We start from the raw sequence: 57,671 nt of genomic DNA, 5'->3' as shown, positions 1-57,671 counted from the left end.
CGAGAAAGTATTCGCTGATAAGCAAACTGATATTGCCGCTCTGATGGAAGGTGAGCTTGAGACTCAGCGCCAGGCATTAGTGCAAAAAATTGGTGAGAACATAGGTGTTCGTAGAGCAGAGATTATTGAATCAGGAATCGTTGGTGGTTACGTCCATTCAAATAATCGAATTGCCGTTTTGGTTCAGCTCGAAGGTGGAAATGCAGAGTTGGCGAAAGATGTAGCCATGCATATAGCTGCGGTTAATCCGCAGGTGTTAAACCCTTCAGATATGCCGGAAGAGGTGGTCAACGCGGAAAAAGATATTATTAAGGCGCAGCCTGATATGGCAGGTAAGCCTGAAGAAATCGTTGAGAAGATGATGCTGGGGCGAATCAACAAATTCTTAAAAGAAAATAGTTTGACTGAGCAGGCTTTCATTAAAGATCCCGATGTTACTGTTGGAAAGCTCGTGAAGAACGCGGGCGCAACAATTTTGGGTTTCAAGCGTTTTGAAGTTGGCGAAGGTATTGAGAAGGCTGAAGTTGACTTTGCAGCGGAAGTTGCTGCGCAAGTTAACGCAACTAAATAAGCCTTTAAGGTATTAGCAATATTTAGTGTCGATGTTTCTGCTGGTGTTTGGCGAAACCTCTGAACAAGCTGCGGAAATTTTTTCAATAAAATTGATGCAGCTTTTTGTGTATTCGGAATAGCAGTTTTATGTTTTTGTGGTGGCAAATGTTGGTCGTCATTGAGCTTAATTTTGCTGAACACCATTGTGAATTGTAGTTTTAAATTGGAGCCTTAAGTATGCCGAACACGCGCGATAAGAAATATAAACGAATTCTTTTGAAGCTCAGTGGTGAAGAATTAATGGGCTCTGAGGGATTTGGAATAGATCCAAAAGTCTTGGACAAAATGGCATTAGAAATTGGTCAGCTAGTTGGAATCGGTGTTCAAGTTGGCTTAGTTATTGGTGGCGGTAATCTTTTCCGGGGCGCGGCTTTAAATGCGGCAGGCCTCGATCGAGTGACTGGCGATCATATGGGAATGTTGGCAACGGTAATGAATGCTTTGGCAATGAGAGATGCCTTAGAACGTTCGAATATTTCTTCTCGGGTTATGTCGGCGATTCCGATGAGCGGTATCGTTGAGCACTATGATCGCCGTCGCGCGACTCGATTTCTAAGTGGCGGTGAGGTTGTAATTTTCGCTGCGGGAACTGGCAATCCTTTTTTTACTACAGACTCTGCGGCTTGTTTGCGTGGCATTGAAGTTGAGGCCGATATCGTATTGAAGGCGACTAAAGTTGATGGCGTTTACGATTCTGACCCAATGAAAAACCCTGACGCGAAGAAGTACGATCATCTTACCTATGACTATATTCTTGAAAATAAATTAGGCGTTATGGATTTAACCGCGATTTGTTTGTGCAGTGAGCATTCGATGCCGCTTCGCGTTTTTAAAATGGACAAGGCTGGTGCACTTTTAAATATTGTTGTTGGATCCGATGAAGGCACATTAGTTAACGAGGGGAATGAATCATGATTAATGAAATTAAGGCTGAAGCTGAAGCTCGAATGAAAAAATCATTGGAGTCGCTCGCTGTTCACTTTAATAAAATCCGCACTGGTCGAGCGCACCCGAGTATTTTGGATGGCTTGACGGTTTCGTTTTATGGAACGGAAACGCCTTTAAATCAGGTGGGTAATGTCACAGTCGAAGATGCAAGAACCTTGGCGATTTCCCCCTGGGAGAAAGCAATGGTGCCAGAAATTGAAAAAGCCATTATGAAATCAGATCTCGGTTTAAATCCTTCTACCAATGGCGGTTTGATTCGAGTGCCGATGCCTGCATTGACCGAGGAAACTCGCAAAGGTTTTATCAAGCAGGCGCGTTCAGAGGCTGAGACGGGTCGCGTATCAATTCGAAACGTAAGACGGGATGCTATCGCACAAGTTAAAGATTTATTGAAAGAAAAAGAAATTAGTGAAGATGAAGATCGTAAGGCGCAAGACGAGATTCAAAAAATCACCGATAAATATGTTGAGATGGTTGATAAAAGCTTGGCTCAAAAAGAAACTGATTTGATGGAAGTGTAGGATGCAGTTCTTTTTTCTGATTGGTGAAACACCTCTTATAGCTGGTGCCCAAAGTGAGTGAAGCGAATAAGTTGCGACATATTGCGATTATTATGGACGGTAATAATCGCTGGGCAAAAAAACGCGGGATGATTAACTTTAACGGTCATAAAGCTGGCGTTGAGCGTATCCGTGACATGATGACAATCTGTAGAGATGAGGGCATTGAGGCGCTCACTTTATTTGCTTTTAGTAGTGAAAATTGGAGTCGACCAAAGCGAGAGGTCGACGCTTTGATGAGTTTGTTTCACACCTATCTCAGTAAAGAGTCTCCTCGCTTAAAAGAAGAAGGTATTCGTTTGCGTGTAATTGGCGGTCGTGAACGTTTTAGCGCAAAAATCCTATCCGCGATTGAAAAAGCGGAAAACTTAACGGCCGAAGGTACGACAGATTTGGTGATCGCGGCTGATTACGGTGGTAAGTGGGATATTACAAATGCTTGCCGAGAGATAGCTATTAAAGTTGCGCAGGGAAAGTTGACGTCTGAAGATGTTGATGAAGACCTAGTGGAAAGTTTTATGTCCCTCGCCGATCTCTCTCCTCCCGATTTGCTGATTAGAACTGGTGGCGAATATCGCATCAGTAATTTCTTGTTGTGGCAAACCGCTTATGCTGAATTGTATTTTAGCGAAAAACTTTGGCCAGATTTTTCTGAGCAGGATTTGCATGCGGCAATCGCCGAATATAATCGCCGTCAACGGCGCTTTGGGTTAACCGGCGATCAAGTGAAAGGTGTGCAAGGTGCTTAAGCAGAGAGTCGTCACCGGTGTGATTATGGCGGCGATAGTTCTCGCGGCAATTTTTTATTTACCGAGCCCGATTTTTATTTTGATTGCAGCACTAATTGTTTCCATTGGCGCTTGGGAGTGGTCTCGTCTTGCAAGCTACGAGGGAGTTGCGCGCTATCTTTTTGTTTTTGTATTCGCAGTAATATTAGTCGTTATCTTTTGGTTCTCTGGATTGGCGAGTTCAGTGCTTAGTTCAAGTGATGCAGAACTTTTAAAAGACAATACTCTTGCGATTGTGTTTATCGCTAGCCTGTGGTGGTTGGTTGCGTTATTTCTTGTTAAACAATATCCCGCTGCTAGCGGACTTTGGTCGAAACAATGGCAGCAAACAATCATCGGCGTGCTTGTATTGCTGCCGACTTGGGCCTCTTTGGTTTTCTTGCGACTTCAAGAACAAGGCCAGTGGCTGATCGTGGTTTTGATTATGTGTGTGGTGTGTGCCGATACTGGCGCATATTTTTTTGGTCGTAAATGGGGGCGAAATAAATTGGCCGCTTCGGTAAGTCCGGGAAAATCTAAAGAGGGTTTTTATGGTGGCTTATTCACGAGTATTGTTTTTGCCATTATTCTAATTTTTTCTTTAGGAGTTGAAGCGAATAATTGGTGGTTATTGCTGTTAATTGTCGTTGCGAGTTTGGCATCTGTTCTTGGCGATTTGGTTGAGAGTATGTTTAAGCGGCAGCGCGGTATTAAAGATAGCGGCGCGATACTGCCTGGACATGGAGGAGTGCTTGATCGCCTCGATAGCTTAACCGCAGCCGCGCCAGTATTTGTCTTGCTTTATATTCTCAGCGGCTGGCGTTTGTAGGTCCGTATGCCGCAATTCGATCCCACTTTACGTCATCCCATCCCCGGCAAGGTCACGCGTTCGATTACCATTCTTGGTTCGACCGGTTCAATAGGTGTGAGCACCTTGGATGTGGTGGCCTTGCACCCTGAAAAATTTTCCGTTTTTGCCCTCAGTGCGAATACGCAATGCGAACTCATGTTACAGCAGTGCATGGCATTTAGGCCCCAATATGCGGTTATGCGCTGTGCGGATGCTGCGAGCAAGCTAAGCTCTTTGTTAAAACAACAGGGCAGCGAGACGGCAGTGTTAAGTGGCGAAGAGGGTTTAGTTCAGGTTGCTAGCGCCCAGGAAGTAGACACTGTAATGGCTGCTATTGTTGGAGCGGCCGGGCTAACGCCAGCTCTCGCAGCGGTTTCTGCGGGTAAAAAAATATTGTTGGCGAATAAAGAATCATTGGTGATGGCGGGTGCATTATTCATGGAAGCTGTCATCGAGCATGACGCTACGCTTTTGCCTATCGATAGCGAGCACAATGCGATTTTTCAGTGCCTTCCCACCAATTATTCCTCCTTTCAAGCTAGCGGCTTAACGCGCATTATTTTGACCGGGTCCGGTGGCCCATTTCGGACTTTGCCACTATCGGAATTTGCCAATATAAGGCCCGAGGACGCATGCAAACACCCCAATTGGTCCATGGGCCAAAAGATATCGGTTGATTCCGCGACAATGATGAATAAAGGTTTGGAATTCATTGAGGCCTCGTGGCTGTTTGGTGCCTCCAAACAGGATATTGAAGTTGTTATCCATCCCCAGAGTATTGTCCATTCCATGGTAGAGTACGCCGATGGCTCCATCTTGGCGCAGCTGGGTAATCCGGATATGCGCACTCCTATCGCCCAGGCATTGGCGTGGCCAGAGCGCATTGAATCGGGTGTGGGTCCTTTGGATTTAGTCGGCATGGGCCCCTTAGAGTTTTATGCCCCTGATTTGGATCGCTTCCCATGTCTTAATTTGGCCATTGAGACAGCTGGGCGTACAGATACTTCGCAGGTCGTGCTGAATGCAGCGAATGAGGTTGCGGTTGCTGCTTTTCTAGCGGGTCAAATTGACTATTCGGCCATCTCCGTAGTCATTGAGAAAACGCTAGGCAAGGCACAGTTGGTTGAACCGACATCAATTGAAGTGGTCAAAGCCGCAGATTTTGATGCCAGGATATTGGCTCAAGAACTGATAGAATGCGCCAGCTGATAGGCGGGCATCTAGAAATGAGAGTGAAGTAGAGAATGGTAGTTGGTTTGCAAACAGTGTTTTGGTTTTTGGTGGCATTGACCATTCTTGTGACCATTCACGAATTTGGACATTTTTATGTTGCGCGTCGCTGTGGCGTAAAGGTTTTGCGCTTTTCCATTGGCTTTGGAAAGCCTCTGTATTCTTGGTGGAGTCCCTCGGGTACTGAATTTTGTATTGCGCCAATTCCCATTGGTGGCTACGTAAAAATGTTGGACGCGCGCGAAGGCGATGTTCCTGCCGCAGACATGCCCTATGAATTCACTAATAAAAAGCTATGGCAGCGCATGGCCATCTTGTTTGCTGGCCCGATTGCGAATTTGATATTGGCGGTTTTGCTTTATTGGATTATTTTAATTCCCAGTTCTTTGCAGCCAATTCCTTTTGTTGGGAAAGTAGAGCCTGGGTCAATTGCGGCGGCAGCGGGACTGCGAGAAGGTCAAGAAATTATCGCGATTGATGGCGTTGCAACACCAACGCAAAGAGATGTTGTTCGTCGGTTGGTCGAAAGAATAGGGGAGACTGGCGAAATAACTTTCACGGTAAAGTATACCGATTCAGACCTGCAGTACACCTCCGCCGCCAACATCGACAATTGGTTGAGAGGAGAAAAGCAGCCAGACTTGCTCGGTGGTTTGGGTTTGCGCTTCTATGATCCACCCGAAGTGATTGTGGGGAGGGTGGTAGAGGGTAGCCCGGCAGAACAAAGCGGCTTTCAGCTAAATGATCGTATTCTTTTTGCTGATGATGTCGCGGTTGAAGATTGGCAGTATTGGGTAAATTATATTTCCGAACGTCCCGATCAAACTATTCGTGTCGAATTAATTAGAGAGGGTGAGGAGTTACAGATTGATGTGACCCCGAAAAAAATAATAGACGACTCTGGATTGGAGCGCGCCCAAATTGGAATGGGGTTAAAGGTTGACGATAAATACTTGCGCAACTATCAATATTCCCTACCTGGCGCGTTTGTCGAAGCGGTTGGAGAAACTTGGGATAATTGTGCGTTGGTTGTAATGTCGGTTAAAAAATTGTTAACCGGTGAGCTATCGGTAAAAAGCTTAAACGGCCATATAAAAATTGCTCAGGTAGCACGATCTCATGCGGAAGCCGGACCAATTACTTTTGTCGCGTTTTTAGCCTTTTTCAGTGTTAGTTTGGGAGTGTTTAATTTGTTTCCCATTCCGCCTCTAGATGGCGGTCATATTTTATATTTTTCTATTGAGGCGCTTAAAGGCAGTCCATTGTCAGAGCGGGTTCAATTGTTTGGTTTTCAGGTGGGCTTGGTTTTAGTGGTCGGCGTTATGTTGTTGGCCCTGTATAACGACGTTACCTGATAAAGCTTTATTTTTTCAAGAGATTAAAAGAGTAAAATATTAAAAATAATGAAAGAGTGTCAAATAACATCGCCCAATTCAGTCGTTTTAAATTAGGCAAAATTCCGTATTAATTAATTAGCGTAGAAAGAAATTATTATGAAGCAAAAGTATTGCTTGTTTGTCCTTTTATTTTGTTGTTCTTTTTTTGCTTATGGGCAAAATGATTCTGCGGAATTTCTTGTCAATGATATCCGAGTAGAGGGGCTGCAGCGTGTTTCTTCGGGCACTGTTTTTGCGGCTTTACCCATCGCGCCGGGCGATGTTGTTTCTATGCGTAGCATAGGTATGGCAACGCGAGAACTTTTTAAAACGGGTCTGTTCGATAATATTGAGATCGGCCGTGAAGGTGGTGTGCTGGTTGTTAGTTTAGTTGAGCTTCCTGCTGTAAGTGCCATTACCATCGAAGGTAACAAGGCGATTAAGACAGATGATTTGCTGAGTAGTATGAGAGACAACGGTTTATCTGAAGGGCAAATTTTCAAGCGTGCTACCCTCGAGGGATTGGCGCAAGGCCTCGAGCGCGAATACGTTTCAAGAGGTCGTTACGGTGCATCGGTTAAAACAGAGGTCATTAAGCGCCCGCAGAATCAAGTGAGCTTAAATGTAACTGTTGACGAAGGTAAAGAAGCGCGTGTTCGGCACGTTAATATTGTCGGCAATTCTGCATTTAGCGACGAAGAATTACTCGACCTTTTTGAAATGCAATCCACGGGTTGGTTGTCGTGGATGAATGGCAATGATAAATATTCTAGCGAGAAACTTACCGGGGATATCGATCGACTTGAATCCTATTATTTGGATCGCGGTTATCTTGAGTTCGGAATTAATTCGGCACCGGTTTCAATCAGCCCAGATAAACGCTCTGTTTATATCACCATCAATATTGTTGAAGGTGAATCGTTTAAAGTAAAAGAAATTAATTTAGCAGGTGATCCAATACTGCCGGAAGAAGAAGTACGAAAACTAATCTTGTTGCAGAAAGATAAAACATTTTCGCAATTGTTAATGACAACTAGTTCCGAGTTTATAACTCAACGCCTGGGCAATGAAGGTTATACCTTTGCTGAAACGAATGGTAGTACGACACTCAATCGCGAAGATAAAACCGTTGATGTCACTTTTTTTATTGATCCTGCAAAACGGGCTTATGTTAGAAGGATCGAGTTTAAAGGTAATTCATATACCAGTGATGAAGTGTTGCGACGTGAAATGACGCAAATGGAAGCGGGCTCTGCATCGACCGCGCATATTGAAAATTCGAAAAATCGTCTATTGCAAACCGGTTATTTTAAAGGTGTTGAAGTTGAAACGACTGAGGTGCCCGGAACCGATGACCAGATTGATGTGGAATACTCAGTTGAGGAACAATCGACTGCAGGTATTCAGTTTCAGTTGGGATACTCAGATGCTTATAAAACTGTGATTGGCGTCGACTTAACGCATAACAATTGGCGTGGTAGCGGCAAACAAGTTTCAATTGGCGTTAACAGCAATTCCTTTCAAAAGACCGCAAATTTCAGTTATGTTGATCCCTATTTTACAGCAGACGGTGTTAGCCGTGGTTTTAGTGTTTTTTATCAAGAGCGAGATTTTGATGAAGTCGGCGTCTCCAATTTCGCAACTAATCGATTAGGCGGTAGCATATCGTTCGGTTATCCGATCGCGGAGCGAGAACGACTTAACTTTAGTCTCGGTTATAGTCGAATCAATATTGAAGTGGGGCGATTTGCAGTCCAGGAAATTTTAGGAAGCCCGCGACTAGAAGAATTTGTTCCTCGGCAATACTTAACGGAGACGGATTTTTTAGATACTTCGGGATATGCTCCAGTGGTATTTGGCGACAATGATCCTGCGTTGGTAGCAAGCCCCGAGGGCTTTATTGATTTGCATGGTGATAGTTTTGATAATTTTACTTTTAGTTTAGGTTGGCTTCAGCGCAAACTTAATCGAGGCGTTTTGGCGACCCGCGGATCTGAGCAGCGATTAACTTTTGAATTATCTATTCCTGGCGGTGATTTGGAATATTATAAATTTGTTTACGAGGGCCAATATTTCAAACCGCTGACGGAAAACCTAACATTACGATTGCGGACTAAGTTGGGGTATGCCGGAGCCTATGGCGACACGGTGGATGTTCCTTTCTTTGAACATTTCTTCGCGGGTGGTTTTGGCTCCATTCGCGGTTTTGAAAAGTATTCACTTGGCCCAAGAAGTACCCCTGCTGAAATTTACAATGTTAGTTTGGTGGACCTCAATAATGATGGCAATATCACCATCGATGAGCAGCTCTATGTACTTTGTGAGAATGGATCAGCGGCAACCTGTGCAACTAGTCCGAATGGGAAATTGGCAACAAATATTCCTGGTAGGACAGATGACCCCTTTGGCGGGAACGTTCTCATTGAGGCTAGCGCCGAAGTGATTTTTCCATTACCCTTCATCAAAGATCAAAGAGACGTACAGTCGGCTTTCTTTATTGACGCGGGGGGTGTTTTTGACACCGAATGTGGGGAGCTTCAGCTAAACTGCTTGGATGTTGGTTTTGATGGTTTGAGTGCATCGTTCGGGATTGGCTTAACTTGGATCAATGGTTTTGCTCCGATGACCTTTAGTATCGCAAAGCCCATTCAAGAAACGATTTTTGACGATACTAAGTTTTTCCAATTCACCTTGGGAACAGCGTTTTAAAGCACTTGTTTTTTTTAATTTAGTTTTGAAAAAATTACGCTTAGATAAATTTAAAAGCGAATAACACAATATTATTTACATTAAAAAGTGGAGTACAGAAAAGTGAAAAAATTAACCTTGGTATTAATGACCTTCGTTTTTGTAAGCATGCCAGCTTTGGCGTTTGCTGAAGGTAGAGTCGCAGTTTTTAATCTTCAAGCGGCGATCATCAATACAGATGCAGCGCAAGTGAAAATTAAAGCGTTTCAGGAAAATGCAGAATTTGCTGAAATGAAAGCAAAGTACGAAAGTATCATCGCTGAATTGCAAAAAATGGATCAAGATGAGAAAACAAATGGTGTGACTTGGGCGCAAGATAAAAAAATCGAGCACCGTAAGCAAATGGATTACAAGCGCGCCGATTTAGAAAATGAAGCGAAAAAATTAAAAAATGAAAATGATCGTTTCCTTCAAGGTATCTTGCAAGAAAGTGCTCAGTCAGCACAGGCTGTTGTGCAAGAGCTTATCAAATCTGAAGGTATCGGCCTTATCTTGAATGCCGAGGCTGTTGTGTTTGCCGATAGTTCTTACGATATTACGGCGAAAATTACTGATCGTTTGAATAAAGCCAAATAAATTAGCTTGGTGCAGTCTGTGTCTACAGACAAAATGAAGTCATGGTCGCTAGTTGAGTTAGCCGAGTTTGTTGGCGCTCAGCTAAGCGGTGATGGTGAAATTGAAATTACTGGTATCGCAACTTTGCAGGATGCCGACTCTTCTCAGTTAGCCTTTCTTTCAAATCCCCTCTATCGATCTCAGCTAAAAACTACTCAAGCTGGCGCAGTTATTATGACAAAAGAATGCGCTGAAGGGTTTTCGGGCAACGCTCTGCTAATTGAGAATCCTTATTATGCTTATGCGCGATTGACATCGGTGTTTTTGCAATCACAAGATTCTGCAGCACAGCAAAAAGCAACGTGTATTGCGGCAACAGCTGTCGTGGCAGAAGATGTAAAAGTTGGCGTAGGTTCTGCTATCGGCCCAAATTCAGTCATCGAAGCAAATGTTCAGATAGGTGATGGTGTTACGATTGGCGCTGGATGTTTTATTGGTGCGGACACAATAATTGGGGCGGAGACTCGCATTTATGCCAATGTTTCGATTTATGAAAAAATCAGCATTGGTGAGCGTTGTGTTTTTCACAGTGGAGTCGTAATAGGAGCAGATGGATTTGGGTTTGCACCTCACGACAATGGTTGGGAAAAAATCCATCATTTATCGTCGGTGAGAATTGGTGATGATGTTGAGCTGGGCGCAAATACCTGTGTTGATCGCGGCGCTTTAACCGATACAGTTATCGGCAATGGTGTCAAAGTCGATAACCTGGTTCAAATTGCACATAACGTTAAAATTGGTCAGCACACAGTGATTGCAGGATCTTCGGCCATCGCAGGTAGTACAGAGATTGGCGAGCGCTGTATGATTGGTGGTGGTGTGGGTATTGTTGGGCATTTATCGATTGCTGACGGTGTGACTATCACGGCAAGAACCTTGGTGACGAAATCCATCAAGTCGGCGGGCTCCTATTCTTCTGGTTCTCCTTTAATGCCCTCGTCCGATTGGCGGAAGAGCGCTGTTCGCTTTTCACAGCTTGATGAAATCAGTCATCGTTTGAAAAAATTAGAAAATAACGCTGAAAAAAAATAAAAATAACCGTGCTTATCTGGGCACATTTGGTTGAGTGTGGGACAATGCCCTCCCTTGGGCCTTAGCCAATTGGGCTAATATTGAATTAATTCTAACGTTTCGAGATTCATATGACTGAAGTGCTAATGGATGTAACAGAAATAAAAAAATATTTGCCACATCGTTATCCCTTTTTATTGGTAGATCGTGTTGTCGATTTAGTTAAAGGGGAATCGATAGTCGCATATAAAAATATTACGACTAATGAGGAGGTGTTTAATGGACACTTTCCGCAGGCACCAATTTTCCCTGGGGTGATGATTATCGAAGCGTTGGCGCAGGTGTCGGGTATCCTTGGTTTCAAAACGATGGATAAAACACCTGAGGATGGTTCGGTGTATTTGTTTGCCGGCGCAGATAATGTCCGATTCCGCCGTCAGGTAATTCCTGGTGATAGACTTCAGTTGGAGTCGCGCGTTATGTCAAAAAAAAGTGGTATTTGGAAGTTTGAATGTGAGGCCTCAGTCGATGGGCAGCGCGTTGCGAGCGCTACAATTCTGTGTGCTGATCGAAAAGTCTAGTCAGTGGTTAACCAAGAAAAAAATTTAATTAATAATTTTTTTTACAACTATGTTTTTAACCTATTCAGAAGTAAACAATGTCGGAATTGATAGATCCAAGAGCGATAATTGATCCATCTGCGAAGCTGGCCGATGATGTTTCGGTGGGCCCGTGGTCTATTATTGGGGCTAACGTTGAAATTGGCGCTGGCACTAAAATAGAATCCCACGTTGTTATCAAAGGTCCAACGGTACTGGGTTGCAATAATCATGTTTTTCAATTTTCAACCATTGGTGAAGCAACTCCCGATTTAAAATATAAGGATGAACCGACCACCTTGGTTGTTGGCGACAACAATGTATTTCGCGAAGGTGTGACAATACACCGTGGTACCGTCCAAGATAGAGGCGAAACAACAATCGGCAATCACAACTTGTTGATGGCCTATGTTCATGTTGGCCATGACTCTGTCATTGGAAATCATTGTATTCTCGTTAATAATGTCGCGATCGCAGGACACGTTTGGGTTGGTGATTACGCTCAGTTGAGTGGTTACACTTTGGTTCATCAATTCTGCCAAATCGGTGCCCATAGTTTTACCGCGATGGGAACGGCGGTTGGCAAAGATATTCCAGCCTATGTCATGGTTACGGGTAATCCCGCAGCGGCCAAAGGCATTAATAATGAAGGCTTGAAACGTCGTGGTTTTAGCAAAGACGACCAAGCGGCAGTGAGTAAAGCGTTTAAAGTTATTTATCGACGAGGATTCACCCTCGATCAAGCAAAAGCAGAGTTAGAGGTTCTCGCTCAAACCTGCCCCGCCATTACCCCGCTTCTCGAATCCCTACAATCTTCCAAACGCGGTATTGTTCGATAACAATGTCGGCACTTTTATCCGAACGTAATCTACGGATAGGAATGGTGGCCGGAGAAATGTCTGGCGATTTGTTGGGGGCCGGTTTAATTAAGGCAATTAAAAAAATTCACCCCGGTGCCATTTTCGAAGGCATCGGCGGCGAGAAAATGATTGCAGAAGGATTTAACTCTCTCGCAGATCAAGAACGTTTAGCGGTAATGGGCTTTGTCGCACCTCTAAAACGTTTGCCGGAATTATTAAAGATTCGCAAACGTATCGTGAATCATTTTCTCTCCGATCCTCCAGACGTCTTTATTGGTATTGACTCCACAGGATTTAATATTCCGATTGAAAGAAAGTTTAAGCAAGCAGGGATTAAATCGGTTCACTATGTCAGCCCGCAAATTTGGGCATGGCGGCAAGGGCGAGTCCATAAAATAGCGAAGTCTGTCAATTTGATGCTGACGCTATTTCCATTCGAAGCGAAGTTTTATCAAGAGCACGATGTGCCGGTGACTTTTGTCGGTCATACCTTGGCAGACACGATTCCTTTGGAGTCAGATAAAGTGGAGGCGCGTCGACTGTTAAATCTTGACCCCGATAAAAAATTAATTGCTCTCTTGCCGGGTAGTCGAAAAAGTGAAGTTGAATTACTTGGTGGCGAGTTTCTCGCCGCTGCACAATTCTGCTTGTCAAAAATCCCTGAGCTGAGTTTTATAATTCCCGCCGCCAATCAACAGCGCTATAGTCAAATCGAAAAACAACTTCAAAAACATTCTGATCTTCCGGTTAAATTAATTTTGGCTCAATCACATCAAGCGATGTCAGCAGCTGATGTTGTGTTGATGGCTTCCGGAACGACGACACTAGAAGCGTTGCTGCTGAAAAAGCCGATGGTGGTTGCGTATAAGTTTCCTGCCTTGAGTTATGCCATTTATTCGAGGCTGTTGAAAATTCCTCATATCGCGTTACCGAATATTCTCGCTGGGCGCGAATTGGTACCGGAATTAATCCAAGACAAGGTTTCTGCTGAATCCTTAGGTCGTGCTTTATTGAAATATTTTGAAGATCCGGAGCTGACAAATCATTTGCGGCAGGAGTATTTAAACATCCACCAACAATTAAAGCGCAATGCCAGTGAGCGTGCGGCTGAAGCGATACTCGATTTGATAGCGTCTTAGCGTCTAGTTGGCTTCAGGTATTCAATGGCAAATTGCTCGATTTAACCGAAAAATGAAAAATAAGATGGAAAAACAGCCCGCGAGATCATTGCAAGGTAAACCTTTCTTAAGTCAGTACCAAGGTGAATTATTCGCTGGTGTCGACGAGGTCGGACGAGGACCTTTGGCTGGTGATGTTGTTGCCGCTGCAGTCATTCTTGATCCGAATAATTCGATCGATGGTTTGGCGGATTCCAAAGCGCTTTCTGAAAGAAAACGCGAAACATTATTTCCACTTATTCAAGAGCGAGCCCTGAGTTGGTGTGTTGCGAGAGCCAGTGTTGCAGAAATCGATGAGCTGAATATTTTGCAGGCGAGTTTACTGGCGATGAAAAGAGCAGTGGAGGGTTTGGCTATACAGCCTGAACATGTACTGGTTGACGGCAATAAAATTCCTCGCTGGAACTATTCAGCGGAAGCGGTAATAAAAGGGGATAGTCGCGTAGCTGCGATTGCGGCGGCGTCGATTTTAGCAAAAGTCGTTCGCGATCGTGAGATGGTAGCGTTTGAACAACAATACCCTGGCTATGGCTTGTCGCAACACAAAGGTTATCCCACCAAGTTTCATCTTGAGGCTTTAGCTCAGTTGGGTGTGTCGGATATTCATCGACGATCGTTTGCGCCAGTACGCAATGCCCTGGCGCTTGCAAAAGAGGTCGCTGATGAATAAAGCTACTTTAGTCTTCTAAATTTTTAATTTTTTCTAGTTGCGCTTCTAAGCGAGAAATAGCCGAGCTGAGATCGGCCATTTTAGCTTTTTCTTTCGCCACTACTGCTGCTGGTGCATTGTCGACAAACTTCCCATTGCTGAGCTTGCCTTCGACTCGCGATAAATCTTGCTTTTGTTTGTCGATATCTTTCTGTAAGCGTTTTGCTTCGGCCTTGGTATCGATCAATCCAGCCATGGGCACTAAAATTTCTAATTCACCTACTAGGGTGGTTGCGGACAAGGGCTCGTCGTCGCCGGCACTCAGCCAGGTGATGGATTCAAGATTCGCTAGCTTAGATAAGTACTGCGAATTTTCGTCAACTCGACGTTTATCTTCCGCGTCTCCGAGTTTGCAAATAATCGGCAGTTGTTTTTTCTCCGCCAGTTGCATTTCACCGCGAATATTTCGAATGCCGACAACAAATTTTTTCACCCATTCAATATCGCTATTTGCTTGCTGATCGACTTTCGCTTCTTCAAATGACGGGTAGGGCGCATGCATGATCGTTGAACCCTGGGCGCCCGCTTTATCTTTAATAAGCTGCCAAATTTCTTCGGTGATATAGGGCATCAGTGGATGAGCAAGCCGAAGAATGTTTTCGAGGATTAATAATAAAGTTTGGCGCGTTCCTTGTTTTAATGCCTCGTCAGCATTTTCGTCCCATAGAACAGGCTTAGATAATTCTAAGTACCAGTCACAATATTCGTTCCAAACGAATTCATAGAGAGATTGGCTCGCAATATCGAAGCGGTAGTTGTCAATGGCGTCGTTGACATCTTTCGCTGCTTGTTGAAAGCGGGAAATTATCCAGCGATCAACCAGTGATAGTTCAACTTTTTCTGATTTATCGTAGTTGTAGTTTTCGCAATTCATTAAGACATAGCGCGCGGCATTCCAAATTTTATTGCAGAAGTTTCGAAACCCTTCGATTCGACCCACATCAAAATTAATGTCGCGGCTACGGGAGGCTAATGAATAAAAAGTGTAGCGTAAGGCATCGGTTCCGTAAGCTTCTATGCCATTTGGAAATTCCTTGCGCGTTTGTTTTTCAATTTTTTCGCGTAAGCGCGGCACCATCATGCCGGAACTTCTTTTCGCGACCAGTGCTTCCAAATCAATACCATCAATCATGTCGATCGGGTCAAGTACGTTGCCTTGTGCTTTCGACATTTTTTTGCCGTGGCTATCTCTTACCATGCCAGTGCAGTAAACGGTTTTGAAAGGAATTTCTTTGCGAAAATGCAGCGTCATCATAATCATGCGCGCTACCCAAAAGAAAATAATGTCGTAGCCGGTGACAAGTACGTTGGTTGGGTGAAAGGTTTCTAATTCTTTAGTTTGTTCGGGCCATCCCAAGGTGCCGAAAGTCCAGAGTCCAGAAGAAAACCACGTATCGAGAACGTCTTCGTCTTGCTTTAAAACGGTTTCTTCGGGGAGTGAATGTTTTTCACGAACCTCTGCTTCATTTTTACCGACATAAATATTACCGTCGTTGTCGTACCATGCCGGAATTCGATGTCCCCACCACAACTGCCGAGAAATGCACCAGTCTTGAATGTCTCGCATCCAAGAGAAATACATATTTTCATAATTTTTAGGCACAAATTGTATGTCACCATCTTCGACAACCTTGATCGCTTCTTCCGCGAGAGGTTTGGTTTTTACATACCATTGAAACGTTAGATAGGGTTCGATGACAACGCCACTGCGATCACCGCGGGGGATTTTTAAGGTGTGGGGTTCAATTTTTTCGAGTAAATTAAGCGCGTCTAAATCTTCAATAATTTTCTTGCGTGCATCAAAGCGATCCATACCACGATATGCTGTGGGCACATCATCATTTAACTTTGCATCGATGGTAAAAATATTATGCATTGGCAAGTCGTGGCGTAAACCCATTTCATAATCGTTAAAGTCGTGGGCAGGTGTAATTTTTACGCAACCGCTGCCGAAATCTTTGTCGACATAATCATCGGCAATAATTGGCACTTCACGATCAGTCAAAGGTAACACGATGGATTTACCAATAAGATGTTTATAACGCTCGTCTTCAGGGTGTACCGCGACGGCGGAATCACCGAGCACGGTTTCCGGCCGAGTGGTGGCAACAACTAAATAATCTTTGGAATCTTTAATGGGGTAACGCAAATGCCAAAGGTGACCTTCTTCCTCTTCGGAAATAACTTCTAAGTCAGAAATTGCGGTATGAAATTTGGGATCCCAATTGACTAAACGTTTGCCGCGATAAATCAAGCCTTCATCGTAAAGTCGAATAAAGACTTCTTGGACAGCATGATAAAAACCATCATCCATAGTGAAACGTTCGCGGGTCCAATCGGCCGAGGCGCCAAGACGACGAAGCTGTTGAATAATTTGCCCGCCAGATTCTTGTTTCCATTCCCAGACTTTTTCGGTGAATTTTTCTCGGCCTAAGTCGTGTCGAGTGATGCCTTTTGCATCGAGCTGTCTCTCGACAACCATTTGTGTGGCGATACCTGCGTGATCGGTACCGACTTGCCACAAAGTGTTGGAGCCCTTCATACGTTGATAGCGAATCAGTGCGTCCATGATTGCATTTTGAAAACCATGGCCCATATGCAAACTGCCGGTCACATTGGGTGGTGGAATCATGATGCAATAGGGATCACCGGAGCCGCTTGGTGCAAAATCGCCATTCTTCTCCCACTCTGAGTACCATTTGGATTCAATGGATTGTGGGTCGTATGTTTTTTCCATGATTGAGAGCTACTTTATGGTTATTTGGTTATGGTTACTTGTTTATGGTTAGGTGTTTATGGCTACTTGAGCATAGGCTCATTGGCCTGCCAAAAAAGGGGTGAGATTATACCTGTTTTGATGTCGAAAGTGCGTGAGTAAAAGCTTAGGAACTCAGCAGGCAGAACCGCACTGACAGAATCAGCCAAGCAATTACTGCCGAATTTCGGAGAGCAAGAGTTCGCTATTTATCGCTCGATTGTTTTTCTTGTTTGATGAGGTTGCGGATCTTGTCGCGCAACTCAGGCTCAATTTTGGCGATATAGGAACTGACGAGTTCATCCACTAGTTTTTCATCTGGGGATTTTATCGCCGATGCAGACGCGGTATGACTCGCTGCTTGTTGCTGCTTGTTTGATGGCGTGGTTGCGGTGTAGGAATAGGGTGAGTCATCGATCTCCTGCTGCAGCGTGCGATTGGTGTGCAAGCGATCGCGGATGTGTTTGGGCAAAAACGGATTGTTAGCGTTGATCGAGTTACTGCGCGCTCCAGCACTGCTTTTCTGACCTGCGAGCTTTGTGTTTGCAGCGCTCGTGGGTGGTGATGTTTGCGGCGCTGATTGCTTATCAAATAAACTTGGCTGATGCTCAGCTTTCGGGAGATCTAGGTCCAGGGCTTTTGCACGAACGGCTTCAATTTGTTTGGGATCTAGCGTTTGTAAAGGTTTTTGTGGTTTTACATTACTGGACGTTTTTTCTTGCAGAGCTTTCGCTTGTGAAGATTTTTCTTGATTGGTATTCGCAGCAGCTGGTTTTGCTTTTGTTGCTTTGGATTCGGCCTTTGACGCCAGACCTTTGATCTTGCCAAAAGCGGGGATACCTTCAATCAATGCCGTATTCGCATCATCTTTTTCCGCGCTAAAACTCATATCGTTTTCGTCTGGTTCAGCGGTTTCTGAGCCATCGCTGGCTTCTGTTATTGAGTCCCATTCTTCCGAGCGTTCTTCTTCGCCAAATAATTCACCGCTGTCGATGATTACTTCGGGAAGCGACTCATCTTCACTAGCAGAGGATGCGGCGGATTCATCGGCGGCGTTTGCTAGCGTTTGTTTATCAATGGGGGGGCTGACTGCTCGTAAATTACTTTTTAATGCGCGGGAAACGATATCGTCTTCTGCGGGTTCTTCGTCAGGGAATGCCTCACTGTCGTGATTCAGGCCGCTGTCATCATCAAACAAAAGATCGTCTTCGTCTGGTGACGAAACTGAATCGGCAAGTGTTGGAATGTCATCTTCATCAACGCGTCCCTCGATGGCATCAATCACGCTGTTTAAAGCATCGGTTAGTAAAGGGGAATCAGCAAAGTCATCATCGTCGAAGTCGATAGCATCATCTGCCATTGCCGTGAGTAAGGGTGGCTCCTCTTCAATGCCGTCGCTTTGCTTATTGTTTGTTCTCTCATTGTCGCTCAGTAAAGAGCTGATAGATTCCAGTTCGCCTAATATGTCTTTCTTTGTTTTGATTTTGTCGTCGGTCATTTTCTGCCATGCCTACTTATATCTGGTCACTTCTGGCTTTGCTTAAGCTCGAAACCGGCTGATCGTGGAATTGAATCACGAGTAGCGTGTTTCGTCAGTCTAGCGTATTTGAATAGGGTGGGATTGTAGCGGATAGCCTTGCTCTCGGTAAAATTTATAGCGTGCGCGGGTACTGGCGAGGATTCCAGGTTCTTGGATAACCACTTCAACAATACGCGGATGCTGGAATTGTGTGGAGGCGGCTTCTGTACTCAAATCAATGAGCACATCATATGTTTCAGACTTGCCGACAGCTTGATTCGCTACTTGAATCAGCACGGGAGAATTGTTGCTGCTTTGCTCCTCCTCACTGGATGATGTTTGGCTGGGTTCAAAACGACGATGGGGAAGGAAAGATTCTGCTGGAAATTGCCATAGGAAGTCATCGAGAGTTTGAGCAGATTCGTCATTTTCGACCAAAATGCGCGCTGATTTCCCTAGTTTTTGCAGTTTTTCGAGCAGGCGAGCGACGAATTTAAGTCGCTCGTTAACAGAATCCTTGTCCAGTACGTAAAAGTCCACCTTGGGCGCTATGGTGTTTGTCATTTTCTAGTTTGTCGTCCCGAGAGAAGCATTGCCAAATGTAATCAATTTAATCATCTCAAAGCTTGCCGAGAATATAGTTCACTAAGAGAGGGACCGGTCTTCCAGTTGCGCCCTTCTCCGCATTTGAATTCCAGGCGGTACCTGCGATATCCAAGTGGGCCCAGGGGTAAGACTCGGTGAAGTGTGATAAGAAGCAGGCCGCTGTCACGCTGCCGGCTTGTGGCCCACCAATATTGGCGAGATCAGCAAAATTGCTATCTAGCTGTGATTTGTAATCGTCCCAGAGGGGCATTTGCCAGGCGCGATCTCCGCTGTATTCGCCCGCAGCTAGTAACTCCGCAGCGAGTTCGTCGCGATTGCTGTAGAGGCCACTGGCGTGACGGCCAAGTGCGACTACACAAGCTCCGGTTAGTGTGGCGATATCGACCACAGCTTTGGGTTTGAATCGCTCTGCATAAGTTAGTGCATCGCATAACACCAGACGACCTTCGGCATCGGTATTGAGCACCTCAATCGTCTTCCCGGCCATTGAGGTAACAATGTCTCCGGGCTTGGTCGCTTCACCGCTAGGCATGTTTTCCGCCGCTGCAATGATGCCGATGACGTTTATTTTCGGCTTGATAATTTGTAAGGCTTTCATCGCACCAAATACGCTGGCCGCACCACACATATCAAATTTCATTTCATCCATGCCAGCGCCGCCTTTTAAGCTAATGCCACCGGTATCAAAAGTAATGCCTTTACCAACGAGAACGATTGGCTTGGTCGTACCTTTTTTTCCTGCGCCGTTGTACTCCATGATAATGAGTTGCGCTGGTTCTCTACTGCCTGCGGCCACCGAGAGTAGGGAGCCCATGCCCAGCTGTTCCATTTGTTTCTCGCCGAGAATCTTGGTGCTGAAGTTGGTATTGTTTTTAGCCAGTTTCTTGGCCTGTTCAGAAAGATAAGGTGGTGTGCAGATGTTTCCCGGCAAGTTGCCAAGGTCTTTTGCCAGGGCGCAGCCTTCGGCAATGCCAACCGCTTTTGTAAGAGCTTTCTTGATGTTAGATAACTCTGTTTGTTTGCCGATACAGAGGGTCGTAGAAGATAAAGTAAATGCCGGTTTTTTAACGCTTTTAAGCTGCTGAAAAAGGTAAGCGGCATTTGAAAATTGTTGTACAAGCTGCTGTAGCTGCCAGCTTTGATCCCGATCCGTGACCACGACATCGTTGCAGTATATATGGCAGGATTTGGCTTTCGTCTTATTTAAAGCGGCAGCGGCGCTGGCGGCTGCCTTGGTGAAATCTTTGGGGCTACAGCCTTTTCGATGCCCAAATCCCAGGAGTAATACTCGGCTCGCGCTACAGTTAGGGAGGTTGTGGATGAGTAGTGACTCACCAACCTTCCCCTTTAGGTCACCGGATTTAAGTACCGCCTGAATCGCTCCATTGCAGTGCTTATCTAAGCGCGTGGCGTCTAGAGACAGCTTTTTATTTTCAAAAATAGCGATGACAAGGCAATCTGATTTCTGTTTGCAGATGTCAGAGACGGCAGCTTTAAATTCCATGATGGATCCTTTTGTGCTGGGATTAAAATAATTTACGGCAAATAACTTTTTCATCGGCCGCTTTTTTACATGCTATAAGAAGTGTTGTTAGCGATTATGGCATAGAAGCGTATAATGCTTGGCGTTGCTTAAAGCACTGATAATTGGCGATGTAGTTTACGTTATGCGCGGCCTGAGCAACATGCAAAATCATAAAAAATAATTAGGAATTGAGTGAAAATCCTTCGTTATTTCAGTCGAGAACTTTTGATCACCACGCTAGTGATAAGTGCGGGTTGGTTGATATTGATTGTTGGTAACGGCTTTGGTGTCTATTTGGAAGATGCTGAACGAGGGGATCTATCACCTGACGTACTCTTTATTCTCATTGCCTGGCGGATTCCAGATTATTTGTCGCAAATATTACCCATCGGGTTTTTCCTTGCCATTTTGGTTACTTATGGCCGTCTCTACACCGATAGTGAAATGGTGGTCCTTTCTAGCTGTGGTTTTAGTAAAACCCGCTTACTTTTATATACTATGGTGCCTGCTTGTATCGTCTCGATTGTGGTGCTGGTGTTGTCAGTTTATTTGGCGCCCTATGGCTTGAAACAAGAAGATCGAATTAAGCTCCAGCAAAGTACTCGCAGTGAATTGGAAGTGTTGACGGCAGCTCGCTTTCAGTCCTTAACGGATCAAGGTCTAACGGCTTATTTTCAAAATTTTTCAAATGATAGAAAAAAAATAAATGATGTGTTTATCGCAGAAACCAGTTCGGAAGAAAATAGTCATGAGATGACAATATTAACCGCCAAAACTGGGGAGGAAGTTGTCGAACCAGTGACAGGTCGTCGATTTTTATTATTTACTGAAGGCTTTCAATACACGGGCGTCCCCGGACAAGGCAATTATCGCGCGACGGAATTTAAAACTTCAGCGCGTTTAATCCCAAGAGACAAAGAGCTGGCGGACCGTTTTAGAATTGAATCCGTAAATTTCTCAGAGCTATTTGCGATTGACCATGCGGCCGCAGCTGCAGAGATTCAGTGGCGACTCGCTTTACCTTTGTTAGTTTTTATTGTGACCATGATTGCAGTGCCGATGAGTCACACGAATCCCCGCCAAGGTCGCTACTTTAAACTATTTCCTGCCTTCGTGTTGGTCGTTTTTTATTACGGCCTGCTAGTCACTGCACGCGGTTTGATTGAAGAAGGAAAAATACCCACGCGCATCGGCTTGTGGTGGGTGCATGGCATTTATTTGTTAATTGCTACCGCATTGCTCATTTGGAATAACGGTCAGCCACTCGGTCGTTTTTTTTCGACATCGAACCAAACTGAAATCGGTGCACGATCATGATGATGCGTCGACTCAATCGTTATATCGGGAAGACTGTTTTCTTTTCTATTTGTGCCACCATAATGATTTTGGTTTCTTTGAGTGTTATTTCCAGTCTTATTGCCGAAGTTGGTGAGTTAGAAGGGAATTACACTTTTTCAAAAGCATTACTCTATGTTGGCTTAAATATTCCCAAAACAATTAACGATATTTTATCTTACGGTACTTTTGTCGGTTGTGTTATTGGCTTGGGTATTCATGCGAACGCCAATGAAATTGTTGTCGTTCGTGCGGCAGGCGTAAGTATGTTGCGATTAACCTGGGCGGTGTTGCGCCCCGTTATTTTTGTTATCGGTCTGGGTATGTTGTGGGGAGAATATATTACCCCGCAGCTAACTCAGTATGCCGAGGCGAGTAAGGAGTTGGCGCAATTAGAAGGAGGCGGTAAGCCGCGACTTGAAAATCGTAATTGGCATCGAGAAAAAAATGCGTATATGCGATTCAACTCGGTTCAGAGCGGCAAAATAATCGGTGTTACTCAGTTTAATCATGATGATAATGGCAAGCTTGTATCTTCGTTTTTTGCCGAGCAAGCAATTTTTCAAACGGGCAAAAATACTTGGCAGTTGGAGCAGGTTGATCAAAGTGTTTTTCATGAAGAAAAAATTGAAACCTATTACTTTGCGTCGCTGCCTTGGGATACCCAGTTAACGCCAGAGCAACTTGACGTTTTGGTTGCTTCTGCGGAAAATTTATCGATTAGAAGTCTTTATTACAATGCACGGTATAGGGACCAGCAAGGTTTAGATAGTCGCCGGTATTGGTTGTCGTTTTGGAAGAAAGTATTGCAGCCATTCATTGTTATAGGTTTGGCTTTAGTCGGAATGTCTTTTATTTTTGGATCGTTGCGTGAGTCGACAATGGGCTTTCGTTTGACACTTGCGGTTATGGTTGGCTTTGTCTTTAAAGTAATTCAAGATTTTCTTGGTAGTTCAAGTGCGGTTTTTGGTTTTCACCCTTTGTTAGCGGTGTTAATTCCAGCGCTAATTTGTTTTTCTGTTGGCGTTGTGCTGCTCAGACGAGCGTGACGAGTTTTTCATCTACATGTTGTGAATGTCTTTGATTCTATCATTCACAATTATTTTTCTTTGGGTAATACAATAACGCGGGTATGGCTTAATCGATCATGCAGTGTTAGTGATTTTTTGTCGATGAGACACCACAAATAACCCAATCCTAGTGCAGCGAAAGAAATACTTGCTAGTGCACAGCGTAAAATTCCCCGATAAATATTGAATTCTTTATCTTGCTCCGGCACCAACTTGAGCCGCCACGCGCGCATGCCCAAGGTTTGTCCGCCCTTAGACCAAAAATAAACGTAAAAACTAACAAGAACGATTATCCAGCCAAGCTGAAAAAGAATTCCAGGTTGTTCAAGTTCGCTGTTTGGCGATGGAAAAACTACGGAGCGTAGTAGTAATGCGCAAATACCGTAGCAAAAACTCAATCCGACGAGCAAAAAAATGTCGTAGACCATTGCGGCCAGTCGCCGCCATAATCCGGCATTAGGTAATTGAGAATTGTCCGTCATTTGCGTTTGCTTATATTGCGTTGTTGTTTTGCGATAGTAAAAACGCGCGCATTGTACCAAATTTTTGCCCGGGTTTACCTTTCAAACCAAACAATCAATCGTTTTGTTTGCGTGTTTAACTCAGGGCTGATGTATTGAATGCTAAAAAAACGCTTTCCAGAGACTGGAAAGCGAAGAGGCTAGTTGAAAAGGAAAAGCTGAGTATCTTATATCTGAGCGGCGAATTAAAAATTGTAGTTAAAGGTGACGCCGAGATCCCCTTTAGAAATCTTGAGTTTGTAGTCGAAACTATGCTCTTTGAAGTTAAGCGTTCCGCGACCGCTGGTGTCGGGTAAAGATTCAATATTGCTTAACTTGATTTGATCCCATAGCGTTTGCAAGCCGAGTTTGAGCAAGGCTGATACTGCATCTCCGTCAAACTCCAAGTCTTTATTGTATTGTTGCCCGAGCCATTGATAATTGAGTTCACGCTGCGCTGAGCTCATATTATTCGCTCGCAAATTATTGGCGATTTGTAGCAAGGCTTCGTTATCTAAACCTCGGCCTAAATTGGCAAGCCAAGCATTTTGATTGAGTGTCTTTGATTGCTGTCCGGTAAAAAATAAGCTGTTTGGTAGAAAAATATCAGCTTGGTATTTTTCTGTATCAGCGTGAGCTGAGCGAATGATGCCTAGACTGGCAATAAGCACAAGACTTAAGCCCCAGCACCATCCTGTGAGCTGGCGACGTTGCGCGCTTATCTCTAGCTTCTTGGCTTGTACCAAGTAAGAGCGTTTTCCGGGTAACAATCGTGATGCGTTTGTTGGTTTCATAACACACCTCCTTCTTACGTTAAGTATTGCCTAGTTTCCGAAAAGAAATGGCTACAAGCTAGTACCTGATTAGATCAAAAAAGCGAGTTATTTTAAGGAGATACACCAAGTCAGTTACGATTTGTAGAGAGTTTTGCCACGAGCCAACAAATACAGGTCGTAGGGCGTAAGTGTGTACTAAATCACCTGTGGGTGTGAGGGTGGTAGAAGAGGGGTTTTGATAACCCAGCGAGCTTGTTTTTTGAGCTTTTGAAGCAAAACAATATGAAAAATTCGGAGTTTTGAGGCCCAGATCACATTCTAGGCGGCGGGCTAATTACTAATGATCGGCGTTTTTCTACTGACTATTGGGACGCGTTATAAATGATCGTGAGCTCTGGCGCTTGAAAGGCACGACGGCCTATGGAAATGGTCCCTTCACCCATGAGCGGTAGCTCCTCTCTGCGCAGATAAAACTCTGGCTGTTCTGGCGTTTTGATATAGGTGCCGTTGGTACTGTGGTCTGCCAATACGAATTTACCGCGCCGCAAGAGAATGTGGCAGTGATCTCTGGAAGCCAAACTAGAGTCCACGTGCAGGTGTGCGGTTCGATGGTCGCGGCCGACAATGAATGGGACATTGTCTTCGGTGACAATAAAATCCTGATTGTTAAAGCTAAGCGTTAATCGACGAGTACTGACTTTTTGCGTGATGTGATTGATTTCCATCACTGTAGTTGGGTGGCTTTCTTGAGCGGGTGGCTCCCAAACCATTCTAAAAATGAGGCTTTTACACTGCTCGCCTTTGATATTCACTCGATCAAACTCTTCGCAATAGCTGCGCAGAGTTTCCGGCAGAGCATCGACCACTGCTTGGGTAATCACGATCTGATTCGGCCTGGCGATTTGCGCTACATAGGCCGCATCATTAACCGTATCGCCAAATACATCATCTTCATCCAACAGGATATTACCGAAATCCATGCCGATACGAATGGTTAGACCTTGGCCTTGACTGTCTTTGGTGGCTGCGTGGCATTGGCGCTGAATCGCAATGGCGGCGCGGCAGGCGTCATCGGGGGCATCAAATCGGGCCATTACCTCGTCACCAATGGTTTTGACGACGATACCCTTGTTGGCGATGGTGATGTCACGCATTAACTGGATCGCCTGATCGACCATTTGCTTGGCGCTGACATTTCCCTGGCGCTTGTACAGTGTTGAGCTCCCGGATACGTCTGCAAACATGATCGCTTGATCAGTGATGCTTTCATCAGTTTTTTGAGTTTTAGCCACGATTTCTACACATTATTACGCGTTGTTTGGTGAGGGTACGGGTGTGTACGGGGCGCAAATTTTACCTAGTGAAGCTGCCCATAGCCACGCTTATTTTATGGGCGTGTTGGTGGCCTAAGACAGTAAAAACAAAAATAGACTGCATTTTAGTGATTGAAGTCCTATTTGTGGTCTCTTATAAAGCTGTTATAGGGGTGAGGAAGGGCTAAATAAGCGGTATCATCCGCCAATTCGAAAATTCTCACCGCACAAAAATTTCCGCGCAATTCAAACAATAAGCGAAGGGCAATGACAGAAACCAAAGAGAGACCCGTGATCCACGAAGATCATCAGTGGCTAGAGGCAGTCCAAGAGGAGATCATTGATCCTGGTCGGCCTATTATCGATCCTCATCATCACCTATGGCAGCGGCGCCGTGGCTCGGATTACGTTCTTAGCGACTTTTGGGCAGACACCGATTCTGGGCACAATATTGTTTCCAGTGTTTTTATCGAGTGCCATACCAACTATTTAGAAGATGGCCCAGAACACTTAAGACCTGTCGGTGAAACGCAATTTGTTGCGGACATCGCGGCTCAGAGCCGTTTGGGCGATACCAATCAATGTCGCGTTGCCGCCATCGTCGCGGGCGGTGATTTATGTTTGGAGGCCGCGCTCGTAGAGGAATTGCTTGCCGTTCATCAGCACGAAGGTAAGGGGCTGTTTAGAGGAGTTCGTCACGCCGGGGCTTGGGAAGATGACGGCGATTTTTTGTTAATTCGTGGTCGCGGGCCGAAGGGCTTGTATGCAAATAAAAACTTTCGCAAAAGTGTTCGTTTGTTAGGGGCAAAAGGTTTTACTTACGATACTTGGCACTATCATCATCAAAACCAAAGCTTTCTCGATTTTGTCAAAGCGGTACCCGACACCACCATCGTGCTAGATCATTTTGGTACACCTTTGGGTGTGGGACCCTATGCGGGAAAGCGCGCTGAAATATTTCAGCAGTGGAAAAAAGATATCGCGGACATCGCTCAATGCCCAAATGTGTATGCGAAACTCGGCGGCTTAGCGATGCCAGATAATGGTTTCGGTTGGAACTTACGAGATGTACCGCCTAGCTCTGATGAATTTGTTGCGGCGCAAAAAGATTACTACCTACATACGTTGGATTGTTTTGGCCCAGACAGATGTATGTTTGAAAGTAATTTTCCTGTCGATAAATATTCGCTTTCATATCATGTGGTGTGGAATGCATTTAAGAAAATGAGCGATGGTTTTTCTGATTCGGAAAAGGACGCACTTTTTTTTAAGACCGCTGAACACGTTTATGGTCTGTAAGGATTGTGAGGGCCGCGGAGTGCAAATAGTCTCGAATCTTTACCGTCTGTCACAATCTAGGGGAATCGGTATCCCTGTCGCAGATAAATACCATCCATTAATTACAATAGAAATCAGTTTATAACTGTAGGGTTCAATGGTTTATGTTTACTAGTTCAGCGAGCGGAATGGTGGGACTTCGCAAGACAATATGGTCGTCGGCTATAATTCAGTCGCGAAAGAAAAGTTTAAAAAAGTTTGTACAGATCTTTTTATTGATTTCTTTCGCTAGTGGTTTGGCGAGCAACTCAAACGCTCATCAATTCACTTGGGATATTATTTTTGGCGGTGATACCAATCCTATTTTTTTGGATGATAGTTTTGAAACAAGTGTCGAAGCCTACAATCAATCTCGTTTTGAATTTAGTCACGACGCTAAAGACGGTGGTATTTATTACACCTTAAAGGGAGATGGTAGCCAGTTCGCAGATAATGATGAGCCCCTCGCCAATTCTTTAAACGGTGATAAGATTTTGGCCAAAGCCGCGTTGGGTTGGGATTGGCGACCGGAATTTGATTACGGTGAAGGTCAAATTAAGATCGAATTAAACTATGACCATTTCGATAATGTATTTGTTGATCGTACTACAGGCCGCTTAGCGCGTTTTAATGGCGTCGAAGTGAGTGATCGTTTTGACTATAGTGCACCAGGGTTTTTAATATCAACTGTTATACCGCTATCTGAAGAAGCAGATTTTATTCTCGAGATTGATGGCAATGACCGAAGTTATGAGGACTATAACTTGCCGGGTTTGGCCAATCTTGATTTTCAAGAAGTAGAGATAGACCTTGGTTTTGAAAAGCTTATTTGGCCGCGCACCTTAGTCAGGACGATGATAGGTGCGGGCAAAAGAATTTATGTTGATCGTCGTGGGCGTGCTGATGATGGAACAATCATCGCCGATTCGGAATTAGAGTTTTCGTATTTAGAAGTTGAAAATTCAATTGACTTCGCGATTACCAATCGTTGGCACTGGATTACGGGCTTCGATATCGATCAGCGTAAAGATAGTGAGGGCGGTTACTATGATGTAACCGAGGGCGAGTTTTTTACCCGCATACGTTATCTCAATAACGAATACGTGGATTTTTATTTCGATGTTAGTTACTTCAAACGCGAATACGACAATACGGATTACAATGACTTTTTTGTTTTTGAAGATGAGCAGAAAGAGCGCGAGGGTTATGGTTTACGTGCCGAGTTAGTCCGCAATATCATTGGACGCGGTTGGGATCGGATGGATTTGATTATTGGAATTTCGGCGGACTCCTTTGAGAATGAAGACCCAGTTTACACTTATGATCGTGGTCAGGCTTATGTGGGTATACGTTGGCGTCCTTATTAGATGAGTGCTGAACAATGCCCTGTATTTTAGGCCGCTCGCATTATGCCTTGCTATCTCTTCAAAGGTTTATTCGTAGGGTGTTCAATGTGATGGATCGTTTTGAATAACTGATCGGTTTTGGCGGCCATAATAAAATCGTTATTGTGCAAGCCGTTGATTGAATGTGTCCACCACCATACTTTCACTTTCCCCCATTCTGTTAATATCGCCGGATGATGATTTTCACTTTCGGCGAGCTTGCCAAGTTGTATCGTAAAAGAAAGGGCTTGGTCAAAATTTTCAAATGTAAAAACCCTGGCAAGTGTATCTTTATCCTCTTCTTTAGAATGCAGCCAATCATCGATCTCGAATAGTTTTGTCGCAATTTCCTCAACGCTGAGTTTTGGCGTGCTTGCATTACAATGTACGCATTTGAGTTCGGTTAATGGAGTCATAATTAAAGTCCGTTAGTAAATGCTTGCCAGTATGTGTACGCTGTACATCTTTTAATTCAAGAAAATAAGATACCATACGTTTTTGATACCTTAGCCGAGAAGCGGACCTTGATCATAGCGATGAGCAGAAAACTGAGAGAATACTATACTCAAGGAAATAACGCTGGCCAAATCGATCGTATGTAAGCGAATGACTAGGCAGAAACCTAGTCTGCGCTTTCAGGCTCCCGCGAATATTCGTTGTCGACGTTTTGATCGCGGTCCTTTGAGTTTTAAATTTAGAGACTTCTCAATGACATTAAGTAAACGTTTTATCTGTGTTGGCTTGTACAACAAAAACGATAAGCCTAGGTATTTTGATATTCCTCACCAAGTATTGCGATGTTTTTGTTTAGTTGTTTTAGTTGCAAGCTTTATTCATCCTGTGGCAGCGCAACCTGCGCCGGAGGAGTTGACCCCAAATGAACCTACCTTAGATGATGAAGGTTGTGTTCAGTTCATTGAGCCTGGTAGCAGTAAGTTTGATATATCCACGGCACCCAATCCGGTTGCCAATATCCAATTCCCCGAAGATGCCGTTGTCGGCAATATCGTTTTTACTCGTTATCCAATATTCAATGCCAATGATCCAAACGAAAATAACGCGCTTTTTGGCCTCGTTGATTTTTTACATATTGATACGCAGCCGAGAGTTATTCGTGCGCAATTACTTTTTCAAAGCGGCGAGCGTCTAAATATGCGTGAACTCGAGGAAGCCGCTCGTGCCTTACGTGAGAGTGAATATTTTTATGACGCCAGAATTTGGCCCTATCGCATGTGTGGCACTCGTGTTGATATCGAAGTGCTTACTCGTGAAGTTTGGACCTTGAGCGGAGGTGCTTCTTTTAGCCGATCGGGTGGGGCGGATGAGCAAAGTGTATCGATTCGCGATAGCAATATTTTTGGTCGTGGTGAGACCTTGTCGCTTGAAAGTACCTCGTCAACTGACCGAGATAGTTTCGAAGTGCTTTATTTTGATCCTAATGTTGTTGGCTCGCGCCATGAGCTGAATCTGTTTTATGCCGACAGCGATGATGGTTCACAAAAGATCCTAGATCTACAGCGGCCTTTTTATTCTCTGGATACACACGCTGCTTGGGGTGTACGTTACGACGACCACGATAGAGTCGACAATCTTTTTGAGCGAGGTGAAGATGTCGCCGGTTTCGAAACCCAATCGAGGCAGCGTGAAATTTATTACGGAGAATCTAACGGCTGGGACGACGGCGTCACGAAACGTTGGTTTTTAGGTTTTCGTTGGCAAAAGGAAAGTTTTCTTGCTGCTGAAGATGAAGTGCTGCCAGCCGTATTTCCGCAAGACAGAGAGATTAATTATCCTTTTGTAGGTTATAACTATATTGAAGAAAATTTTATTAAAACCTCCAATCTAAATCAGATGCACCGTATCGAGGATTTCAACCTTGGAAAATCATGGGGGCTACGTTTAGGTTTTGCTGAAGAAGAATTTGGTTCCGATCAGGATCGCACAGTCTTTTCTGCAAATTGGCGGGATGCTTGGCAGTTAAGCGACAGTACTATTATGCAATTAAAATTAAATGCCAGTGGTTTTTGGCAAAATGATAATGACAAAGGTGAAAGTGTCGTCCTCGAAAGCTACCTTCGTTATTATGACGGTTTGAATAAAAATCAGGGGACTTATATTGCGCTTGATATGAAGTATGCTCGTAACTTACCGGTGCATGAACAATTACTGTTAGGTGCAGAAGAAAATTTACGAGGATATCCGGCACGGTATCAGAACGGTGATCGAAGTTTTGTATTAAGTGTGGAGCGACGCTACTACACGGATTGGCATTTATTTAGATTGCTACGTGTTGGTGGTGCGGTATTTTTTGATGTGGGCCGTGCGTGGGAGCCAGACGACATTAATGATGATGCGAGCGGCGTGTTAGCGGACGTAGGTTTCGGGCTTAGGATCGCTTCATCCCGTGCGCAGACTAAGCGAACTTTACATGTTGATGTAGCCTTTCCGCTTGAAGATCTTGATGATGTTGATAGTTACGAAGTTGTGATAACAGCAAAGCAATCATTCTAAGTATTGTTTTTTCTATCAGTAATCTGGAGGAAAATAAAGTGGCAGTACCGACAAAAAGTGCAGTACTTATAAGTTTGGCTTTGGGGGTGTTTTGTTTGGCAAACTGTAGCGCTGACTCAAAGAGCAAACCCAAGAGTTTAGTGGAGTCCCAAAAAAAATTACTCGACGATTCAAAATCCGTAGAAGCTCAATTAAAAGAAGCTGAAGAAATACGCCGTAAAAAAATGGATGGCCAGTAATTTTCTTTTGCGGAAAATAAGCCATCCATATCTATTTTATCTACTTAGCTGGCTCTTTTTTTAGGCCTAGCATTTCCAGATGCAGTTCGTGCCCCCGGCTTGGCTTTTGAATAGTACTTGCTTTTGCCTTCACCCCCCGGCTTGCTAGAGCCACTCTTTTCCTTGTTGTCGAACCGACTAGATTTCGAACTTGAACGTTCGGAACTGTTTCCAGTATTTTTATTGGCGCTATTTCCCCCATTGTGCCGATGACGAGGTTTGCCGCGCGGGTTTGCTCGACTCTTATCCTTATGTGGGCCGGTTAAAGAGAAATCTGGTTCGTAGCCTTCTATCACCTCACGTTTCACTTCGCGTTTTAATAGCTGCTCGATTGCGTTGAGAAGCTTGCGTTCATCCGAACATACGAGCGAAATTGCCTCGCCTGAATTTCCCGCACGGCCGGTACGACCAATTCGGTGAATATAATCTTCGGCGACCATGGGCAACTCAAAATTAATCACATGAGAAAGCTGATTGATATCGATACCTCGCGCAGCAACATCAGTCGCCACTAATACACGTACTCTGCCATCTTTAAAATCAGCGAGAGCTTTAGTGCGTGCTCCTTGAGATTTGTCGCCGTGAATTGAGGTTGAGCGCAAACCATCTTTAATTAATTGTTTAGACAAGCGTTCTGCGCCCATTTTGGTTTTTGTAAAAACCAACACTTGTTGCAAGTTGCGGGAACCAATTAACTCAGAAAGCAGTTGTCGCTTTCTTTCTCTCGCAACGGGATGAACAATATGACTGACCGTATCAGCAATACTGTTTCGGCGAGCAACATCAATTGTTACTGGCGATTGCAATAGACCATCGGCTAATTGTTTGATGTGAGTAGAGTATGTTGCCGAGAATAATAAATTTTGGCGTTGCTTTGGTAGCTTGGCAAGAATGCGTTTAATGTCTGGCATAAATCCCATGTCTAACATTCTGTCGGCTTCGTCTAATACTAAGATTTCGACTTTTCCTAAATCAACTTCACCTTGATGAACTAAATCGAGTAAGCGGCCGGGCGTTGCGACAAGTACATCTACACCGCGTCGCAGTTTAAAAATTTGCGGTGAAATTTTCACGCCGCCAAAAACGACATTAGATCGCACGCTCGAATACTTACCGTATTTACGAATACTTTCTGAAACTTGGCTTGCCAATTCACGAGTGGGTGTAAGCACCAAAGCACGAATAGGGCGGAACTGTTTCGGTGAAGGTTGTTCGAGTTGTGATAAGCGTTGTAATAAAGGTAAAGCAAAACCCGCTGTTTTTCCGGTGCCTGTTTGTGCACCGGCAAGAACATCTTTACCTTCTAAAATAACCGGAATGGCTTTCGCCTGTACCGAAGTGGGAGTGGTATAACCTTCTTCGTGCACAGCGCGCACGAGTTCGGCCGCAAGACCGAGATCAGCAAATGACATATATTTTTCTCAATGGACCGGCCAACTAAGTCTGTTTTCCACAATGGGAATGTTGACTATGTCGGTCTAGGCAGGAATAAAAAGTAGGACTAAACAGGGACGTTTTTATGGCGGACGATGTATGTTCGTATCGAACAGAGCTCGTGTTGGCCAACGCAATGAGCAGTCAGGCGCGGACCGATGAGCGCCAGGGGGCGGCACTATAACAGAAGTGATTGAGTAGTGTAAGTATAAATTATGGACAATTTCCACTCGTTCGTTTCAGAGCTTTACGGAGTCTTACAGACCGGCAAGTCCACGCTTCCAAAACTTCATGGTATCCTTCGCCAAAACTACCTCTTAAGTAGTCAATGTATTCATCGCGACGGCACTGAATTGATAGTGCGGCGATCCCAATAGCACGATAAAAAATCAGACCTATAAACGTATCTCCTCCGTCTAAATTGAGCAGAATAAAAAGGAAGTCTCTATGAAAAATAATCCTAACGTTGATATTCAGCGGCGATCTTTTTTAAAACGCAGTTCTCTATTGGCAACCGGTGCCGGCGTTGGCTTGTTGCTGCCAACCCCCCATGGGTTTGCGCAAAGTAAAGAGGCGATCGCAGAAACCGCTTTTGGAAAAGTACGAGGTGTTACAAGTAATGGCGTGCATGCATTCAAAGGTATTCCCTATGGTGCTGATACAGCCGGAAAAAACCGTTTTAAACTCGCAGTAGATCCTGAGCCTTGGACAGGAATTCGCGATGCTCTGGAATATGGCCCCGCAACCCCGCAGAGCGATCCGGCGTCGGGCCGGCAGCAGGATGGCAACGAGAGCGAAGATTGCCTCGTGATGAATATCTGGTCGCGGGGAATCAATGATGGTCGCAAACGTCCGGTGATGTTTTGGTGCCATGGTGGCGGTTTCCGTTCATTGTCAGCGTCGTCTCCAGGTTACGACGGTACTAATCTATGTTTGCGTGGTGATGTCGTCGTTGTCGGAATTAATCACCGCTTAAACCTACTCGGCTTTACACATTTGGCGGAGTTAGGTGGCGAAGAATATTCTCAGTCAGGCAACGTTGGTATGCTCGATATTGTTCATGCCTTGCGCTGGGTTAAAAATAATATCGAACAGTTTGGTGGTGACCCCGATCGCGTGATGGTTTTTGGTGAATCCGGCGGTGGGCGTAAAGTCGCGACATTATTAGGAATGCCCGATGCGAAAGGCTTGTTTCACAGCGCCGTTATTCAAAGCGGAGCGACGCTAAAAGTTTCGGAACCGGCAAACGCAACCGCACTTAGCGAACGCGTGTTGACTGAATTAAATATTACTCGTTCATCAATTCATAAGTTGCACGACCTTTCGCTGAAACAAATTATGAGTGCCTACGTCGCGGTGACGCGAAATAATGATTCACGTTCGTTTGGTCAAAGTTTTCAACCGGTTCTAGACGAGAACGTTTTACCCCATCACCCTTTTTATCCCGAAGCTTCACCGGTGAATCCTGATGTTCCACTTATTGTTGGCGCGAATAGAACTGAAATGACTGCCTTTGCTCGCCCGGAAGAATTTACTTTGGATGAAAAAGGTATGCGGCAGCGCGTAGCGGGATTAATTGGAGAAGAAAACGCTACTGCGGTGATCGATACCTATCGTAGTCAAAATCCTAAAGCGACTCCCGTTGAACTTTACTTTTTAATTTACAGCGACAACAACTACGTGATGCCCTCAATCACCATAGCAGAGCGTCGCGCAAAATTAAGTCCGACGTATTTATATTATTTAACGTGGCAAACCACGGCACGCGGTGGCCGAATGATGACCCCCCATGCCCTCGACATTCCTTTTGTATTTGATAATGTAAAAATAAATCCGCTCACCAACGAACAAGATTCTGCCCAAGCATTAGCAGATAAAGTGAGCGCGACCTGGATTCAGTTTGCAACGGATGCCACGCCAAATGCGGGGACCTTGCCGGAGTGGAAAAAATACTCCACGGAACAACGCGCAACGATGGTGATTAATAACGATACGCAACTAATAAATGATCCAATCGCTGAGCAACGGAAAATTATGCAGCCAATATTGAAGTTGTAAAAAAACAAAAACTACTCAATAAAAAACCTAGATTTAATCTCTACAATATCAGAGTTAAAGCTAGGTTTTTTAAAATGGGTACTATTTTTTAAGACTGTTATGAATTATCGGAAAATCAAAAATGATATTGAAACGCTAGATTATAAGTATCGATATCTTGCTCGAAAGTATCTTCGTCACCGACATCTAAGAATTTCTCCCAAGAAAGTTCAAGCCCCAATGCACTCGTTATGCTCCAAGTTACACCCATACCGGCAAACAATTCAGGGTCGATAGATTTTTCGGTAGTTTTTCTGTTTTCAAAAATAGTCGTGAACGATCCGGAGCCATTTGTCGTAAGTCCAACGACGACACTTCGTCTTAAAGTTGTTTCGTATCTAGTAATAAGTGCTCCAGCCTGAAAGTTCAAAGAAAACCAATCGCTTAATGGTAATTTACCAACGCCAGCAAACCGCAAACCTCGAGTATCGAAGGTAAGAGAAGTGGTCGAACTCGGAAGATTAGTCGATACTAAATTTACCGCTACCGGATCGAATATGCTTCTCGGTTGTGAACCAGGGGTAGAAGGCGGAATTGGAAAAAATTGCGAACTAAAAGGGTTAAAGAATATTGGGGTGCCTGTCCCTATAAAAGCGTCCATTACAGGCCCGCGTTCAACCTTTTGCTCGCCTAAATTAAAATAGCCGAGCTCGACAGCAAAATAATTATTCACCTCATAACCAAACGACAATTGCCAACCATCATCGGTGTTGTCGACATCAAAGCCGGTGAAGTTGCCAATGCTACCATTGGATCCAGTGTAAGAAACTTCTCCGTACCAAGGGCTTGCCAAAGTAAAGTTAGAGAACAATAGGGTCGTATAGAGGATGTTGCGGAATTTTTTCACAAATATTTCCTTTATTTGTTTGGAGGAATTGTGGAAATAGCAATATTAATTAAAAAAGTGAATAACAAGATTTGGGCAGTCTATCGGTCGACAAATAAATTTTCAATAAACATTCGCTAAGGAAAAGTTAATCCAATTAAATAAGTGGATGATTAGCCAATTTGTTTTTATTATTTGGGCGAGGATTAATGTTGGTTTAGCTTACATAACCAACAATAGAAATAAAATGCATAACCGATCCACTTAGTACGAATAAATGCCAGATTCCATGAGCGTGCTTTAATTTACCCAGGGTATCCAAGACATAAAAAATAACGCCAACGGTGTAAGCGACCCCTCCGATTGTTAACCAAATCATTCCAGGTTTTGGAATGAATTCAACAAAGGTGGAATAGCGAAACATACAGACCCAACCCATAAATAGATAAATAACAATTTGCAAAATTTCAATTCTTTTTGGGTTTAAAAGATCAAGCAGTAAACCAGATAATGCTAAGGCCCAGATGAGTACGAGCATCCAATAGCCGGTTGAGTTTCCCAGTGACACGACCAGGTAGGGTGTATATGTACCAGCGATCAGTAAATAAATTGTAATGTGATCGAGTTTTTGAAATATTTTTTTTAGTTTGGGCGGATGGAAACTGTGATACAAGGTGGACATTGTATAAAGCAAGACGAGTGTAAAACCGAAAATGGAAAAACTCGCGATGGTTGCGGCGTTTCTCGATTGAATTGAAATGGTAAGCAAAGCGCCGAGCCCGACTAAAGCCAGTACCGCGCCAACAAGGTGGGTAATACTGTTAAATTTTTCTCCAGAGTACATACGGCTCCACTGTTCTTACATCACGGAAATCAGCTGCTTGATATTTTCCAAATCCTAGCACAGTTGAGTTATTTTTTGTCGTCACTAAAAACTTGCGCTTAGCGATCAAAGAGTGTGTTTAGCGCTTTTCGTAAGGCGATAACTTCGTCTTCAATGATAAGGCAATAGTTTCCGTAATGATTACTAGGGAGCTGTAAACCCTCGGCGATAATTATTGACTGAAAAGCGCAAAGGGCAGAGATATTATCAATACGCGAAATGATGCTGTCTTCTAATTCCGCGGTTACGGGTATATTACTGAATGCTGAATTTTCCTTTGGTTTTTGCACCCTGCTACTCCTTGGTATTAACGTTCAATTCGAATGTCCTCGACGAGGTGAGCACCACCTAGGTACTCAAAGAGCTCTAAATAATTTGGCGGTTTGCCACAATTAATAGATTATAAGCTATTATATATGGCAAATAGCAATAATATATGTCTTATGTTCTATGGTATGCGAAGCCGGAATTCGGGAACCTTGCTCCACCCTACCGGAGGCGAGATGACCCCAGAGCAAGCACTCAGTAAAGCGATTCGTATTCAGCGCTTAGAAAAAGAACTTTCCCAAGAGCAGCTGGCGGAATTGAGCGAGATTGATCAGACCTACCTCTCGCAGATCGAACGCAGCAAACGCCAACCCTCACTAAAAGCACTGCGAAAAATTGCCAAAGCCTTGGAATTAGATCTGAGCGATCTGTTTCGTAATGCAGAAGTGAGAGAAAAAGAAGCGGAATATAAAACTGACTAATACGTCGTATCGTAGTTTTCTAAGTTTTGCTCGAAGGTGCAAAAATAAAACCGTTAATTTAAGTAAGAATTGAACAAGCACATTTTAATTTCAATAGAATGGACTGTTCCGCTAACGGCTTAGAGATTGATGCAACGAGGGTAAAAATAACAATGAATATCCCATTACAAAAAAGCAACCGTATAAGTCCAACTCTTATAGTAGTGGCAGTACTTGTCTTATTTTGCGGTCAAGTATTCGCCCAAAGCGTTGTTCATCCGCCTGGCCCTAATCACGGTGAAGATCCATACAACGTGGTGAAAGACTGGCTCCAACCATTCGCTGAGCCGGGTTTTGTTTGGGGTTCGCAACCGGGAATTTTTGTTGAATCTCCCGATAGAATTTTTATTATTCAGCGTGGCGAGTTGCATGTTCCAGATCCAAAACCAGAAGGTTTTACTTATTTCTATGGTTCCGCTGAAGGTTTAAGTGCTTTACAGCCCGTCGATAAAAAACGAGAAATGCGCAATGTTATTTTTATTGTCGATAGCGCAGGGAAGTTAGTTGAATCCTGGACACAATGGGATTACCTATTCGCGAATACTGCTGGTCCTCATAAAATTGCAATTAATCCTTTTGACCCAGAGCGAAAAATTTGGGTCGTCAATGACCTGCGACATCAGATTCACGTATTCAGCAACGACGGTGAAAAACTTTTATTTTCTCTGGGCACCTGGAGTGAGGCAGGCAATGATGAAACGCATTTTGGTAGGCCACAAGATTTAACTTTTTTAAAGGACGGCAGTATTTTGGTTGCCGACGGGATCGTAAATTCTCGTGTCGTGAAGTTTGATAAAAACGGAAAATATTTAATGGAGTGGGGCAGTAAAGGGAGTGCCGATGGCGAGTTCGATGTCGTTCACGGAATTGCTGCTGATAAAAACAATCGTATTTACGTTGCCGATCGCTCTAATGATCGCGTTCAGGTTTTTGATGAAATGGGTAAACATTTAGCCACGTGGCCAAATTTGAACTTCCCGAATCATATTGTAATTACAGAAAATCAAGAAGTATGGGTGGCCGATAATCAGCCCGTTCGTATTGTTAAATTTAACACTGATGGTGAACGCTTATATTCCTGGGATGCAGATGGCCGAGGTGATGGAGAATTCGCTGAGTTGCACGAATTTGGTATCGATATGCAGGGAAATTGGTATGGCGCGGATAATTTGCTAGGACGGTCCCTAAAATTTACCCCAAAACCGAATGCAAAAAAAGAACAGCTAATGAGTAAGCCTGCGCCGCTGGCAGAGTAAGCAATAGGCGCACAATTTTCCTGTTGGTATGGCTGCAAGCCCGCTTGTAAAGTTACTAGCTCCAAATTCCAGGAGCTAGTAATTGTTTTGTCGCCAAGTCGTAAATACGGAAGAGTCGACGAAATCTTTCAGTTCCGCAAAGCTCGCCAAGATTTCGATGTCAAACACGGTGTCGAATTCATCCCTAAGTATTTCCAGCACTAGTGTCGCTTCGTGGTAGTGGCCTTGTTGTGCAAACAACATTAAAGCGGTGTAGTAAGTGGAGTCATTCGAAGGATGATTGGTGATGGCATCGCGAAGAGTTTTTGAATAGTTTTTATTGTCCCCCATCGCCAGGTAACTTTCGGCTTTCATGAGATCTAATTCTAAATCGCCGCCCGTCTTTTTGTTCAGTAAATCCAAATATTTTATCGTCAGTTTGTGCTCTTGACTCAGACGATAATACCCCATCTTCGCCAACACGAATTCATCGACCTTAGTGCGGTCGACAATATTTTTCATGACTTCTTGATATTGCTTGTCACTTAGGGAGACGGCAGATTTTATATAAATGCTTTGGATGAATTCCGAGTTTTGAAGTTCTGGCGAAAGTTTGTCGTATAAAAACACCGCGCGCGCGGGCAAAGCATTGGCTGCGTTCACGAACTGCATCAAGGTGGAGTTCGTGTTCGAAGACGGGTCTTGTGAAGCTTGCGCTAATAATGTCATTGCACCCGCCATCGCTTCGGAGACCCAAATATCTGTACCGTAAGTAAAAATATTTTTAATTCTCCATGCATCGTTAATGAGTGACATTTTCATTTCCAAATATTCAAAGCCCTCTTCGTAATCGATACGAAATAGGAGGTGATGCTGCTTCTGGAATTCACGATGTCTTAAATAAGACCAATCAGCGCCTTCACCATATTCGGCCTTTAATGTTTCAAAGAACGTGCCGCGGAACTGCTGTTCAAGAGTTCGTTTCATGAAGCTCGTGTTACTTCGAGTAAGGTTTGATCCTTCGACTTGATCAAGTATCTCGTCGACAAGAGAAGATACGTCGATCATATCCAAGAAATAATCTAGTTCTTGGACGTTCATGTAGTCAGGCATAGCTTGAGCAATACTTTCTAATTCCGCCGGTGCTTCAGTGGTTTTGAAGCGATGGGATGGCTTCTCAATCGCGAATGCAAGGTTGCCGCTGAATAAAACAATCGCGACCAAAGTTTTAATAATATTATTCACGACCTATAACCTCTAAACGTTGTAGTAATTCTTTTCTGGCACTACTGTTCGGCTGTTGATAAGGATAATAGTAAGACAGCGAAAAATCGATGTCGTTTTTAATCTCTTTGCCTAGGCTTAAATAATTTTCTAAACCCTTACTAGTGACTGAATCCTGCTTGATAAATAATTCAGCGTCATATTCGAAACGCTTGTTGAAGTAAGTGCTGCGTGTTGTGAATTCCAATTCGGGTAAGCGAGTAATTTTTGGGGCGCCATCGACACCCATGTAGGCATCTTCTTCAAAGTCGATGACAATTTTGTGTCGTAAGCGCCGAGGGTCGCCAATATATATCGGCGCATCGCGACGAATATCACGAGGGATTCTGAGATATTGCCCGACGGCATCCGCGTAGAACATTGAAGTGTGAACATTCTCCTCAAGCGCAGAGAATTCCGGAATACGATAATACTCGTTGACGACAAAATGATTATTGACGATGTCATCTTCGATCGTTAGTTTGGCATCGACTTCAATCTTTGGATAAATGTTGGTGTAATAATTCAAATATCTATCTTGCATTTCTTCTTGAGTACTAACAGCAAATAAGTAACGTTGTAATTCCGCAGAGCCACCCTGATGGCGCGATGTTACTTTAAGCATTGTTGCTGCGCTAATATCGTTAACGGTAAAGTGCTCGGTGACCAGAACAGTATCTTGTTGGCTGGGTAACGCACCAATGTTTGTTACCGGGTCTCCCACAAGGCGACCAATTACCAAGCCTTTACCATAAGGGGTAAAACCTAGCTTATTAATATCATTACCTTGCAGTGTTTTTGTTGGATCTAGCCAAACACTTTTTCCATCGATTATCGCGTTGACAATGACGTGATCAAAAGCCATCGGGCTTGGTAAGAAGTCAGCGAAACCTTTTCGATAACTGTGACTAACTAGCGCGGGAAACGCTTGAATATTATTGGCGCGAAGCATCTGAACTAATAAGTTAGATTTATCTTTGCAATCGCCGAATCGATTTTCGAGAACTTCAGTTGGAGAATGGGGGAGGTGACTATTCTGTCCAAATTCCAAACCCAAATAGCGAATTTCTTCTTGCGCAAATTCTAAAGCTTTACCTACATAATCATCACGCGAAGTAGACTCTTTCTTTAATTGCTGAATGATTTCATTAAGCTCGGAGGAGTTTTGATCTATCGTGCTGTAAAGAGTGTCGGCCCAGTCTTCTACTTCGTCCCAACTGGCGAACTCACTAAATTCAACCCAAGGATAGGGCACATACCATGCCGGATAATCACCTTCGTTAGTAATCGCTGCAATGTCTTTTCCTTTCCAGGTGATCTCACGATACTTACCTTTTTTCCTTTCTTTTTCTTTGATGCTGCTACGGTGCGATTTAACTTTCACATCGACATCGTTTGGAATCAGTACTCGCACATTCGCCAAAGCAACATCAACTCCCCAGCCTAATGGCGCCGCGCCAAATACCTTTTCGCCATAAACTGGGTTGCGGCCTTTAATTGTGTAGGCGGTTTCTATTCGGTCACCGACACGCGTATCTGGAACAATAATCACTGCGGTGATGACACCGTTGTAAATACCATTTCGTAAATCTTCTTCTCTTTGCAATAGTCGAACGCTTTCTGGGCGAAGGCGGTCGAGTTTTTTGTTTTTACGAACCACGCTTATATCGTGAATGACTAATTCTTGATAAGAAGGATTAAAAAATATTTGAATTTCAGATCCTGATGCGACGGCTTGACTCGTGTGTAACAAGGTACTTGACGCGTAATATTTTTCGAACTGTTGATGATCAGCTAAAATTTGCGTGTCCACTAAAAGAAATTCTTCACCACGCCCCTCAATTTTTTTACCTGGCTTCGCGGGTTTTACTGGTTCCACCCAGCTTGGCGTATCAGCATTAACTTCGTACTTGTACTGTCCGTAGGTGAATTCTTCTGCTGCAATCACACTTGCGCTAGTGATAGATAAAGTTAAAAGAATTAACCGAGGTAAAAAGAAAGCAATAATATTTTTCATGTGCATGGGTCACTATCTGTTTTGGGTAAGGCTTCTGTTAGCAGGTTAGTTAATACCTAAGGTTGATACAGTGCAAATATTGGTCGGTTCAAACCAAAGACCAGATTTTTATAAGGTGTAGATACTGGTTATAGGGTGAGAGCAGTGTCGTGAATTCCTTGCTACTCCATAGCATCAAGACAAGACTCAAAACTATCCTACATAAAATGAAAGCGCTGCACTAAAGAGAATAGGAGAATAAGAGCGGGATCAATAAATGTCCATTGCTTCGACCCCGCCTACTAGATGAGCTGGTGCTTGGGCGGAGTCGGCGGGAATAAGCTAGAGAAAACCTCAGTTTATGTAAGCGGCGATAAACATTGATTGAACAAAATAGCCTTAAAAATGAGAGCGTTGCCAATAATTATCCACTGATCTCTGCTAGCATTCAGTTCAAACAAGCCGTGACTTGTCACCTATTACGTCATTGTGAAGCGAGCTGAGTTGCGAAAGGAAAAGAAAGAGGAATTATGGGATCAAAAAGTAAACAGGCCGCAGCACGGTTAGGAGATGTCGATACCGGTCACGATAGTTATCCTCCCACCGCCATCAACAAGGCGAGTCCAAATGTGATGATTAATGGCATTCCCGCGGCAAGAATGGGGGATGAGCTGAATCGCCACCACCGTGGAATTCGAACCATCGCCGAGGGTGCTGCTTCGGTGTTGATAAATGGTAAGCCAGCAGCACGAGTGAGTGATGCGATTAATTGTGGTGGAACTATTAACGCCGGTTCTGCCAATGTAATGATAGGAGACCAGCCAAAAATATAATTCCTTGAGCCAGCCAAAATAATTATTTCGCGTCTTAAAAATGAGATCGCTTCCACCAATTCGAAAGGCAAGATGGGTTAGTATGCGGCGTCTACATACAAAACAACCCGTAAGTGTTTAGTTCGTTATACAGCTGATTGGAAGGGATACCATGGGCTCAAAAAGTAAGAAAGCCGCCGCACGTCTGGGCGATATTGATACTGGACATCATTCATCTCCGCCCACCCCGATCATTATGGGCAGCCCTAACGTTTCCACTAATGGTCGTCCTGCAGCGCGTAAAGGCGACAAGCTAATTCCCCATCACCCTAGTATTCGAACCATCTCGGAAGGTTCTGCTTCAGTTTTAATTAATGGCAAACCTGCCGCACGTGTAAGCGATGCGATCAATTGCGGCGGCGATATTATTATCGGTTCGGGTAATGTCTTGATCGGCGATCAGCCCGAAGCGCCACGCAATGTAAAACTAGCGATGGAGTTCGACGAGTTAATGGACGAAAGTTTTAAACCTGGGTTCCGAGAGTTAACGCCCCATCAACAAGCGGAAGTTGCTGCGAACATCGCAGTGAAATACCGTCAAGAAGAGGGGGGTATCAGTAGCTGGCACGAGTACTACTACAACCAGAGTGAAAACAGTAACGCCCCATCTCCCGGCGAATTAATTGATCCTTTAAAACAGCAAGGCTACCAACGCGCTCAAAACGAAAAAGCCAAAGAAGCCGCCGAAGCTATCGTTGATGCAAACGACATTAACAAAGCAAAAGCAAACGAAGTAAAGTTAGAAAAAGCCAGGCAAGCTATACAAGACGCAATAGCGAATCAGTCGGAAGGAGAAGAAGCAACCAAAGAAGTTGTTGCGGCGGCGGGGCTGTTGTTGGGGGTAATGGACAATCGTACGACTCCCTCAAAATCTGAAGTCGCATCATTTGAAGAAGCGGAGCAACGATTAGCTGACGCTAGAGAAGAAATCCAAAAACGTAAACAGGCCGGCGAGCCACCGTATAAGCCAAAATATAGCGATACTGAATTATTAGAAATGGTTGAAACGGGTTCCGTTGCAAACGAACGATTTTTAGTAAGTGTTCAACCCAAAAATACGGCTCACGATGCTACACTCGCGCATCAAAAAGATTCGGGCCTAGTTCCCGTGTGGACGACCTCACTAGATCAGCTCGAAGCTGCTGACACCGATCCGGAATTAATCCATCAAGTATTGGGAGCTCATTCCAACTACGACCCTGATAAAGAATACGTAGTGCATATTATTGATCGTGGTGAAAACTTAGAAAATTTTGGTAACAACACCATTGTTCCGGATTGGGATAATTTAGCTGATGCGAGTGTTCGAGAGCTAGGCGAGGCATACGACGAGGATACTATTCGGGCAACAATGAATCCTGACTATCAGAATGAGTATGCTGCGAAGATGGGAGATTTTTGGGCTGCTGGAGGCAACCAATTCGACATCAGACATATACAAGACTTTTCCACAACAATCTCGCCTGATGAGAGTGATAGGTTTAAAGCGAGACATGCTGTTAGAACTGAAATAGGGGCGAACACGGAATTTACGGGAAACGGTCTAACTGCTAATACGGCAGGTGGAGGGGGCCAGTATGGTGTTGTCGAAACGCTATCTTTAGAAAAAAATCTTCCCATTTTAACTGAGCTTCGAAAATTTGGGGTTTTGAAAACAATCGATTTACAGCCAATTTAAAAGTAGAAAGATGATATGAGTAAGACAGACAGGCTTAGACCATTAGACATGATTGATCCAAATTTAATCAGGTCAGTGGAAGAATTTTTGATGGATCTACATTACCCAATGTTTGTAGATAATAAATTTAAAATATTTAAATCTGGAAATCATTTAGTTATTTGGAGCAGTTTTTTCAGTGTTTTTAAAAAGAAGCAGCGCTCCACACAACAAGAATTTCCACTTACAGCTCTACCTTGGTTTATAGATACCATTGAAGATAAATTTTGGAATCATAAGCCTGATCCAAATGCATTGCCGGGAGATGTAAGTGAAAGTACAGTTATTGATGGTGAAAAAGTGGGCATTAATCCTTCGCGCAACTGCTGTGCAGAAAATATTTTTGGATATACCTTTTGGAATGCTAGCAGAGTCGACCATATTGGCGGGTTGCCACCACAGGAGTGGGCAATACCAAAATTTATGCTAGAAGAAGGCTTGCTAGATGAGCTTAAAAAAATCTCTACCAATTTAGGCTTAAAAGATTATTCTTAATTTTGAATGAGCAATTACCAATCTGATCCGCCCCCAGACTTTATATTTCCCAACCTGCTTCCAAAATAAACCACTAGCGCGGTCGCCGCTAAGATCGCTATCCCCCAGCTCCCCAAATTGGTGTTATAGCTGCACCCCAGAGTGATGACACCTACGAGAAAGGCGAACACAGGTAGTAGTCGACCCCCGTCAATATAACTAAACCATATTGTGAGTGCCCATATAGCGATAGCAATATAAAAATACATAGCCAAGCTTTAAAATTCTGATTCGAAAAAACACCTTGTTGAAAATTGACTATAGATAAGCGACTCGTCTAAAACCTGAAGAAAAGCTGAGTAAAACCGGATGAACTTGTGTTAACGACGTTGAATAATTAATTTTATCGGCGTATGATCCCGCGCAAATCATAGGAAAGACCATGTTTCGACAAATTTTATTAGCAAATACTAGCGTTTCTTTAACAGCAACAGTCGCTGCGGAATGCTTGTGCGTGATCGAAATATAATTCGCCTCAATTAATTAATGGAGGCTAAGGCCTCCGACGGAAACCCGGTAGGCTCATAAAGCCACCGGGTTTTTTTATGAATGAAATTAGTTAGCAATTGGTTTTCAATCTCTTAAATTTCAATACCTTGGAGAAAACAATATGAATCTTTTAAGTAATGTGTTTCAACTCAATCAGCAATCACAGTTGCTATTGGAATCGTTGTACGAACAACGAGAATAACACTTGCCTTAAATAAATATCCTGGCAGGTAAACAATCTGACAGGACAATAAAAAAGCCTGTTAGATCTTTGTCTAGTAGGCTTTTTTATTGGGCGATAGAAATTTACGTTTTATTTCGTCATCTAAATAGTGACGGAATAAGATGTAAACCATCGGTCTCCGTTGAGAGGCCTAATTTAAACTGATAGGAGGTTAAAAGCCTTAAAGGAAATACAATGAACACTCAAAAAATGCATCTCAATGTTGGCACCATCGGTCACGTCGATCATGGTAAAACCACGCTCACCGCAGCGATCACTCAGCATCAGGCAGCAATGCAAGGTGGTAAGGCCTGGGACTTTGATCAAATCGACAATGCGAAAGAAGAAAAAGAGCGCGGCATTACTATTAACGTGTCTCACGTCGAATATGAAACCGCGACGCGTCACTATGCTCATATCGATTGCCCAGGCCACGCAGATTATATTAAAAATATGATTACCGGTGCCTCGCAAATGGATGGTGCAATTTTGCTTGTCGATGGAACTGAAGGTGCAGCGAAACAAACCATTGAACATATTCTACTTGCGCGGCAAGTCAATGTTGAATACATCGTCGTGTTCGTAAACAAAATGGATATGTTGAGCGAAGACGATCGCGAAGAAATGTCTGAGCTAGTAAAAATGGATTTGGAAGAACAGCTTTCGTCTCAAGGCTACAAAGACGTGAGGTTTGTTTTTGGTAGTGCATTAAAAGCATTGAATGCGGTTATGCGTGGTGATCTTCAATCTGAAGATACACAGTGTATAAAAGATTTGGTTCAAGCGCTGGATGAAAATATTCCAGATCCTGAGCGGGATTTTGAAAGCCCCTTCATGATGCCTATTGAAGATGTGTTTACGATAGCTGGCCGAGGTACCGTCGTTACCGGTCGCGTTGATCGAGGTACGATAAAAGCAGGTGATACTGTCGAAATTATCGGGCTCGATAAAGACGATAGCGAAGCGGTAGTGGTAACCGGTACACAAGCATTTCATAAAGATGTTGATGTTGCCCGTGCCGGTATGAATGTTGGCTTATTGTTACGTGGTGTTAAGCGCGAAGACGTATGTCGCGGACAAGTCATCACCATTCCTGGAGCGATTAAGCCTTACAGAAATGCCAAGGCACATATTTTTGTCTTGAGTAAAGAAGAGGGCGGACGTCACAAACCTTTCGGCAGTGGCTATCAACCGCAATTCTTTTTCGGCACCACGGATGTGACAGGAATTATTACTGTTGAAAATGATTCCGGCGTGCTCCACCCAGGCGAGCAAGCGGACATCAGTTTCGAACTGAAAAAATCCGTAGGTTTAGAGTCCGGAATTCGTTTCGCGATTCGGGAAGGTGGTATTACTGTCGGCGCTGGAATAGTGACGGAAGTGATAGCTACTCAGGTGACGGCCTGAGGTAACGGTTAGGTTACAACTATTAGTTTTCGTGAAGCGATTAGTGAAGGGTAAAATAATTTTGTCCGTTTCGCTGCTGCGGTTACGAGAGCGATCTTAAAAGGCAAGTCATGGATCATGACTTGCCTTATTTTTTTGGGAAAACGGAGTCGGTTTCTTGAATAGTGATGTTCCTCATACCCTTTTTATTGTGAGAATTAGCAATGAAGAATGCTGCGAATGGAATTTATGGTGACCTGATAACTGAAATTAGTGCTCATCCCATTTTTATAGGACGATGTGATATAACGCCAAATTTTTCTATTTATACGTTTTTTTTTTGCAGTTAAGAAGGGCCAAAAAAACGTCCATTGTTATTGGGCAAAACTCAAAACGCTGTCTATAGTTAAAGTTAAGAAAATATTCTCGCTGATAGCCTGTATAGGCATTGGTGACGTAATTGTTATAACGGGGGATTGCTAAATACTGTGGAGGTATGGAGCCGTGTATTTCGCCCGCATTAGAAAAGTTATTATTCAAATTGTTGTCTTAACAATCATCGGCCAACTCGCGGTTAATTATGCGAATGCCGGTACTCAGATACTTATTCCCGAATCATTAAAATCGACATGGCTAAGTCCGATTGAAGGCTTTTATGTCATGAGTTCATTTTCTCAAATCGACAAAATAAATAAAGTTAAAAACCCCGGTGTGGATATTGTGGCAACCGCGAACCCCACGGTCATCGCGCCAAAACCAGGGGTGGTAATTGTTTCCGCAGAGTCCGATCCTTTTTATCCTAACCATAAAAATATTATTGTTATTGATCATGGCAATAATATACTTACGCTCTACTCAGGTTTGCAAGAGCGTAGAGTTCAACAAGGTGATTCCGTTGAGCATGGACAAAAAATCGCAAAAGCAAAACGAGTGACTCGCGAACAATCGATTTATCGTGATGGCGAGGCCAAGCTAACGCATATAGAACTTATTTATAATGGCGAACGACTTAACCCATTTAAATTATTGCCCTATATGATTTTTGATAGAAAAATTTCTGCGTCAGGCATGTAATAAAAAGTTAAACTCATCGGGGAAATTATATTTCGCGCGCAAGGCCTGACTTTATGTCACTTGCGCAGAAGTAAAACTGATCCGTCATTGATATAACAACCCTAACGGCATTTATAACGGCGATTAAAACCGCGTTTCCTCGTCCTCATTCCCAATCATTTTTCTTTCTGCCGCCGGTTCTAGTGAATACTGGGTGTTCTATTTCTATAACGAAATGATACTGATAAAAGTTTCCCAATGTGGAATAATCGCCGTCACCTAAAAACGATCAACAGCCATAAAAGCTATTAGCCAACGTTGATTGAGTGAATACACCCCAAAGAATTGAATAAACGAGGCGACAAAATGTCACAAGATTTCTCTAATGAACAATCCAAAGAAATTCGCTCCAAGGTAACCAGTGCGGGCAAGCTGGAATTAAGCATCGCGTCTGTACCGGTGCCAACACCAAAAGACAATGAAGTGCTTATCCGCATTGAAGCCTCACCGATCAACCCATCTGATTTGGGTTTGTTAACAAGCTTGGCAGACATTAGCACGATGAAAGTCAATGGTAGTGCTGACGACCCAATCGTTACGATGGATATTCCCGACGGAATGTTAAAAGCCTTAACTGCACGTTTAGATCAATCGATGCCAGTGGGTAATGAAGGCGCGGGCGTGGTGGTTGCTGCCGGAAAAGAAGCGACAAACTTGATGGGCCGCATGGTGGGTGTTGCAGGTGGTTCAATGTACGGACAATATCGTTGTGTACCGGCAACTAGTTGTTTGGTGATGAACCAAGGCACCACGGCGAATGAAGCGGCTTCTTGTTTTGTAAATCCATTAACCGCTTTAAGCATGGTTGAAACAATGCGCATGGAAAATCACAAAGCATTAGTGCATACCGCAGCGGCGTCAAATTTAGGACAAATGCTCGTTAAGATATGCCAGTCAGACGATGTGCCACTCGTCACTATCGTTCGTAAAAAAGAACAAGAAGAGATTCTAAAAAATCTGGGTGCAAAATATATTTGTAATTCCAGTGACGAAAACTTTATGGAAGATTTAGTCGCAGCCTTAGTTGAAACTGGTGCGACGATTGCGTTTGATGCGATTGGTGGCGGTAAGTTAGCGAGTCAAATTCTAACTGCGATGGAAATCGCCGCCAATAAAACGGCTAAAGAATATAGTCGGTATGGTTCTAGTGTTCATAAACAAGTGTACATTTATGGTGGCCTCGATCGTTCAACGACAACATTAAATCGGTCTTACGGTATGGCCTGGGGCGTTGGCGGTTGGTTGTTAACACCGTTCATTGGCCGGATGGGTATGGAAAGATTTCAACAATTGCGTAAGCGTGTTGCTGATGAAATAAAAACTACTTTTGCTAGTAGCTATACTGCTGAAGTATCACTAGCGGAAGCTCTGAGTGCAGACGCTATTAATGAATACACTAAGCAAGCGACAGGTACGAAGTATTTAATTAAACCGAATAAATAAGTTTATTCGCAATAACTACATAAGGAATGAAAATTCCAAATAAAAAAGCCAGGTTTACCTGGCTTTTTTAGCTTTAAAATTTGAAATTATCGTGAAGGTGTGTGTGCCTAGCTACCATGAGCAACTAAATAGGATTGGTAAATCATCTCTGCATCAGAATCAGCTCGGTGAAGCCGATAGTTACCAGACTCTGCGAGTTTTTCAAAGGTTTGTGCAAAAATATCGAATTGATCTTCGTCCATTAAATCTTGAATGGGTAACACTTGCGCTTTTTGTTCGATACCAACAGTTTCGAACAAGGTGGTAAACCATCCGCCATCCCAGCGTGCGGCATCGCTATAAAGTACTCTGTTACCATTTTCGGTTAAGCGATTTATTTCCTTGGCAACGGTCTTAGCGGATTTCCCTTTATCTATTAACTGCGCTTGGCTAATGCCGTGTAAGGCTTCAGCTTGCATATCCCAGTGCGTCCAATCAGTTTCAGGTTTAATTAACCAGCAATGAGTTTTGTTATTGATAACAATAGCAATTTCGATAGGATATGAATCCCAAGCGAGCCCGCTAGCTTCGATATCGATAACATTCAAAAAGCGCTTGCTCCGAATCATTCATAGGCATGATAAAAATTAATCCCGCGATCTCAAGCGGGGAATGATCTTAACCCACTAAGCTAAAGAGCGCCATGACTAGGCGCTCGCTACTTTCTTGTTTATCTCTAGCTTACCTGTCTCTAGCGTTTCAACATTCGAGCTCTCTTTAAATTCCATTTCGGTTTGAGGCTTAGTAAATTCTTTTACCTTTTTCAGTGCATCTAGCATCGTTTGTTTGTTGTTAACTAGGTGCTCGGCAATACCTTCAGCGGTATCTGCATCGAGTGCTTTTGATGCTTCTAACATTAAATCGGTAATGGTGTAGATGCAGTCTAGTTTTTGGTCGTGGGAATCCGCTAACTTCTTGTCCATATACTCTCCCGCCAATTCACCGTTCGTTTTCAGTACTCTGTATATCACTTCAATACTCATGGTTTGCCCTCATAGTGGAAAAAATCGAGTCTACCACGAATACTGTTAAAATATACAGTAAAAAAATAAAGAAGAAAATCAGAACGAATAAGCGGACTTAGAAGGTAGGGGCGCCATCCTCCTGTTCTATTTGTAGAACATTATTAAAGTAAGCGATCGTGTGATAAAAACCGCAAATAAAAATAATCTCCATGATTTGTTCTGTATCCCAGTGTTCTCGCATTTTTTCCCAGGTCTGGTCGTTAACGGTATTGGTCCGATGAATTTCATCGGCCAAAGTAAGCAGTAGTGATTCTGCTTCGGACCAAAGCGTGCGGTCAATTTCGGGAGCGCAGGTATTGGCGATCTGGGCTTCATTTAAACCAGAAAAAGGCGTAAATACTTTGACGTGAATCCCCCATTCGTAGGGGCATTGACAGAGTGCGCTGACTTTTAAAATTAAGATTTCGCGTTGTTTGATCGACAGCGGGCTGTCCTTATCTAAAACCATACCGTGTCCCATTCTTGCCAGTGTCCGATGGGAATGTGCGAGGGTTCTAAATAATCGGATCAAGCCATCTTTACCTTGAGGGTACGAACTCAAAGTCTCAGCGATGGCGCTTGGCCAGGGTTCGGGTCGTGGCTGAATGCGGGCTTTGCGTGTCGAGATTTTCATCATATAATCCTGCTACTTAAAAAGTAGCGGACTTTATCATGCTACATATTTAGTAGCAAGAACAAGGCTGCGGAATAAGCAATTCCGATTGAGATGATTTGATGACGACAAGAAAACCATTACCTGGCGAAAAAGTTCGTGGCTCTGAAACCGGTAGACCAACCATGGCCTTGCTAGATTTGTTAGGGCGCAGGCAAACATTGAGAATGCTGTGGGAACTTCGTGGCGGTGAACTAACTTTTAGAGAATTGCAGAGCCGCTGCGATAATCCTTCGCCAACCGTTCTCAATAAAAGACTCGCTGAATTACGTGCAGGGTATATCGTCGAGCATACCAACGGTAAAGGCTACGGTTTGACGAAGCCCGGCAAAACCTTATTAAAATCATTGGCGCCCCTGGCAGGTTGGGCCGAAAAATGGGAAAAACTTATCAAGGAAAATAAGTGACAAATAATCAACATAAGAACCTTATAGACATAGGCGCGAACCTTACCAACAAACGCTTTCATTCCGATCTTGAGCAAACGCTCGTCAGAGCGCGAGAAGCGGGTTTGGAACATATTCTCATTACTGGGACGTCTGCCCAAAATAGTTATGATGCATTAACGCTAAGCCAGCGCTTCCCTGATCTTTTATCAGCAACAGCTGGTGTCCATCCCCACGATGCAAAATCGTGGAGCACAGACACTAAATACCGAATTCAAGAATTATTAAATGATGAAAAAGTACTGGCAGTTGGCGAGTGCGGTTTGGATTTTAATCGGGATTTTTCACCGCGACCCCAACAAGCTGAGTGTTTTCGAGAACAACTAGAGATTGCTTGCGATATTCAAAAGCCGGTATTTTTGCACGAGCGAGATGCACACGACGAGTTCGTGGCAATTCTTAGTGAATATAGAGATCAATTATCTGGCGCTGTTGTGCATTGTTTTACCGGTAATAAAAACCAATTGCAGTGTTACTTGGATATGGACTGCCACATTGGCATCACTGGTTGGGTCTGTGATGAGCGGCGGGGGAAGAGTTTGCAAGATATCGTTAAGTATATTCCCGCGGATCGCTTAATGATTGAAACTGACGCGCCGTATTTGACGCCGCGAAATATGAAATCCTTAGCAAAGGGAGGCAGAAACGAGCCCGCATTCTTAAGCAGTGTAGTCACTACCTTAGCCGAATTGCGCGGAGTCGATGAAGAGCAAGTTGCAGCGCAATCAACAAAGGTTGCAAAGGAGTTTTTTAAAATACCCTAGCAATTACGGGTCGTTGTTTTAAAAATATGTCATCGAAAATTCTAAAGTAATGAACTTGCTTGAATAAGCTGTCAGAGTTTAAACGTTTCGTTGTTTAACCATTTATGAATAAATGACGAATCATCTAATTTGCCAACTATTTTGTAGCGTGAAGATGCCAAAACCGACGATGTCGCCGCATCTTCTTTAATCACGTAACTCGGTGCGACGAAACTGGAATGAATAAAATAAAAACCTTCATCGTCTACCGATAAAAAACCGACATGATTATCAAGCCCGACCAGGTAGAGTCCGTTCCCCCAGGCATTAATATTTTCAACAAAATCATTCATAGGGCTATCGCTAAAACGTCGAATCGATTGTTCAGTGACAAGCGTTTTAATGATCAGCTCTGAAGCTTGTTGCGCTAAGCGCACACGCTCTAGATTGACGCCAGTATCACGCAAAAGTGTCGTAACAAAATATCCGCAAGCGATTTTACCCACGCCCGGTGTCGTGGTGGTGCCGTTATAGTCCCATAGAGTGCCGTACCAGGGGGGTACCAATTCATTAACGAGGAGGGAGTGAAAACGACTAGCGGCCCGTGAGATCACTTGGCTATGTTGGCGTTTAGTATTTGCGGTCTCGTATTCGGTAAGTAATTTAACACGCTCGGCGTTGGCATTGAGTTGTGCCGCTGCATAAATTTCAGAGGCTTCAAGACTCACGCAATAGCTGCATAAACCGATTGCCCACACCATTGTATAAATGAATTTCAATTGGCACTCCTCCATTAGTAAGCTTGCTTGAAGCAGAAACCATATCCTAGATTTAAGCTATGCTGAGTAAACTTTATGTAAACAATGGGTCGATGGGTTAAGGATTATCTGTTGTACATTTTGTCGCTGCCCTAGGAATATCAAGTGCCGTGAAGAACCAGTGTTATAAAACAAATAATTTTTGGGGAAATAAAGAAGCGCCGGTTTTTAGAGGGTTAATGTGTGACTGATTAAGCCGATTAAAATAGTTACTATTGCTAAGTTGGTTTTAATTGCAGAATGTTATGGGGGTTTTAATCGCATAATGTTGTAGGTCTCGTGATTTTAAATTCCGCAATCACTTTCTTAAAAAGCATAGGTATAAAAATTCGTTATCGATGAATGCAAAAAGTAATTTAAAAATTATAAATTTATAAAAAAATTCAGAGCGTTAATTTTTAGGCTATAAGCATTCGAAATACCACCCCATAAATTATTAGCGTTAATAGCTTGAAATAAAGAGGCTAATCACGACACATCAAAACTTTACACAGTGTAGCCGTGCTTGCGTTTTTATTTTCTAGTTTCGTGAGTATTAAGTCACACTACGCCAAATACAAACTCCATATACTTCGGCGCCCTTTCAATGGTTTTTTATAACAGGGTAAGTTTGGAGGTTTGATGAATAAGAATATGGGTAAAAAAATAACGTCGCTGTTATTTGTTTTTACGGCGATGAATGCCGTCGCCGAAAATGAAACGCTTTATTTCGACGAAAGTGGTTCCGGAGAATACACACTTGCCACTTCAGGTTTAGATGCATCGGCGCAACTTAAATGTCATTACACGGGAAGGTACCCGCTACGTTTTTTGGGTTACCGGTTTCGAGATCTCGCTTATGATTTTCGCGCGAAGACAATCACGGCGAAGGTTGAATCGCGAGATTCAATTTCAATAAAGTTTTATCGCTCAACTGGCCGTGTCCAATGCTTTGGGCCCGAACGCACTGAAATAGTTTCAGGTGGCGATTCAGCTAACAATCCAATTAATAATGAAGGCGGTGAATCAAATGAAACACCTGTGTCTACAGAGAATCCTTCGCCATCAGCCCCGACGCCAGTTGTACCCGAGCCTTCCGTTCCTGCTCCATCAAATCCTGTTGCTGAAGAGCCAGTAAGCGTTGAAGATCCCGGTGCAAATGTCGATCCTGTTCCGGTACAGCCCCTGCCTATAGAGCCTGAGCCAGTGCCAGAACCTGTTGAAGATTCAAATCCCTCGGTCGACCCTGTTCCCACAGATCCTGCGCCCGCAAATCCAGTGCCCGAAGAAGAAGGGGATTCATCTCATAATCATGAAGGCGGTAGTCACAGCAATGATGATGTGAATGACGGTTCTACCGGCAGCTATCCCGCGGGTGATCCAGGTAGTTCGACTTTCGATGTGCGTTATACCGGCCAGCTCCCCCGCGAAAGTGATGGCACCGGAAATTTCCGAACGCGTTGTGAATACAGCCATGCACTTAAAGACGACCCGATTGTTTATCCTGGACAACCAGGGCGTTCACACTTGCATGTGTTTTATGGCAACACTGAAGCGAACGCACACTCCACCGTTTCGTCGATAAAAAATTCAGGTAACAGTACCTGTCGAGGAGGCATTGCAAACCGATCCTCTTATTGGATGCCAGCGGTACTCAAGTTAGATGGCAAAATGGTTGTTCCTGAATATATGGATGTGTATTACAAAAGTGGCTACAGTCTTGCGCCGAATACCATTCAACCTTTTCCTCGTGGTTTACGCATGATTGCCGGAGATATGAACGCAACGAGTCAGCAATTTAATGCGTATTGGGGTTGCGGAAATTACATCGGCGAAAAATTTGGCATTCCTTTTGGACAATGTGGTTCAGATGATTATTACAAGGCAACGGTTGTATTCCCTCAATGTTGGGACGGTGTTAATCTCGACTCTGCTGATCATAAGTCCCACATGGCTTATCCGTCAGGCAATTCTTGTCCCTCGTCGCACCCCGTTCCTATTCCGAAAATTACATTCCACCTACATTATTCGGTGCGTGGATTCGATGGCGTTAAAATTTCCAGCGATCATAACTCCAATGTGCCACCCGGCGGCAGTTTACACGCTGATTGGTTCGAAGGATGGGACGCAGACATTGCCGATACCTTTGTTCGACAATGTGTTGCGCCAGCCGTCGACTGCCATTCGCACTTAGTGGGCGACGGACGAGCGATCGATTAATTTATCGATTAATAAAAAGAAAATAAAAAGAAAATAAAAAGAAACTAAAAAGGGACGAATTATTCGTCCCTTTTTTTATCTGTTCGAAAAATTTAATCGCGAACACTTAAAAAGTGTAAATGGCGGTAAAATTAATACCTCTAGTGCGTAGTGAATTCCGACAACTTCCAAGCAGTCATAAGTGGCTCCTTAAAATAGACCCGTTATAATCGGTATCATTGATTGATGTAGGTCAGTAGTTTTTCTCGGCCATCAAATAGAATTAACAAGACTAGGGTGTTTATATTTATCTAGCGGAGGCTCGCAATATGAAGGGTGCACTTTATTTCTCAGGCCAGTACGGTAGTACGGCACAATATGCGCAGTGGATACACGAAGCAACGACGATACCAATATACGATATTAATCAAGCACATCCCGATCCTGCAGATTTTGATTTTATAGTCCTGGGTAGCTCGGTCATTGTTGGCAAGCTCACGATACGCCGCTGGATCAAAAAATATTTAAACGCCCTTAGCGAAAAACCAGTACTTTTATACTCGGTTGCCGGTGCTCCGCCTGGCCCCGAAGTCGATAAATGGGTCGCCAAAAGCTTGCCGACAAGCCTCACCGAAAAAATTAAACACGTCGCATTACGCGGTAAGCTAGACATCAGCATGGTCAGTTGGTGGACACGTGTGGTTTTAAAAATCGGTGCGTGGGCTGCGAAAAATGAACAAGACAAACGAGAAATGACCGAGGGTTTTGACTTTATGGATAAGAACAGTATCGAGCCAATTATAAAATCGATCGAGGGGCTGCAATCCGCTAATTAGAGCGGCCTTGTTTTCTCCCCATAACCTTTCGCAGAATGATTCATTCGGGCAATTAATAACGCGTGTACATGAGCTGGCGCAATAAGGTTAAGAAAATACTTGGTATGATTTACAAAGAGCACCCGATACGACCCTAAGGCTGTTTAAAAAATTTAAATAGTTCAAACCCCGATTATAGGAACTGAGTATGTCTCTAGATAAACATGATCTGTTACACGAATTTCCGACCCATAAAGAAAGCATCCATCACCTAAAAACCACGAACCATCACTTCGCGCGCTTTTTTGACGAATACCACGAGATCGATCACGAAATTCATCGTATCGAAACGGGCGCCGAAAACACCAGCGACGAATATTTAGAAGAAAAAAAGAAGGAGCGCTTAAAGCTTAAAGATGACTTGTACGCAATGATCATTGAATACGAAAAGCATCCTAATAAATAAAACCCAATGTCTAAAAGTTTATATTCATTCAGCTTATCTAAATTGTTATCGATGTATATTATATTTAGATAAGCTGAACTGAAAATTCTCCTGTGCTCAAGCGACGGTAAATACGAGCAAACAACCTTCCTAGCATATCCGTGTCCCGATAAAGTGTTTCGTATCAATTTTTATTCATTTGCCGCTTTGTTTCTCAATACAATTTTGCGCGAACTGTTCCAAGACCTCATAAGGTTGGCAGCCCACTAATAAAGTATTTTTTGCGAGAAAGGTCGGCACACCCGTGATGCCGCAGTCACGAGAAAATTGCCAATCCTTATCCACCTGCGCGCGAAAAAGCCTTTGTTCGACGACCTTTCTTGCCTCTTTGCCATCAAGACCAATGGATTCTGCAATAGTTACCAGAGCATCCACATTGGCGATATTTATTCCCTCTGCAAAATAAGCACGATACAGCGCATCATGAATGGCTTCACCGTCTAGCTGTGTATCCGCCCAAGCGCCGAGCTCTTGCGCGAGGCGACTGTTATAAGTCATCGAACGTGTTCCATAGGGTAAACCTGCCTCTGCAAACAATTGCCGAAAACGTTCACGCATTGCATTCAAATCCCGACTGTTAAATAAATCCTCCAGCGAGCGCCCCTCCATCGGTGTTTCTGGATGAAGGGGAAAATGAATCCATTGCAGTTTTAGCGGATACTTTCGTTTGAGTTTTTCAATACTCACGGTACTGAGGTAACACCAAGGTCAAACGTAATCAGTAAATACTTTGAGTTGTAGTGGTTCTTTCATAATAGTGTTGTCTGTTGGTTGAGTATGATTATTTTATTAATGTTGAGTATGACTGTTTTGTTAATGTTGAGTAAGACAGCTTTATTAATGCAGCCACATTCACGCTTTTATTATCTCCCCGTCTCAAAATATCCAAGCAAACTACTGCTAAACACTTTCGCAGCGGGAGCGCTAACTTTTTTATAAAGATTTTTGGTTGACGAGAAAAATTACCGCATCCGTTCCTTCAGGTTTCCATTGTTCGCTTAGTGCAAAGCCCGCATCCTCCATCATAGATAATAAATCTGATTTGCTCAGTTCCATTAATGTAGGGCCAAGACCAAGCAACGAGAAAGGTTTGATAAGTAACTTTATCCAAAGAGGTACAGATTTGAGTTCAATGCATGCCGTACTGCTAATTAAGTAACCACCGGGTTTAAGCAGGCGGTATAGATTGTTAATCGCC

At 43.7% G+C, this 57,671-nt stretch carries 54 protein-coding genes (2 of these 54 cut by a window edge); 34 read left to right on the top strand and 20 right to left on the bottom strand.

The features are described 5' to 3' along the window. The 14 genes from tsf to rnhB all read left to right on the top strand — a co-directional run. On the top strand, positions 1-571 hold the 3' portion of the coding sequence (gene tsf / locus ACYUCY_RS11530; protein WP_460226636.1) for a translation elongation factor Ts. The gene continues 296 nt to the left of window position 1, outside the view; 571 of the gene's 867 nt are visible here — the last part of the coding sequence; its start codon lies beyond the left edge, outside the window; its stop codon occupies positions 569-571. 218 nt (positions 572-789) lie between these two features. After that, positions 790-1,527 (top strand): UMP kinase, encoded by a 738-nt coding sequence (gene pyrH, locus ACYUCY_RS11525; RefSeq protein WP_460226635.1) that lies wholly within the window; start codon positions 790-792, stop codon positions 1,525-1,527. Beyond that, the gene (gene frr, locus ACYUCY_RS11520; RefSeq protein WP_460226634.1) at positions 1,524-2,081 is read left to right on the top strand and encodes a ribosome recycling factor; all 558 of its coding nucleotides are present in this window, start codon (positions 1,524-1,526) and stop codon (positions 2,079-2,081) included. Before pyrH ends, frr begins: the two co-directional genes overlap by 4 nt. A gap of 53 nt (positions 2,082-2,134) precedes the next feature. Next, complete coding sequence (uppS, locus tag ACYUCY_RS11515) at positions 2,135-2,869, top strand: polyprenyl diphosphate synthase (protein ID WP_460226633.1); 735 nt, start codon at positions 2,135-2,137, stop codon at positions 2,867-2,869. Continuing rightward, positions 2,862-3,716 carry a phosphatidate cytidylyltransferase gene (locus ACYUCY_RS11510; protein ID WP_460226632.1) on the top strand — a complete coding sequence of 285 codons (855 nt, stop codon included), beginning with the start codon at positions 2,862-2,864 and terminating at the stop codon, positions 3,714-3,716. The genes uppS and ACYUCY_RS11510 overlap by 8 nt, the downstream gene beginning before the upstream one ends. Positions 3,717-3,722: 6 nt before the next feature. Continuing rightward, positions 3,723-4,946, top strand: coding sequence for a 1-deoxy-D-xylulose-5-phosphate reductoisomerase (gene ispC, locus ACYUCY_RS11505; RefSeq protein WP_460226631.1), 1,224 nt, complete (start codon positions 3,723-3,725; stop codon positions 4,944-4,946). A gap of 35 nt (positions 4,947-4,981) precedes the next feature. Continuing rightward, positions 4,982-6,322, top strand: coding sequence for an RIP metalloprotease RseP (gene rseP / locus ACYUCY_RS11500; protein ID WP_460226630.1), 1,341 nt, complete (start codon positions 4,982-4,984; stop codon positions 6,320-6,322). 138 nt (positions 6,323-6,460) lie between these two features. Continuing rightward, positions 6,461-9,052 (top strand): outer membrane protein assembly factor BamA, encoded by a 2,592-nt coding sequence (gene bamA, locus ACYUCY_RS11495; protein WP_460226629.1) that lies wholly within the window; start codon positions 6,461-6,463, stop codon positions 9,050-9,052. Positions 9,053-9,154: 102 nt separating this feature from the next. Further along, entirely contained in the window at positions 9,155-9,667 is a 513-nt protein-coding gene (locus ACYUCY_RS11490) for an OmpH/Skp family outer membrane protein (RefSeq protein WP_460226628.1), read from the top strand. A gap of 18 nt (positions 9,668-9,685) precedes the next feature. After that, positions 9,686-10,738 carry a UDP-3-O-(3-hydroxymyristoyl)glucosamine N-acyltransferase gene (lpxD, locus tag ACYUCY_RS11485; protein WP_460226627.1) on the top strand — a complete coding sequence of 351 codons (1,053 nt, stop codon included), beginning with the start codon at positions 9,686-9,688 and terminating at the stop codon, positions 10,736-10,738. 110 nt (positions 10,739-10,848) lie between these two features. Continuing rightward, positions 10,849-11,298, top strand: coding sequence for a 3-hydroxyacyl-ACP dehydratase FabZ (fabZ, locus tag ACYUCY_RS11480; RefSeq protein ID WP_460226626.1), 450 nt, complete (start codon positions 10,849-10,851; stop codon positions 11,296-11,298). A gap of 77 nt (positions 11,299-11,375) precedes the next feature. Further along, the gene (gene lpxA / locus ACYUCY_RS11475; protein WP_460226625.1) at positions 11,376-12,155 is read left to right on the top strand and encodes an acyl-ACP--UDP-N-acetylglucosamine O-acyltransferase; all 780 of its coding nucleotides are present in this window, start codon (positions 11,376-11,378) and stop codon (positions 12,153-12,155) included. 2 nt (positions 12,156-12,157) lie between these two features. Continuing rightward, positions 12,158-13,315, top strand: a complete 1,158-nt coding sequence (lpxB, locus tag ACYUCY_RS11470; protein ID WP_460226624.1) for a lipid-A-disaccharide synthase — start codon at positions 12,158-12,160, stop codon at positions 13,313-13,315. Positions 13,316-13,346: 31 nt separating this feature from the next. Then, positions 13,347-14,024, top strand: a complete 678-nt coding sequence (rnhB, locus tag ACYUCY_RS11465; protein ID WP_460226685.1) for a ribonuclease HII — start codon at positions 13,347-13,349, stop codon at positions 14,022-14,024. Between the two features lie 7 nt (positions 14,025-14,031). On the opposite strand, the gene ACYUCY_RS11460 is transcribed toward rnhB, so the two are convergent. From ACYUCY_RS11460 to ACYUCY_RS11445, 4 genes are all read right to left on the bottom strand, one after another. Next, the gene (locus ACYUCY_RS11460; protein WP_460226623.1) at positions 14,032-16,800 is read right to left on the bottom strand and encodes a valine--tRNA ligase; all 2,769 of its coding nucleotides are present in this window, start codon (positions 16,798-16,800) and stop codon (positions 14,032-14,034) included. A gap of 223 nt (positions 16,801-17,023) precedes the next feature. After that, complete coding sequence (locus ACYUCY_RS11455; RefSeq protein ID WP_460226622.1) at positions 17,024-18,316, bottom strand: hypothetical protein; 1,293 nt, start codon at positions 18,314-18,316, stop codon at positions 17,024-17,026. A 99-nt stretch (positions 18,317-18,415) separates the two neighbouring features. Further along, on the bottom strand, positions 18,416-18,901 hold the full coding sequence (locus ACYUCY_RS11450; RefSeq protein WP_460226621.1) for a DNA polymerase III subunit chi: 486 nt from the start codon (positions 18,899-18,901) through the stop codon (positions 18,416-18,418). Between the two features lie 55 nt (positions 18,902-18,956). Further along, positions 18,957-20,447 carry a leucyl aminopeptidase gene (locus tag ACYUCY_RS11445; RefSeq protein WP_460226684.1) on the bottom strand — a complete coding sequence of 497 codons (1,491 nt, stop codon included), beginning with the start codon at positions 20,445-20,447 and terminating at the stop codon, positions 18,957-18,959. Between the two features lie 213 nt (positions 20,448-20,660). On the opposite strand from ACYUCY_RS11445, the gene lptF reads away from it, so the two are divergent. Continuing rightward, positions 20,661-21,785, top strand: a complete 1,125-nt coding sequence (gene lptF / locus ACYUCY_RS11440; RefSeq protein WP_460226620.1) for an LPS export ABC transporter permease LptF — start codon at positions 20,661-20,663, stop codon at positions 21,783-21,785. Next, entirely contained in the window at positions 21,782-22,852 is a 1,071-nt protein-coding gene (gene lptG / locus ACYUCY_RS11435) for an LPS export ABC transporter permease LptG (RefSeq protein WP_460226619.1), read from the top strand. Before lptF ends, lptG begins: the two co-directional genes overlap by 4 nt. 50 nt (positions 22,853-22,902) lie before the next feature. On the opposite strand, the gene ACYUCY_RS11430 is transcribed toward lptG, so the two are convergent. From ACYUCY_RS11430 to ACYUCY_RS11420, 3 genes are all read right to left on the bottom strand, one after another. Continuing rightward, on the bottom strand, positions 22,903-23,355 hold the full coding sequence (locus ACYUCY_RS11430) for an RDD family protein (RefSeq protein ID WP_460226618.1): 453 nt from the start codon (positions 23,353-23,355) through the stop codon (positions 22,903-22,905). A gap of 224 nt (positions 23,356-23,579) precedes the next feature. Further along, entirely contained in the window at positions 23,580-24,167 is a 588-nt protein-coding gene (locus ACYUCY_RS11425; protein WP_460226617.1) for a hypothetical protein, read from the bottom strand. Between the two features lie 344 nt (positions 24,168-24,511). Then, complete coding sequence (locus tag ACYUCY_RS11420; RefSeq protein ID WP_460226616.1) at positions 24,512-25,441, bottom strand: adenylate/guanylate cyclase domain-containing protein; 930 nt, start codon at positions 25,439-25,441, stop codon at positions 24,512-24,514. Positions 25,442-25,729: 288 nt separating this feature from the next. Here ACYUCY_RS11420 and ACYUCY_RS11415 point away from each other — a divergent pair, with 288 nt between their 5' ends. Both ACYUCY_RS11415 and ACYUCY_RS11410 read left to right on the top strand, forming a co-directional pair. Next, positions 25,730-26,761: an amidohydrolase family protein gene (locus tag ACYUCY_RS11415; RefSeq protein ID WP_460226615.1), complete on the top strand. Its 1,032-nt coding sequence runs from the start codon at positions 25,730-25,732 to the stop codon at positions 26,759-26,761. Positions 26,762-26,904: 143 nt separating this feature from the next. After that, positions 26,905-28,146, top strand: a complete 1,242-nt coding sequence (locus ACYUCY_RS11410) for a hypothetical protein (RefSeq protein WP_460226614.1) — start codon at positions 26,905-26,907, stop codon at positions 28,144-28,146. A gap of 50 nt (positions 28,147-28,196) precedes the next feature. On the opposite strand, the gene ACYUCY_RS11405 is transcribed toward ACYUCY_RS11410, so the two are convergent. Next, positions 28,197-28,580 (bottom strand): 4a-hydroxytetrahydrobiopterin dehydratase, encoded by a 384-nt coding sequence (locus ACYUCY_RS11405; RefSeq protein ID WP_460226613.1) that lies wholly within the window; start codon positions 28,578-28,580, stop codon positions 28,197-28,199. A gap of 190 nt (positions 28,581-28,770) precedes the next feature. Between ACYUCY_RS11405 and ACYUCY_RS11400 the strand changes: the two genes are divergently transcribed. Next, positions 28,771-30,675 carry a BamA/TamA family outer membrane protein gene (locus tag ACYUCY_RS11400; protein WP_460226612.1) on the top strand — a complete coding sequence of 635 codons (1,905 nt, stop codon included), beginning with the start codon at positions 28,771-28,773 and terminating at the stop codon, positions 30,673-30,675. A 38-nt stretch (positions 30,676-30,713) separates the two neighbouring features. Further along, on the top strand, positions 30,714-30,914 hold the full coding sequence (locus ACYUCY_RS11395; protein ID WP_460226611.1) for a hypothetical protein: 201 nt from the start codon (positions 30,714-30,716) through the stop codon (positions 30,912-30,914). Between the two features lie 44 nt (positions 30,915-30,958). On the opposite strand, the gene ACYUCY_RS11390 is transcribed toward ACYUCY_RS11395, so the two are convergent. Beyond that, entirely contained in the window at positions 30,959-32,365 is a 1,407-nt protein-coding gene (locus ACYUCY_RS11390) for a DEAD/DEAH box helicase (protein ID WP_460226610.1), read from the bottom strand. A 469-nt stretch (positions 32,366-32,834) separates the two neighbouring features. On the opposite strand from ACYUCY_RS11390, the gene ACYUCY_RS11385 reads away from it, so the two are divergent. Next, positions 32,835-34,445 carry a carboxylesterase/lipase family protein gene (locus ACYUCY_RS11385; RefSeq protein ID WP_460226609.1) on the top strand — a complete coding sequence of 537 codons (1,611 nt, stop codon included), beginning with the start codon at positions 32,835-32,837 and terminating at the stop codon, positions 34,443-34,445. Between the two features lie 115 nt (positions 34,446-34,560). On the opposite strand, the gene ACYUCY_RS11380 is transcribed toward ACYUCY_RS11385, so the two are convergent. From ACYUCY_RS11380 to ACYUCY_RS11370, 3 genes are all read right to left on the bottom strand, one after another. Continuing rightward, positions 34,561-35,331 carry a porin family protein gene (locus tag ACYUCY_RS11380; RefSeq protein WP_460226608.1) on the bottom strand — a complete coding sequence of 257 codons (771 nt, stop codon included), beginning with the start codon at positions 35,329-35,331 and terminating at the stop codon, positions 34,561-34,563. 196 nt (positions 35,332-35,527) lie between these two features. After that, a complete protein-coding gene (trhA, locus tag ACYUCY_RS11375; RefSeq protein WP_460226607.1) occupies positions 35,528-36,154 on the bottom strand; it encodes a PAQR family membrane homeostasis protein TrhA in 627 nt (208 codons plus the stop codon). Between the two features lie 98 nt (positions 36,155-36,252). Next, the gene (locus ACYUCY_RS11370; protein WP_460226606.1) at positions 36,253-36,483 is read right to left on the bottom strand and encodes a hypothetical protein; all 231 of its coding nucleotides are present in this window, start codon (positions 36,481-36,483) and stop codon (positions 36,253-36,255) included. 126 nt (positions 36,484-36,609) lie between these two features. On the opposite strand from ACYUCY_RS11370, the gene ACYUCY_RS11365 reads away from it, so the two are divergent. After that, on the top strand, positions 36,610-36,942 hold the full coding sequence (locus ACYUCY_RS11365) for a helix-turn-helix domain-containing protein (protein WP_460226605.1): 333 nt from the start codon (positions 36,610-36,612) through the stop codon (positions 36,940-36,942). 152 nt (positions 36,943-37,094) lie between these two features. Next, on the top strand, positions 37,095-38,237 hold the full coding sequence (locus tag ACYUCY_RS11360; RefSeq protein ID WP_460226604.1) for a 6-bladed beta-propeller: 1,143 nt from the start codon (positions 37,095-37,097) through the stop codon (positions 38,235-38,237). Between the two features lie 75 nt (positions 38,238-38,312). Here ACYUCY_RS11360 and ACYUCY_RS11355 read toward each other — a convergent pair whose 3' ends face one another. Both ACYUCY_RS11355 and ACYUCY_RS11350 read right to left on the bottom strand, forming a co-directional pair. Continuing rightward, positions 38,313-39,461, bottom strand: coding sequence for a tetratricopeptide repeat protein (locus tag ACYUCY_RS11355; protein WP_460226603.1), 1,149 nt, complete (start codon positions 39,459-39,461; stop codon positions 38,313-38,315). Then, positions 39,454-41,496, bottom strand: coding sequence for a DUF3857 domain-containing transglutaminase family protein (locus tag ACYUCY_RS11350; protein WP_460226602.1), 2,043 nt, complete (start codon positions 41,494-41,496; stop codon positions 39,454-39,456). Before ACYUCY_RS11350 ends, ACYUCY_RS11355 begins: the two co-directional genes overlap by 8 nt. A 509-nt stretch (positions 41,497-42,005) precedes the next feature. On the opposite strand from ACYUCY_RS11350, the gene ACYUCY_RS11345 reads away from it, so the two are divergent. From ACYUCY_RS11345 to ACYUCY_RS11320, 6 genes are all read left to right on the top strand, one after another. After that, entirely contained in the window at positions 42,006-42,308 is a 303-nt protein-coding gene (locus ACYUCY_RS11345; RefSeq protein WP_460226601.1) for a PAAR domain-containing protein, read from the top strand. 151 nt (positions 42,309-42,459) lie between these two features. Then, a complete protein-coding gene (locus tag ACYUCY_RS11340) occupies positions 42,460-44,025 on the top strand; it encodes a PAAR domain-containing protein (protein ID WP_460226600.1) in 1,566 nt (521 codons plus the stop codon). A 15-nt stretch (positions 44,026-44,040) separates the two neighbouring features. Then, positions 44,041-44,559: a hypothetical protein gene (locus ACYUCY_RS11335; protein ID WP_460226599.1), complete on the top strand. Its 519-nt coding sequence runs from the start codon at positions 44,041-44,043 to the stop codon at positions 44,557-44,559. Between the two features lie 946 nt (positions 44,560-45,505). Beyond that, positions 45,506-46,717 carry an elongation factor Tu gene (gene tuf, locus ACYUCY_RS11330; protein WP_460226598.1) on the top strand — a complete coding sequence of 404 codons (1,212 nt, stop codon included), beginning with the start codon at positions 45,506-45,508 and terminating at the stop codon, positions 46,715-46,717. A 483-nt stretch (positions 46,718-47,200) separates the two neighbouring features. Continuing rightward, complete coding sequence (locus ACYUCY_RS11325; protein WP_460226597.1) at positions 47,201-47,770, top strand: murein hydrolase activator EnvC family protein; 570 nt, start codon at positions 47,201-47,203, stop codon at positions 47,768-47,770. 345 nt (positions 47,771-48,115) lie between these two features. Further along, positions 48,116-49,252, top strand: a complete 1,137-nt coding sequence (locus ACYUCY_RS11320) for a zinc-binding dehydrogenase (protein ID WP_460226596.1) — start codon at positions 48,116-48,118, stop codon at positions 49,250-49,252. 107 nt (positions 49,253-49,359) lie between these two features. Here ACYUCY_RS11320 and ACYUCY_RS11315 read toward each other — a convergent pair whose 3' ends face one another. The 3 genes from ACYUCY_RS11315 to ACYUCY_RS11305 form a co-directional block, all read right to left on the bottom strand. Continuing rightward, positions 49,360-49,839, bottom strand: a complete 480-nt coding sequence (locus ACYUCY_RS11315; protein ID WP_460226595.1) for a 3'-5' exonuclease — start codon at positions 49,837-49,839, stop codon at positions 49,360-49,362. A 99-nt stretch (positions 49,840-49,938) separates the two neighbouring features. Beyond that, the gene (locus ACYUCY_RS11310) at positions 49,939-50,274 is read right to left on the bottom strand and encodes a YebG family protein (RefSeq protein ID WP_460226594.1); all 336 of its coding nucleotides are present in this window, start codon (positions 50,272-50,274) and stop codon (positions 49,939-49,941) included. Between the two features lie 97 nt (positions 50,275-50,371). Further along, the gene (locus tag ACYUCY_RS11305) at positions 50,372-50,932 is read right to left on the bottom strand and encodes a carboxymuconolactone decarboxylase family protein (RefSeq protein ID WP_460226593.1); all 561 of its coding nucleotides are present in this window, start codon (positions 50,930-50,932) and stop codon (positions 50,372-50,374) included. Positions 50,933-51,030: 98 nt separating this feature from the next. Between ACYUCY_RS11305 and ACYUCY_RS11300 the strand changes: the two genes are divergently transcribed. Both ACYUCY_RS11300 and ACYUCY_RS11295 read left to right on the top strand, forming a co-directional pair. Then, positions 51,031-51,375 carry a winged helix-turn-helix transcriptional regulator gene (locus ACYUCY_RS11300; RefSeq protein ID WP_460226592.1) on the top strand — a complete coding sequence of 115 codons (345 nt, stop codon included), beginning with the start codon at positions 51,031-51,033 and terminating at the stop codon, positions 51,373-51,375. After that, the gene (locus ACYUCY_RS11295; protein WP_460226591.1) at positions 51,372-52,178 is read left to right on the top strand and encodes a TatD family hydrolase; all 807 of its coding nucleotides are present in this window, start codon (positions 51,372-51,374) and stop codon (positions 52,176-52,178) included. The genes ACYUCY_RS11300 and ACYUCY_RS11295 overlap by 4 nt, the downstream gene beginning before the upstream one ends. A gap of 71 nt (positions 52,179-52,249) precedes the next feature. On the opposite strand, the gene ACYUCY_RS11290 is transcribed toward ACYUCY_RS11295, so the two are convergent. After that, the gene (locus tag ACYUCY_RS11290; protein WP_460226590.1) at positions 52,250-52,936 is read right to left on the bottom strand and encodes a hypothetical protein; all 687 of its coding nucleotides are present in this window, start codon (positions 52,934-52,936) and stop codon (positions 52,250-52,252) included. Between the two features lie 660 nt (positions 52,937-53,596). On the opposite strand from ACYUCY_RS11290, the gene ACYUCY_RS11285 reads away from it, so the two are divergent. The 3 genes from ACYUCY_RS11285 to ACYUCY_RS11275 all read left to right on the top strand — a co-directional run bounded on the left by ACYUCY_RS11285 (position 53,597) and on the right by ACYUCY_RS11275 (position 56,434). Further along, on the top strand, positions 53,597-55,174 hold the full coding sequence (locus ACYUCY_RS11285; RefSeq protein ID WP_460226589.1) for a DUF1996 domain-containing protein: 1,578 nt from the start codon (positions 53,597-53,599) through the stop codon (positions 55,172-55,174). Positions 55,175-55,482: 308 nt separating this feature from the next. Then, a complete protein-coding gene (locus ACYUCY_RS11280; RefSeq protein ID WP_460226588.1) occupies positions 55,483-55,989 on the top strand; it encodes a flavodoxin domain-containing protein in 507 nt (168 codons plus the stop codon). Between the two features lie 187 nt (positions 55,990-56,176). Then, positions 56,177-56,434, top strand: a complete 258-nt coding sequence (locus ACYUCY_RS11275) for a YdcH family protein (protein ID WP_460226587.1) — start codon at positions 56,177-56,179, stop codon at positions 56,432-56,434. 174 nt (positions 56,435-56,608) lie between these two features. On the opposite strand, the gene ACYUCY_RS11270 is transcribed toward ACYUCY_RS11275, so the two are convergent. Continuing rightward, the gene (locus ACYUCY_RS11270) at positions 56,609-57,226 is read right to left on the bottom strand and encodes a DsbA family oxidoreductase (RefSeq protein WP_460226586.1); all 618 of its coding nucleotides are present in this window, start codon (positions 57,224-57,226) and stop codon (positions 56,609-56,611) included. A gap of 180 nt (positions 57,227-57,406) precedes the next feature. Next, positions 57,407-57,671: the final stretch of a class I SAM-dependent methyltransferase gene (locus ACYUCY_RS11265; RefSeq protein ID WP_460226585.1), read on the bottom strand. 365 nt of this gene lie beyond the right edge of the window; 265 of the gene's 630 nt are visible here — the last part of the coding sequence; its start codon lies beyond the right edge, outside the window; it ends in the stop codon at positions 57,407-57,409.

The organism is Aurantivibrio infirmus, from assembly GCF_054767315.1.
Note: the sequence above shows the minus strand (reverse complement) of the source record. Positions and strands in the feature narration are given on the sequence as shown.

Bases quoted from the DNA above. Each gene is read 5' to 3' on its own strand.
- ACYUCY_RS11335 (WP_460226599.1), top strand. From the start codon at position 44,041: ATGAGTAAGACAGACAGGCTTAGACCATTAGACATGATTGATCCAAAT.
- ACYUCY_RS11385 (WP_460226609.1), top strand. From the start codon at position 32,835: ATGAAAAATAATCCTAACGTTGATATTCAGCGGCGATCTTTTTTAAAA.
- ACYUCY_RS11400 (WP_460226612.1), top strand. From the start codon at position 28,771: ATGACTAGGCAGAAACCTAGTCTGCGCTTTCAGGCTCCCGCGAATATT.
- ACYUCY_RS11320 (WP_460226596.1), top strand. From the start codon at position 48,116: ATGTCACAAGATTTCTCTAATGAACAATCCAAAGAAATTCGCTCCAAG.
- ACYUCY_RS11275 (WP_460226587.1), top strand. From the start codon at position 56,177: ATGTCTCTAGATAAACATGATCTGTTACACGAATTTCCGACCCATAAA.
- ACYUCY_RS11300 (WP_460226592.1), top strand. From the start codon at position 51,031: ATGACGACAAGAAAACCATTACCTGGCGAAAAAGTTCGTGGCTCTGAA.
- lpxA (WP_460226625.1), top strand. From the start codon at position 11,376: ATGTCGGAATTGATAGATCCAAGAGCGATAATTGATCCATCTGCGAAG.
- bamA (WP_460226629.1), top strand. From the start codon at position 6,461: ATGAAGCAAAAGTATTGCTTGTTTGTCCTTTTATTTTGTTGTTCTTTT.
- ACYUCY_RS11410 (WP_460226614.1), top strand. From the start codon at position 26,905: ATGTTTACTAGTTCAGCGAGCGGAATGGTGGGACTTCGCAAGACAATA.
- ACYUCY_RS11405 (WP_460226613.1), bottom strand. From the start codon at position 28,580: ATGACTCCATTAACCGAACTCAAATGCGTACATTGTAATGCAAGCACG.
- trhA (WP_460226607.1), bottom strand. From the start codon at position 36,154: ATGTACTCTGGAGAAAAATTTAACAGTATTACCCACCTTGTTGGCGCG.
- rseP (WP_460226630.1), top strand. From the start codon at position 4,982: ATGGTAGTTGGTTTGCAAACAGTGTTTTGGTTTTTGGTGGCATTGACC.
- ACYUCY_RS11455 (WP_460226622.1), bottom strand. From the start codon at position 18,316: ATGACCGACGACAAAATCAAAACAAAGAAAGACATATTAGGCGAACTG.
- ACYUCY_RS11450 (WP_460226621.1), bottom strand. From the start codon at position 18,901: ATGACAAACACCATAGCGCCCAAGGTGGACTTTTACGTACTGGACAAG.
- ACYUCY_RS11350 (WP_460226602.1), bottom strand. From the start codon at position 41,496: ATGAAAAATATTATTGCTTTCTTTTTACCTCGGTTAATTCTTTTAACT.
- fabZ (WP_460226626.1), top strand. From the start codon at position 10,849: ATGACTGAAGTGCTAATGGATGTAACAGAAATAAAAAAATATTTGCCA.
- ACYUCY_RS11430 (WP_460226618.1), bottom strand. From the start codon at position 23,355: ATGACGGACAATTCTCAATTACCTAATGCCGGATTATGGCGGCGACTG.
- ACYUCY_RS11280 (WP_460226588.1), top strand. From the start codon at position 55,483: ATGAAGGGTGCACTTTATTTCTCAGGCCAGTACGGTAGTACGGCACAA.
- ACYUCY_RS11445 (WP_460226684.1), bottom strand. From the start codon at position 20,447: ATGGAATTTAAAGCTGCCGTCTCTGACATCTGCAAACAGAAATCAGAT.
- ACYUCY_RS11460 (WP_460226623.1), bottom strand. From the start codon at position 16,800: ATGGAAAAAACATACGACCCACAATCCATTGAATCCAAATGGTACTCA.
- ACYUCY_RS11390 (WP_460226610.1), bottom strand. From the start codon at position 32,365: ATGTCATTTGCTGATCTCGGTCTTGCGGCCGAACTCGTGCGCGCTGTG.
- ACYUCY_RS11365 (WP_460226605.1), top strand. From the start codon at position 36,610: ATGGCAAATAGCAATAATATATGTCTTATGTTCTATGGTATGCGAAGC.
- lptG (WP_460226619.1), top strand. From the start codon at position 21,782: ATGATGATGCGTCGACTCAATCGTTATATCGGGAAGACTGTTTTCTTT.
- frr (WP_460226634.1), top strand. From the start codon at position 1,524: ATGATTAATGAAATTAAGGCTGAAGCTGAAGCTCGAATGAAAAAATCA.
- ACYUCY_RS11425 (WP_460226617.1), bottom strand. From the start codon at position 24,167: ATGAAACCAACAAACGCATCACGATTGTTACCCGGAAAACGCTCTTAC.
- pyrH (WP_460226635.1), top strand. From the start codon at position 790: ATGCCGAACACGCGCGATAAGAAATATAAACGAATTCTTTTGAAGCTC.
- tuf (WP_460226598.1), top strand. From the start codon at position 45,506: ATGAACACTCAAAAAATGCATCTCAATGTTGGCACCATCGGTCACGTC.
- ACYUCY_RS11340 (WP_460226600.1), top strand. From the start codon at position 42,460: ATGGGCTCAAAAAGTAAGAAAGCCGCCGCACGTCTGGGCGATATTGAT.
- ACYUCY_RS11285 (WP_460226589.1), top strand. From the start codon at position 53,597: ATGAATAAGAATATGGGTAAAAAAATAACGTCGCTGTTATTTGTTTTT.
- lpxB (WP_460226624.1), top strand. From the start codon at position 12,158: ATGTCGGCACTTTTATCCGAACGTAATCTACGGATAGGAATGGTGGCC.
- ACYUCY_RS11310 (WP_460226594.1), bottom strand. From the start codon at position 50,274: ATGAGTATTGAAGTGATATACAGAGTACTGAAAACGAACGGTGAATTG.
- ispC (WP_460226631.1), top strand. From the start codon at position 3,723: ATGCCGCAATTCGATCCCACTTTACGTCATCCCATCCCCGGCAAGGTC.
- ACYUCY_RS11305 (WP_460226593.1), bottom strand. From the start codon at position 50,932: ATGATGAAAATCTCGACACGCAAAGCCCGCATTCAGCCACGACCCGAA.
- ACYUCY_RS11415 (WP_460226615.1), top strand. From the start codon at position 25,730: ATGACAGAAACCAAAGAGAGACCCGTGATCCACGAAGATCATCAGTGG.
- ACYUCY_RS11345 (WP_460226601.1), top strand. From the start codon at position 42,006: ATGGGATCAAAAAGTAAACAGGCCGCAGCACGGTTAGGAGATGTCGAT.
- ACYUCY_RS11360 (WP_460226604.1), top strand. From the start codon at position 37,095: ATGAATATCCCATTACAAAAAAGCAACCGTATAAGTCCAACTCTTATA.